We start from the raw sequence: 55,323 nt of genomic DNA, 5'->3' as shown, positions 1-55,323 counted from the left end.
CAGACCAGCGGCAACTGCATCCGCAACATCACGAGCGACGAGCGCGCCGGCATCGCCATCGACGAAATCGCCGATCCGCGCCCTTACGCGGAAATCATGCGTCAGTGGAGCACGCTGCACCCTGAGTTCGCCTTTTTGCCGCGCAAGTTCAAGATTGCCATCACCGGCGCTACCGAAGACCGCGCCGCCACCGGCTGGCATGACGTGGGCCTGCACATCGTGAAGAACGAGGCCGGCGAAATCGGCTTTCGGGTGCAGGTGGGCGGCGGCATGGGCCGCACGCCCATCATCGGCACCGTGCTGCGCGAATTTTTGCCGTGGCAGCAGATCATGAATTACCTCGAAGCGGTGATCCGGGTCTACAACCGCTACGGCCGCCGCGACAACATCTACAAGGCGCGCATCAAGATCCTGGTGAAGGCCGAAGGCCAGCGCTACGTGGACGACGTGGACGCCGAGTACAAGCAGATCCTGGAGCACGACGGCGCACCGCACACCATCACGCAGGAAGAGTTCGACCGCGTGGCCGCCTCCTTCGTGCCGCCGACGCTGTCCACCCGCGTGCTGCAAAGCGCCGAAGCCACCGACGCCGCGCTGCGCACCTACGCCGCCGACGACGTGCAGTTCGCGCGCTGGCTGGGCCGCAACGTGGCTCCGCACAAGAACCCCGCGCTGCGCGCCGTCACGCTGTCGTTCAAGCGCCTGAAGCAGGCCCCTGGCGACGCCTCGGCCGACCAGCTCGACACCCTGGCCCAGCTGGCCGACCGCTTCTCCGCCGGCGAAGCGCGTGTCACGCACGACCAGAACGTGGTGCTGCCCTGGGTGCATGCAGAAGACCTGCACGCGCTGTGGCTTGCCGCCCGCGCCGCCGGCCTGGCCAGCGCCAACGTGCACCTGCTGACCGACATGATCGCCTGCCCCGGCGGCGACTTCTGCTCGCTGGCCAATGCGCGCTCCATTCCCATTGCCGAGGCCATCACCGAGCGCTACCAGGACCTGGACGAGCTCGACGACCTGGGCGAGATCGACCTGCACATCAGCGGCTGCATCAACTCCTGCGGCCACCACCACAGCGGCCACATCGGCATTCTGGGCGTCGACAAGGACGGCAAGGAGTGGTACCAGGTGTCGCTGGGCGGCTCCGACGGTTCCACGCTCAGCGGCGCGCCGATGGCCGGCAAGGCGGTGGGCCCGTCGTTCTCGGCGGCCGAAGTGCCGGGCGTGATCGAGGCGGTGCTCACCACCTACCGCGATACCCGCGTGTCGGGCGAGACCTTCATCGACACGCTGCGCCGTGTGGGGCCCGACCCGTTCAAGGCCGCGGCCAACGGTGCGCGCTTCAAGGTGGAGGAAGCGGCATGAACAAGACGTTGAACATTCTTGCCGCCGAAGACCACATCGACGACGGCGACCCGAAGGTGCTGCAGTTGGCCAACGACGCCGACCCGCTGGCCATCGAGGTGTGCCTGGCGGACATCGAGCGCATCGACCTGAACTTTCCGAAGTTCACCGATGGCCGCGCCTACAGCCAGGCCTTCTTGCTGCGCCGCCGCCTGGGTTTCACCGGCGACATTCGCGCCACCGGCGACGTGCTGATCGACCAGCTGGTGCAGATGGAACGCACCGGTTTCTCCAGCGCCGTGCTGAAGGAAGGCGTGGACGCCTCCGACGCGCAGCGCCAGTTCGACCGCTTCGCCAGCTTCTACCAAGGCGATGCGGTGAAGACCGCGCCGCACTTCGTGGACGGCAACTGAACCTGCTTGGAAATTCTTGACATGAGCATCGCCACGGACATCGACTTCGCACGCATCAACACAGACCTCGGCCGCAACGCCCAGGGCCTTGTGGACTGGGCTACCGGCCTGGGTCAGGCTTCGATCATCACCACCAACTTTCGCCCGTTCGAGGCGGTGATCCTGCACATGGTGACGCGTGCCAGGCCCGATGTTCCCGTGGTCTGGATGGACAACGGCTACAACACCGAGGCCACCTACCGCTTTGCCGACGAAGTGACCAGGCTGCTGGGCCTGGACCTGCACATCTACCTGCCGCGCCGCTCGCGTGCGCACCGCGAGGCGGTGGAAGGTCCGACGCCCGCGCTGGACGACGCGCGCCATGCCGCCTTCACGGCCGAAGTGAAGCTGGAGCCCTTTGCCCGCGCGCTGCGCGAGACGGCACCCAAGGTGTGGTTCACCGCGCTGCGGGCCACCGACACGGCCGTGCGTGCGCAGATGGACCCGGTCAGCGTCAACCCCGACGGCCTGATCAAGGTGGCGCCGCTGCTGCACTGGTCCTCCAAAGACCTGTACGACTACTGCGAAGCGCACGGCCTGCCCAACAACTTCGACTACGTGGACCCGACCAAGGGCGAAGACAACCGCGAGTGCGGCCTGCACATTGCGCACTGAGCGCCAACGCCTCACCCATTCACCGCATTCAGCCCCCTCCCAGATGAACGCCCGTACCGAAACCGACCTGCTGCTGCCGTCCATGCCCTCTCCCGCGCGCCTGTCCAACACGCACCTCGATGCGCTGGAAGAAGAAACCATCTTCATCCTGCGCGAAGTGGCGGCCGCCTTCGAGCGCCCCACCCTGCTGTTCTCGGGCGGCAAGGACTCGCTGGTGCTGCTGAAGTGCGCGGAGAAGGCCTTTGGCGCGGGCCGCATCCCCTACCCGCTGCTGATGATCGACACCGGCCACAACTTTCCTGAAGTGACGGCCTACCGCGACCAGCGCGCCAAGGAGCTGGGCGCCGAGCTGATCGTGCGCAGCGTGGAAGACTCGATGGCGCGCGGCACCGTGCGCCTGGCCCACCCGGGCGAGTCGCGCAACGCGCACCAGTCGGTCACGTTGCTGGAGGCAATTGAAGAATTCCGCTTCGACGCGCTCATTGGCGGCGCCCGCCGCGACGAAGAAAAGGCGCGCGCCAAGGAGCGTATTTTTTCGCACCGCGACAGCTTTGGCCAATGGCAACCCAAAGACCAGCGCCCCGAGCTGTGGACGCTGTTCAACACTCGCCTGGCACCGGGCGAGCATTTTCGGGTGTTCCCCATTTCGAACTGGACCGAGCTCGACGTGTGGCAGTACATCGAGCGCGAGCACGTCGGCCTGCCGTCGATCTACTACACGCACAAGCGTGAAGTGGTCGAGCGCCGCGGCCTGCTGGTGCCGGTGACCGAACTCACGCCGCCGCGCGACGGCGAAACCGTGCAGGTGCGCGACGTGCGCTTTCGCACCGTGGGCGACATCACCACCACCTGCCCGGTGGAAAGCCTGGCGGCCGACGCCGCCGACGTGGTGCTGGAAACGCTCACGGTCGACGTCAGCGAGCGCGGTGCCACGCGCATGGACGACATGACCTCTGAAGCTTCGATGGAAAAACGCAAGAAAGACGGTTACTTCTGATGAGCGCGACGACAGCCACCCCCCATGAACTGGCCGTGCACGGTGACACCGGCACCGCCCTGCGCTTCATAACCTGCGGCTCGGTCGACGACGGCAAGAGCACGCTCATCGGCCGCCTGCTGGTGGACAGCAAGACCGTGCTGCAAGACCAGCTGGCCGGCGTGCAGCGCGGCGGCGAAACCGACCTGGCCCTGCTGACCGACGGCCTCTCGGCCGAGCGCGAGCAGGGCATCACCATCGACGTGGCGTACCGCTACTTCTCGACCGCCAAGCGCAAGTTCATCATCGGCGACGCGCCGGGCCATGAGCAGTACACGCGCAACATGGTCACCGCCGCCTCGGCCGCCGACGCCGCCGTGGTGCTGGTCGACGCCACCAAGCTGGCCTGGGCCGCCGAAGTGGAAGACGGCACCGTGGTGCGGCGCGAGCTGCTGCCGCAAACCCGCCGCCACACCCTGCTGTGCCACCTGCTGCGCGTGCAGTCGATCGTGTTCGCGGTGAACAAGCTCGACGCAATCGCAGACGCGGGGCTGGCCTTCGAACGCATCTCCACCGCGCTGAACGCATTTGCCGAAGCGGCCGGCGTGCAGGTGGCCGCCATCGTGCCGATCTCTGCCCTGAAGGGCTGGAACGTGGCCACGCGCCATGCCGACTGGGTCGGCTACGAAGGCCCCAGTCTGCTCGAACTGCTCGAAGAGCTGCCGGTCACGGCGCAGGACGAGGCCGTGCCCTTCGCCTTCCCCGTGCAGTGGGTCGAAAAGTTCTCAGGCTCCGCCGACACCTCGCAAGGCCGTCGCGTTTTCTGGGGCCGCGTGGCCTCGGGCCATGTGGAGCCGGGCCAGCGCGTGACGGTGCTGCCGAGCAACCAGACCGCCACCGTCGCCCAGGTGCTCAACCACACGCGCCACCCGCAGGCGGTGCATGCGGGCCACAGCGCGGGCATCGTGCTCGACCGCGAGGTCGATGTGTCCCGCGGCGACTGGCTGCTGGCGCCCGAAGCCTTCGAGCCGGTGCGCGAAATTACCGCCACCGTCGCCTGGCTGGACGACGAGCCGCTGGTCGCGGGCCGCGTGTACTGGGCGCTGCAGGGCCACCGCTGGGTCAAGGCCAAGGTGGCGCGCATCATCGACCGGGTGAACATCACCACGCTCGAATCGGAGCCGACCACGCAGCTGGAAGCCAACGCCATCGGCGACGTGGTGCTGGCATTGCAGCAGCCGCTGGCGGTGCTGCCGTTCACGCAATCGCGCGCGCTGGGCTCGCTGGTGCTGGTCGATACCGCCTCGCACCGGACCGCCGCTGCGGTACTTGTGCAGCCTGCCGCCGCAAAGGCCTAAAATCTCGGGTTTTCCCGACCTCACATTGACGTTAAAAAACAAATGACCCACGTCGTCTCCGAAGCCTGCATCCGTTGCAAATACACCGACTGCGTGGACGTTTGCCCCGTCGACTGCTTCCGCGAAGGTCCCAACATGCTGGTGATCGACCCGGACGAGTGCATTGATTGCGCAGTCTGCATTCCCGAATGCCCGGTCAACGCCATCTACGCCGAAGAAGACCTGCCGGCCGACCAGATCGCCTTCATCAAGATCAATGCCGAGCTGGCACTGGCCGATGGCTGGAAGAGCATCACCAAGCGCAAGCCCGCCCTGCCCGAAGCCGAAGAATGGAAAGACAAGACCGACAAGATCGGGGAGTTGATCCGCTGAGCGCCGCCACGGCGCCTGTAGAAACCGACGCGCTCATCGTCGGTGCCGGCCCCGTGGGGCTGTTCCAGGCCTTTCAACTGGGCCTGCTCGAAATTTCCTGCCACATCGTCGACGCACTGCCCGCCGCGGGCGGCCAGTGCGTGGCGCTGTACGGCGACAAGCCGATCTACGACATTCCCGGCACGCCCATGACCAGCGGGCGCGAACTGGCGCAGTCGCTGCTGCAGCAGGTGGCGCCATTCAAGCCGCAGTTTCATTTCGGCGAGCAGGTCGCCACGCTCGCACGCCAGGCCGATGACCGTTTGCTGCTGACCACATCGGCCGGCAAGGCCTTTTTGGCCAAGACCGTGTTCATTGCCGCCGGTGTCGGCGCCTTCGTGCCCAAGCGCATCGTGCTGGACGACATGGCCCGCTTCGAGGGCACGTCGCTCTTCTATCACCCCGATTCGCTGGACCGCTTTGCGGCGCAGACGGTGGTGGTGAATGGCGGCGACGACATTGCGCTGGAAACCGCCATTGCGCTCACGGCCATCGCGAAGCAGGTCACGCTGGTGCACCGCCGCGACGGCTTCCAGGCCAGCGAGGCCCACGTTGCCGCCATGCGTGCCCTGGTGGCCGAGGGCAAGCTGGCCTTCAAGGTCGGCCAGCCCAGCGCCTTCGACGGCAAGCAACTTCAAATCACCACGCCCGACACCACCACGGTCGACCTGCCGCTGGACGCGCTGGTCGCGTGCCTGGGCATCTCGCCGCGCCTGGGGCCCATTGCCGACTGGGGCCTGGAACTGGAGCGCAAGCAGGTGCCGGTGAACACCGAGACCTACCAGACCCGCGAGCGCGGCGTGTTCGCGGTGGGCGACATCAACACCTACCCAGGCAAGAAGAAGCTCATCGTCTGCGGCTTCCACGAGGCCACGCTGGCCGCCTGGGGCGCCACGGCCATCGTGTTCCCCGGCAAGGCCGTGCACCTGCAGTACACGACCACCAGCACGCGGCTGCACGAGCTGCTGGGCGTGTCCCGCGCCGGTTAGCTGGCCCTGGTCAGTCGGTGCCGGGCAGCAAAGCCCGGTGCGCGCCGATGAAGCTGCCGATGGCGGCAACGAAGCGGTCGATGTCCGCGTCCGCCACCGGCAGCGACAGCACCACAAAACCCCGCGGCGAGGCATAGATGCCCTGCTCCAGCAGGTGGAAGAACAGCAGTTGGCGCAGCCGCCCGTCGACACCGGCCAGGTCTTCGGAACGCAGCACCTCGCCCTTGACGAAATGCGCGTTCATCAACGAGCCCAGGCCGGTGAACTGCAGCGCCACGCCCGCCTGCGCGCACAGCGCATCGAGCCGCGCGCGCATCGCCTCCCCGCGCGCCGACAGGGCACCCGCGGCTTCGGGTGGAAACAGCTTGGTGAGCCCCGCATAACCGGCGGCCATCGTCATCACGTTGTTGTTGAACGTGCCCGAGTGCGACAGCGCCCCGGTGCGCGGATCGAACTGCGCCATCACGTCGGCACGCCCGCCGAACGCGCCGAAAGACATGCCCCCGCCGATGTACTTGCCCAGCGTGGTGAGGTCCGAGCGGATGCCCAGCGCGTTGGCCAGGCCGTGCGGCGCCAGGCGCGAGGTCATCACTTCGTCGAACACCAGCAAGGCGCCGACCTGCGTGGCCGACTCGCGCAGCGCCTGCAGAAAATCTGGCCGGCCCGGAATGCAACCGCTCGCGCCCTGCATCGGCTCGGCCAGCACGGCGGCAATCTCGGGGCCGTGTTTTTCGATCTGCTCGCGCGCCGTTTGCGCGTCGTTGTAGGGCAGCACCAGAAAGTCGAACGGCACGGTCGTCGGCAGCGGCTTGGTGCCGAAGCCCAGCACGCCGCCGTGGTAGCCGCCCGAGAACACCACGATCTTGCGGCGCCCCGTGAAATGCAGCGCCGCGGTGAGCGCCATCAGGTTGGCCTCGGTGCCCGAGTTGGTGAAGCGCAGTTGCTCGACCTGCGGAAAGCGCTCGCAGATGAGCCGGGCCAGCCGGCCTTCGAGCAGGTTGTGGCCGGTGAGGTTGATGCCGCCTTGCATCGCCTCAAGCACGGCCTCGCGGATCTCCGGCGCCGAGTGGCCGTACACGCCGGCCGTGTACTCGGCGATGAAGTCGGCATAGCGGTGGCCGTCGGCGTCCCACAGCACGGCGCCCTCGCCGCGGGCGATGGTCAGCGGGAACGGCGCGTAGTACAGCACCGAGCGGCTGTTGGCGCCAGGCATGTAGCGCGCCTGCGCGTCGAACTGGCGGCGGCTGACCGGGTTGCTGTCGGCAAAGCGCTGGTGTGCGTGGGCCAGGGCTTGGTCGATGGCGGTGGTTGTCGTCATGGCAATGGTTCTCTGGGTTGGCATGGATGGCGCGTTGACGGCGCCCCGGCATCGCAATTGATTGATCAGACAGTCAGGGCGTCGTTTGCCGGAGCGCTGCGCCCGATGCGCAACAGCGCGTCCTTCAGCCACAGCACGCCCGCATCGGAGTTGGAGCGCCGGTTCCAGCACACGACCGAGCGGTAGCCCTGCAGCTCGAAAGGCAGCGGGTGTACCGCGAGCAAATGGCGAAAGCGGTCGGCCACGCGCAGCGGCATCACCGCGACGTGGTCGGTCTGCGCCAGCAGGTCGACGATCTGGCCGAAGCTGGTCATGGCCACGCTCATGGTGCGGGTGTGGCCCAGCCGCGCCAGCACCTGGTCGATGAGGTCGTCCAGCGCGGAGCTGCCGTACCCCAGGAACACATGCGGTGATGCGCAAAAGGCCTCCAGCGTGGCTTGTGCGCCCATCGTCGGATGGCCGCTGCGCACCGCGACCACGTAGCGGTCTTCGTACAGCAGCGCCGACTCGCAGTCGCTCGGCGGCTGCAGGCGCGGCAGCACGGCGATGTCGAAGTCGCCCTTGCGCAGGCGCTCCGTCAGCGTAAGGAACGAGCTGGTCTCCCAGTAGATGCGCACGCGCGAGCCGCGCGCCACCAGTTCGTTGGCCAGCGTGGGCAGCAGCAGGTGGCTTGCATAGTCGCCGCCCGAGATGCGAAAGATGCGCTGCGACGCCGTCGCATCGAAGCCCTCGCCGGGCTCCAGCATCGCGGACAGGTCGGCCAGCACGCGCTCCACCTGCCCGGCCAGCGCCTGCGCCCGCGCCGTGGGCTCCACGCCGTGCGCGGTGCGGGTGAACAGCGGATCGTCGAAGGTGTCGCGCAAGCGGTTGAGCGACGCGCTCACCGCCGGCTGGCTCAGGAACAAACGGGTGGCCGCGCGCGACACGCTGCGCTCGCGCATCAAGGCATCGAAGGTCCGCAGCATGCCGACGTCGAGGCTGCGGATATCACGTTGGGCCATATCTCATATCCAAAGCTTCGAATTGCCCAGGAGGCGGGCGGTCCGTATCGTCGAGCGCACAAGTACAACACGACTGGAGACACGATGAATCGGTTCAGACCCTCGACGCACGCGGGCGCCACGCGGCGGCACCTGCTAGGCACGCTAGGCATGCTGGGCGCCGGCCTTGCCGCGATTGCCGCCACGCCGGCCTTCGCGCAGACCGCGCACTTTCCCAGCCGCGTGGTGCGCATCGTTCCCTTCGGCTCGCCCGGCGGGCCGATGGACGTCATCGCGCGCATCTACGCGGAGAAGCTCAAGGTGCGCTGGAACCAGCCCGTGATCGTCGAGGCTCGGCCCGGCGCCAGCGGCACCATCGCCGCGGACGCGGTGGCCAAGGCCGCGCCCGACGGCTACACCGTGCTGCTCACGCTGCCGCTCACGCACATCAACAACGTGGTGCTGCAACCCAAGCTGCCCTACGACCCGGTGAAGGACTTCGAGCCGCTGTCGCAACTGGCCACCGGCGGGCCAATGCTGATTGCACGCGCCTCGGCGCCGTTCTCGAACGTGCGTGAATTCGTGGCCTATGCCAAGGCCCACCCGGGTGTTTCCTACGGCACCTGGGGCAACGGCTCCAACGCGCACCTGTTCGGCGAGCTGCTGGCCCGCCAGACCGGCATCGACCTGGTCCACGTGCCCTACAAGGCCGAGGCCGCCGCGCACAACGACATGTTTGGCGAGGCACTGGGCGTGGCCTGGGCCAATCCGGCCACGGCGCGCGCGCTGGCGCAGTCGGGCCGCATCAAGGTGCTGGGCATCACCGGGCGGCAGCGCGTGCGCTCGATGCCCAACGTGCCCACCTTCACGGAGCAGGGCTTCCAGGGCTTCGACCTCGACAGCTGGATCGGCGTGTACGCGCCGGCAAGAACGCCGCAGCCCGTGCTCGACGAATGGTCGAGCGCGCTGCGCGAGATCACCAGGCTGCCCGACGTGCAGGAGCGCCTGTCCGGCTTCGGGTTCGAACCCCTGGGCAACACGCCGGCCGAGTTCCGGGCCAGCTACAAGGCCGACTTTCCCCGCGTCGCGGACCTGATCAAGGCCGCAGGAGTGACACCCGAATGAGCGCCATCGCACCGCCCTCCCCATCCTCCCCACTTCCCGCAGCCGCGACCACGGACGAGTGGCAGCCCATCGCGTTCGACACCGGAACCGCCTACGGCCGCAAGCCGCCGAGCCACAAGCCCGAGCTGACCGAAGTGGGCGCCGGCACGCCAATGGGCGAACTGCTGCGCCGCTACTGGCACCCCATCGGCCTGGCCGCTGACGCTGGCGACACGCCGCGCCAGGTGCGTGTGCTGGGCGAAGACCTGATCCTGTTCCGCGACAAGAAAGGCCGTGCGGGCCTGGTGCACTGGCGCTGCGCGCACCGCGGCGCGTCGCTCTACTACGGCCGGGTGGAAGAAGAAGGCATCCGCTGCTGCTACCACGGCTGGATGTTCGATGTGCAGGGTCAGTGCGTCGACCAGCCCTGCGAGCCCGACGGCGGCGCGCGCAGCCGCGCCCGGGTGCGCCAGCCCTGGTATCCGGTGCAGGAGCAATACGGCCTGATCTGGGCGTACATGGGCCCCGCCGACAAGAAGCCGGTGTTGCCGCGCTACGAATGCCTGGAGCAGATGGACGAAGGCGAAACCCTGGAGGCCGACGGCAATAGCATCGGCGGCGGCGGCCCGCAGGTCATTCCATGCAACTGGCTGCAGCACTACGAAAACGTGGCCGACCCGTTCCACGTGCCCGTGCTGCACGGCAGCTTCAGCGGCACGCAGTTCGTGGCGCTGATGGGCCAGATGCCCGACGTGAGCTTCGAGAGCACCGACACCGGCGTGAAGATCACCTCGGTTCGCAAGCTGGAAGGCGGCGGCATCTTCCGCCGCGTGGCGGGCCCCGTGCTGCCCACGTTGCGCGTGGTGCCCAACCCGCGAGTGGCCGCCTACGGGCGCGTGGAATCCATCGGCTGGGTGCTGCCGATCGACGACCACAGCTTTCGCATCTACACCGCGGGCCGCGTGAAGACACCGGGTGACCTGGCGCGCGTGCGCTCGCGGTTGAACGGCAAGCTGTGGGAAGAACTGAGCGAGGCCGAACACCGCAGCTTTCCGGGCGACTACGAAGCGCAGGTGAGCCAGGGCGCCATCACGTCGCATTCGGAAGAGCACCTGGCCACGTCGGACCGCGGCATCGTCATGCTGCGCCGGCTGCTGCAGCGCCAGCTCGACGCGCTGCGCGAAGGCCGCGACCCGGCCGGCGTGAGCTTCGACCCTGAAGCGCCGCCCGTGCAGTTCGAGGCCGGCAACTTTCTCGTGAGCGAATGAGCACTGTGCTCACGGTGCGGGTTGCGCGCAAAACGGTGGAGGCCGAGGGTGTGGCGGGCTTTCGCCTGGTGGCGGCCGACGGTGCGCGCCTGCCGGCTTTCACGGCAGGCGCGCACATCGACGTGGCGCTGCCTGGCGGGCTGGTGCGCCAGTACTCGCTGTGCAACGCATCGGCACAGGCGGACCATTACGAGATCGGCGTGCTGCGCGACCCGGCTTCGCGCGGCGGCTCGCAGGCCCTGCACGACGCGGTGCATGAAGGCGAGGTGCTGCGGATCAGCCCGCCGCGCAACCACTTTCCCCTGGACGAAAGCGCCACGCACAGCCTGCTGCTGGCAGGCGGCATCGGCGTGACGCCGCTGCTGTCGATGGCGCAGCGCCTGCACGCGCTGCAGGCGGACTTCTCGCTGCACTGCTGCAGCCGCACGGCCGCGCGCGCGCCCTACCGGCGGCGGCTCGAAGGCGGCGCGTTCGCGCACAAGGTGTTCTTCCATCACGACGACGACGCAGTGGCGCAGCGCATCGACCTGGCGGCGACCATCGGCGCACCGGCCCCTGGAAAACATCTGTACGTGTGCGGTCCCACGGGCTTTATCGATGCGGTGCGCGCAACCGCGCATGCCCTGCACTGGCCGGATGCGCGGGTGCATGTCGAATACTTCGCCGGCGCCATGGCGCCGGCCGATGGACAAGGCAGCTTCGAGGTCGAACTGCGCAGTTGCGGCCGCGTCATTCGTGTCGCTGAGTCGGTCAGCGTGGTCGACGCACTCGCGGCGGAAGGCATCGACATTCCGGTGTCGTGCGCGCAAGGCGTCTGCGGCACCTGCCTCACCCGGGTGCTGGCGGGCGATGTCGCGCACAACGACCTCTACCTCACGCCCGCCGAGCAGGCGGCCAACGACCAGTTCCTGCCCTGCTGCTCGCGAGCCCGTTCACCCCGGCTGGTGCTCGACCTCTAGCAGCTCGTACAGCACCATGCGCGTCTGCCGGCCGCGCAGTTCGGCCAGCTCCTCGATGCGCCGGGTGGCAAGCCGGCCGCCCAGCCCCTCGAAGGTGGCCTGCGAGATCAGCGTGCGCGTGCCCAGCTCTTTGTTGGCGCCCTCGATGCGGCTGGCCACGTTGATCACGTCGCCCACGGCGGTGTACGACAGCCGGTCGCTCGAGCCCAGCACGCCCGCAATCGCCATGCCTGTATGAATGCCGATGCGCGTGCGAAATTCGCGCATGCCTTCGGCGCGCCACCTGGCATTGAGTTCGTTCATCTCGAAGTGCAACGCCAGCGCCGCGGTGCAGGCGCGGTACTCGGCGTCGTCCAGATCAGACGGCGCACCCCACAGCACCATGATGCCGTCGCCCATGAACTTGTCGACCACGCCGCCATGCCGCGCAAAGATGCGGGCCGCCAGGTTGAAGTACTCGGTCAGTTGCTTCACCAGCACGTCGGCGGGGAGCGACTCCGAGATGGACGTGAAGCCTTCCACGTCGGTGAACATCGCCGTGATGCGCCGCGGCGATCCGCTGGGCGCGAGCGCATGGCCCTCGGCAATGAGTTGCTTGATGACGTCCACCGGCACGAACTTGCTGAAGGCCTTCAGGCTGCGCGCGGATTCGTCCAGCGCCTGGTTGAGGTGCTGGATCTCCAGCACCCGGCTCGACGCGAGCGGCAGGTTGTCCAGCTCCAGCCGGCCGATGCGGCGCGCCACGCGCGAGAGGTTTTCGATGGGCTGGGTCACCAGCTTGGACAGCCGCAACGCGATGAACAGCGCCACCGCCAGAAAGCTCAGCGTGAGCACCAGGGCCCAGGCCACCGTGCGCTGCAGGTCGCCCAGCAGCAGGTCTTCAGGCTCCCAGCTCACGAGCTGCCATTGGGTGGACGGAATGTGCGAGGTCTGCACCAGGTAGCGGCGGCCTTCCTGGGTGATGGAAAACGCCATGTCGTCCACAGCGCTGTGCGTGCCCGCCGCAAGCATGTGGGCGTGCAGCGCGCCGAGCACGCCGCTGTCGGGCGACTGCATCTGGCGCACCGGGTCGGGGTGGTCGCCGCGCGCCAGCACATGGTGGTCGGCGCTGAGCAAGGCGCTGTCGCCGTGGCCGAGCTCGCCGAAGATGCGCACGAGCTTCGAGAGGTGCCCTAGCGACACGTTGGCCGCCACCACCATGTGCTGCGTGCGGCCTTCGTCGTCCAGCCGTGCGGCGGGCAATGCGTGGCTGATGGCCAGCTCCTGCGCGGACGCGGAGACGAAGGGCGCGGTCCAGATCGAGGCCTTGGCTTTCAGGGCGGCCACGAACCAGGGGCGCCGCGTGGGGTCGTAGTCGCTGCGGTAGGCGGTGACGTTGGTCGTGGCAAAGCGCTGCTTCGGGTCGCCGCCTTCGGAGTCGGGCGAGCGTTTGTATTGCCAGGTCTCGGTGCTGAACGCGGGGCCGCGCAACACCTGGCGCACGGAAGGCGCCGGGTAGCGCATGGCCGTGACCAGGTGGCCGTCGTCGGTGGCCACGTTGAGGCTGTCGATCTCGGGGGTCTGCTCCAGCAGGGTCCACAGCATCTCGGCGGTCTGCTCGCCGTCTTCCCCCGCAGCGTGCAGGCTGGGCGAATCGCCGATGGCGCGAATGACCGCCTCGCTCTTGGCGAGGAAGGCGAGCACGTTGTCTTCGACGCGGTCGTGATTGATCTTGTGCGCGGCGGTGCCCACCTTGGACACCAGCCGCTCGACCGCCCAGTAGCCCAGCGCGACCAGCAGCAGCGACTGCACGAGTGCGACGGCGCAGATGATGGTGCCGACGTCGACGCGGAAACGGCGCATGCGGCTGCGCGTGGAATCGTCTGCCATGCTGTTCCCCTTCGCGTACCGGCCGGCACGCGCCCTCTTCGTGTCTTCTTGTCGTCTCCCCCGGGGCAATTCTCCGCCGACTTGGGGCTGCCACGAACGGGGTTGCCCCTGCAACGGCGCATCCGCTGTTGCGGCTGCCCGACAGCGGATAAACTCCGCCCTGCGCCGTGGACCACCACGGTGCACTTGCTAGGGGTGCTGGGCTGCTTGCGGTTCGGCTGAGAAAGTCCCTTTGAACCTGATTGAGGTAATCCTCGCGCAGGGAAGCTGGTCCGGTGGCCTCTCATGCTCGCTCACGTTCTCTCGCGTGACGGCCGCGCCACCCGGGCCCCGCCCACCTGCCAAACCTTTTGCACGGGAGCAAAACGGATGGCACATGAAGACAACAACGAGGCACTGACACCGCTGCCCGCGTCGCAGCGCGTGTTCGGCTGGCACGACCACGCCTCGCTCTGGTTCAGCCTGGGCGTGGGCCTGCTGGTGATGCAGATCGGCGCCTACCTGGTGCCTGCGGTGGGCACGCGCGACGCGGCCATTGCCATCGTGCTGGGCTCGTGCCTGGCCGCGGGCCTGCTGGCGTGGACCGCCCGGCTGGGCTGCGAAAGCGGCCTGGCCAGCGCCGGCCTGATGCATGCGACCTACGGCAGTGCTTTCGCGCGGCTGCCGGTGCTGCTGAACATCGTGCAGCTGGTGGGCTGGACCACCTTCGAGCTGGTCATCATGCGCGAAGGCACTCAGGCCATCGGGCAGTCGGCGTTCGGCCCGTCGCTGGGCACCACATGGGGCGGCGTGCTGACCACGCTGCTGTGGGGCGCGGTGCTGCTGGCGCTGCTCGCGGGTTCCATGGTGACGCTGGTGCGCCGCTTCGTGAGCCGCTTCGGCCTGCCGCTGGTGGTGCTGTCGCTGCTGTGGCTCAGCTGGCAGTTTGCAACCCGCCTGCACGCCAAGGGCCTGGACGCCTTCTGGGCCCGGCCGGGCGACGGCAGCATGGGGCTGTTCAGCGCGCTCGATCTGGTGATTGCCATGCCCGTGTCGTGGCTGCCGCTGGTGGCCGACTACGCGCGGCACGGCAAGCGCAATGCCGTCGGCAAGAGCGGCCTGGGCAGCGCCTTCAGCGGCACATGGATCGGCTATGCGCTGGCCAACGTGTGGTGCTACGCACTGGGGGTGATGGTGGTGAGCGTGGCCGAACCCGGCACCACGCTGGTCATGGCACTGCTGCTGGCGCAAGGCGGGCTGGTGGCGCTGGGCCTGATCCTGGTCGACGAGCTCGACAACGCTTACGGCGACGTGTACTCGGGCTCGGTCTCCACGCACAGCCTGCTGCCGCGCTGGAGCGTGAAGCGCTGGGGCCTGCTGCTGGCCGCGCTGTGCATCGCCCTGGCGCTGGTGCTGCCCATGCACACGCTGGAGCCCTTCCTGCTGATGTTGAGCTCTGTGTTCGTGCCGTTGTACGGCGTGATCATCGGGCGACTGGGCAGCGGGCAAGCGGTGTCGCTGGCGGACGCGCGCAAGGTCGACGTGGTGGCCGCGCTGATCTGGATAGCGGGCATCGCCGCCTACCACGCGCTCGCCCAGTGGGCGCCGCAGTTCGGCTCTGCCTTGCCTACGCTGGCTGCAACCTTCATGCTCGCTTGGCTCAGCCGCCCCAGGCGGACGGCTACAACGGCAGGCGGTGCGTCGGCACTGGCGCAAAGCCGTGGTTGAGCGGGCCATGACCACCGCCAACAAGCACATCGGCCCCGGCCGCCATGGCACCCAGGATGTACGCACGCGCGCGCTCGACCGCCTCGGCCAGCGTGGCGCCCAGCGCCAGGTGCGCGGCAATGGCGGAGGACAGCGTGCAGCCCGTGCCGTGCAGGTTGCGGCTGGCGATGCGCCGGGACGCCAGCCGTGTGCGCTGGCCGTTTGCCTGCAGGAGCACATCGACCACATCGTCGCCGGGCAGATGGCCGCCCTTGAGCAGCACGCCCTTCGCGCCGAGCGCGAGCAGCTCGTCGGCCGCGCCATCGAGCGCCTCGATGCCGTCGATGCCATGGCCAATCAGCAAGGCCGCCTCGTCCAGGTTGGGCGTGACGACCACCGCGCGCGGGAACAACTCGCGCACCAGCACCTGCACCGTCTCGGCGGCAATGAGCCGGTCGCCGCTGGTGGCGACCATCACCGGGTCGAGCACCACGTTCTTCAGCTGGTAGTGGTCTATGGCCCAGGCCACCACCTCGACCACCTCGGGGGCGTGCAGCATGCCGAGCTTGACGGCGTCGACGCCGATGTCTTCCACCACGGCCTGGATCTGCGCTTTCAAGAAAGCCGGCGGCACACCGTGGATGCCCGATACGCCGCGCGTGTTCTGCGCGGTGAGCGCGGTGATGGCCGTCATGCCGTAGCAGCCGAGGGCGGCGAAGGTCTTCAGGTCGGCCTGAATGCCGGCGCCGCCGCCGCTGTCGGAGCCGGCGATGGAGAGCACGCGTGCGTAGCGCTGGGTGGGTGCTTGGGTCATGTCGAAAATTATCGGCGACTGTCTTTGTCTTGCTCTCGCCCCTCGCGAGGGAGGGCCAGGGCGGGGGCGCGCGGCGCTCGCGTTAGGCGCTCTGCCTGCCCCCATCCCAGCCTTCCCCCAGAGGGGGAAGGAGCAAGACCATGAGCGTGCCTTTTCAATCGGCCGCCATTCTGGGTGCCGGCCTCATGGGCCGGCTGCTGGCGGTGACCCTTGCGCGGCAGGGCTGCAAGGTCGATCTCTTCGAAGCAGGCAGCCCCGAAGCCGAGGGCGCGGCAGCGCGCGTGGCTGCCGCCATGCTCGCGCCGCTGGCCGAGTCCGCCGTGGCGCCGGTGTCGGTCGTTCGCATGGGGCATCACGCGCTGTCGCGCTGGCCTGCGCTGCTCGCGCCGCTGGCGCAGCCCGTGTTCTTTCAGCGCGAAGGCACGCTGGTGCTCTGGCACCGGCAAGACGCGGCCGAAGCACACCGGCTGGCGCGCGTGCTCGCGGCCACCGGCACGCAGGTGCCCGAACTCGCGCCGATGCAATCGCTCGACGGTCAGGCCATCGCCACGCTGGAGCCTTCGCTGGGCCAGCGCTTTGCGCAAGGCCTGTTCCTGCCGGGCGAAGGCCAGCTCGACAACCGCGCGCTGCTCGCCTCGTTGCATGCCACGCTGCAGGCCCACGCCAACGTCACGCTGCACTGGCAATCGCCACGCGCCCCTGCCGACTTCGCGCCGGGCACCGCCGGCCAGCCCGACTGGGTGATCGACTGCCGCGGCCTCGGCGCCAAGCCCCAATGGAGCGCGCTGCGCGGCGTGCGCGGCGAGGTGATCCGCGTGCACGCACCCGACGTGAGCCTGCAGCGCCCCACCCGCCTCGTGCATCCGCGCTACCCGCTCTACATCGCGCCCAAGCCCGACCACCTGTTCGTGATCGGCGCGACAGAGATCGAGTCGGACGACATGTCGCCCGCCAGCGTGCGCTCCACGCTCGAGCTGTTGAGCGCCGCCTATGCGGTGCACAGCGGCTTTGCAGAGGCACGCATCGTGGAAATTGCCACGCAGTGCCGGCCGACATTGCCCGACAACCTGCCCGCCATTCGCCGACCGCAGCCGCGCGTGCTGCAGATCAACGGCCTGTACCGCCATGGTTTCATGATCGCGCCCGCCATGCTCGACGTGGCGATGGAGCTGCTCACCACCGGCCACTCCGCCCTGGCGCGCGGCTTCGGCATGGAGACCGCCGACACATGACGATGAACATTCTGATCAACGACAAGCCCTTTGCATTGCCCGAGCAAGCCACGCTCACCGACGCACTGGCCGTGCTGAACGCCACACCGCCGTTTGCGGTGGCGGTGAACCGCGAGTTTGTGCCGCGCTCGGCCTATGCCGCGCGCGTGCTGCAAAGCGACGACCGCATCGAAGTGATTCGCCCCGTCACGGGCGGCTGAACGATGGAGACACAACACATGACCCCGAACGACCCGCTGGTGCCGAATGACCCGCTCGTGCCAAGCGACCCGCTGCTGCTCTACGGCGAAACCTTCCAGAGCCGCCTGCTGCTGGGCACCGCGCGCTACCCCTCGCCCGACCTGCTAGAAGCCGCGGTGAAGCGCGCCAAGCCCGCGATGCTCACCGCCTCGCTGCGCCGCCAGACCGCCAGCCAGGGCTCGGGCAACAGCGACGTCGGCAACGGCTTCTGGGAGCTGCTGCGCAACCTGAAGGTGCCGGTGCTGCCCAACACCGCCGGCTGCCACAGCGTGCAGGAGGTGGTCGCCACCGCGCAGATGGCGCGTGAGCTGTTCGACACACCGTGGATCAAGCTGGAGCTGATCGGCGACGACTACACGCTGCAGCCCGACACGCTGAACCTGGTCGACGCCGCCTCGCAGCTGATTCGCGACGGCTTCAAGGTGCTTCCCTATTGCACCGAAGACCTGGTGCTGTGCCAGCGGCTGGTCGACATCGGCTGCCAGGCCGTCATGCCCTGGGCCGCGCCCATCGGCACCGGTCGTGGCCCTGTCAACCCCTATGCATTGCAGGTGCTGCGCGACCGGCTCAAGGTACCGATGCTGGTCGACGCGGGCCTGGGGCTGCCGTCGCATGCCTGCCAGGTGATGGAGTGGGGCTACGACGGCGTGCTGCTCAACACGGCAGTGGCGCTGGCGCAAGACCCGGTCGCCATGGCCGGTGCCTTCGCCGACGCGGTGCAGGCCGGCCGCACGGCCTACCGGGCCGGCGCCATGGCCGCGCAAGATGCGGCGCAGGCAAGCACGCCGGTGCTGGGCACGCCCTTCTGGCACCACGCACCATGAGCAACGCACACGACACGCTCGCCGCCGGCGGTGCACACAAGGCAGGCGATGCACACGACGCCGGGTCCATCGCGCAGGCCATCGTCGCGGCCCACGGGCTGCGCTTCGGCGCCATCACTTCGGCGCCCATCAGCGCGCCCAGGTTCTCTTCGGACGACACGGTGTACCGCGGCGCCAAGCGGGCCTGCACCGCGCTCGGCTTCATCGAGATCGACGCCGAATGCCTGGCCCTGGCCTGGCGCGCGCAGACGCAACGCCTGAGCCATTTCGACGCCACGCTGTGGCCCGACGCGCCGCAAGATTTCGGCCTTCGGCCCTTTCCTCCCACCGCGCGCGAAGACGCCTTCCCGCCCTGCCCCGAACGCCTGGGCCTTTACGCGGTGCTGCCCGACGCGCAATGGGTCGGCCGCATGGCGCGCGCCGGCGTGCCGACGGTGCAATTGCGCTTCAAGTCCGACGATGCCGCGGCGGTCGAGCGCGAGGTGCAGGCCGCCGTCGACGCGGTGCAAGGCACTGGCGCGCTGCTCTTTGTCAACGACCACTGGCGCATTGCCATTGCGGCCGGCGCCTATGGCATTCATCTGGGCCAGGAAGACCTCGACGCGCTCACGCCCGATGAACTGGCGCAACTGCGCACCAGCGGTCTGCGGCTGGGCGTCAGCACGCACGGCTATGCAGAGATGGTTCGTGCCGACAAGGTCAGCCCGAGCTACATCGCGATGGGCGCGGTGTACCCGACCACGCTCAAGCGCATGGCGACCGCGCCGCAGGGCGTGGCCCGGCTCGGCGCCTACGCGCGCCTGCTGCGCGGCTACCCGCAGGTGGGCATCGGCGGCATCGACGCCGTGCGCCTGCCCGAGGTGCTGGCCACCGGCGTCGGCTCGGTCGCCGTGGTGCGCGCGCTGGTCGCAGCCGAAGACCCCGAGGCCACGGCCGCGCAATGGATGGCGGCCATGGCTGCTGCCGCCCGCAACTGAACACAATGAACCAAGCTCAACTCTCCCCTCCTTTTTTGCTGGCCCGCTCGCCGGTCTCTCAGGTCGCGCGCGCAATGGCTGTCGCTCTGCTTGCCGTGGCGTGCGGTGCGCAGGCGCAGCAGGCTTCGCTGCCCGAAATCACGGTCAATGAAGGTGCCGCCGCGCCGCAGGCCGACATCAGCGGGTTCGGCGACGTGCCGCTGCGCGAGCTGCCGATTTCCGCCACGGTCATCGACAGCCAGCAGTTGCGCGCCAGCGGTGCGCGCCGCCTTGCCGACCTCACGCAGTTCGATTCGTCCGTGACGGACGCCTACAACTCCGCCGGCTACTGGGACTACCTGACGGTGCGCGGCTTCGTGCTGGACAACCGCTTCAACTACCGGCGAGAGGGTTTGCCGATCAGCGCCGAAACCTCGATTCCGCTGGACAACAAGGAGCGCGTGGAAATCTTGCGCGGCACCAGCGGCATCCAGGCCGGCACCAGCGCGCCGGGCGGGCTGGTCAACTACGTGGTGAAGCGCCCCACCGAGCAGGACCTGCGCACGGTGCGCATCGAGACCACGAGCCGTGGCAGCCTGCTGGGCGCCATCGACCTGGGCGGGCGCTTCGGCGAGAACCGCGAGTTTGGCTACCGCATCAACGTGGCGAGCGAAAACCTCAAGCCGCTGACGCACAACCTCGACGGCAACCGCAACCTGTTCTCGCTGGCGGCGGACTGGCGCATCACGCGCGACTCGGTGCTGGAGCTGGAGCTGGAGCAAAGCCGCAAGACGCAGCCCAGCCAGAACGGCTACAGCCTGCTGGGCAACGTGCTGCCCGCGCCGGTCGATCCGCGCATGAACCTGAACAACCAGCCGTGGTCGCAGCCGTCGGTGTTCAAGGCGTTCACCGGCTCGCTGCGCTTCAGCCAGGCACTGAACACCGACTGGCGCTGGAGCGCGCAAATTGGCCAGCAGCGCCTGAAGAGCGACGACCGGCTGGCCTACGCCTTCGGTTGCGGTGCCGAAGGCAACTACGACCGCTACTGCTCGGACGGCACCTTCGACGTGTACGACTTCCGCAGCGAGAACGAGCGGCGCACGCAAACGGCGGGCAGCCTGAACCTGAAGGGCAACGTGACCACGGGCAGCGTGAAGCACGAACTGGGCTTCGGGCTGCTGCAGAGCCGCGTGCGCAACCGCTTCCAGGACCAGGCCTACAACTACGTCGGCACGGGCAACATCTGGGGCACCGCAGTGCTGCCGGCCGACCCGACGCTCACCAGCCCCAACACCAACCGCGACGAACGCTCGACCGAGCTTTCGGTGCAGGACGCCATCCGCTGGAACGACCGCTTCACGACCTGGGTGGGCGTGCGCCACACGCGGCTGGACCGCGACAGCATCCGCACCGACGGCTCGCGGCCCACCGGCTACAAGCAGGGCGTGACCACGCCGTGGGTGGCGGCGAGTTATGCTATTCAGCCCGGACTGCTGGCCTATGCGAGCTGGGGCAAGGGTGTGGAGTCGCAGGTGGTGCCGAACAAGATTTCGCAGTACAGCAACGCCGGCGAGGCGCTGCCCGCGCTGAGCTCGCGCCAGTGGGAGCTGGGCATCAAGGGCGGCAGCAATGCATTCAACTGGCAGCTTGCATGGTTCGACATCTCGCGGCCCATGACCAACCTGGACGCCTGCGACCGGCTGGGCATCACGCCGTGCGAGGCACGCTATGACGGCAGTGCGGTGCACCGCGGCCTGGAGGCTGGCGCGCAATGGAACGAAGGCCCGTGGCGGCTCGGCGGCAGCGTGACGCTGATCGATGCCAAGCGCCGCGGCAGCACCGTCGAGCCGAGCACCAACGGCCAAGCCCCCACCAATGTGCCCAAGCAGGTGCTGCGCGCGCAGGCGGCGTATCGCGTGGCGGCGGTGCCGGGTCTGGAGCTGGCCGGGCAGCTGTCGTACGAAGGCCGGCGCAATGTGCTGCCCGACGGCTCGATCACGCTGCCCTCCTGGACGCGGGTGGATGCGGTGCTGCGCTACGACACCAAACTGCGCGGCGTGAACACGACGTGGACGCTAGCGGTCGACAACCTGTTCGATCGCCGCTACTGGAAAGAGTCGCCGTATCAGTTCGGCCACATCTACCTGTTTCCCGGTGCGCCGCGCACGCTGCGGCTGGGTGTGAGCGTGGCGCTGTGAGCGTGGTGCGACTCACGAATTAGGCGAGGCTGTGGCGCGTGTTTGAGAACACCCCAAAAATCGCGCTATAATCTAAGGCTTGTTCCTCGATAGCTCAGTTGGTAGAGCGCCGGACTGTTAATCCGTAGGTCCCTGGTTCGAGCCCAGGTCGAGGAGCCACAAAAAGCCGCAAGGCCACTGGATGCTCCGCTACTCACAAGGTAGCGGGGCATTTTCATTTGTGGCGCCGCATTGCAACTGTGTTGCACACGTTCAAAAAAATGAAGCGTCGATTCAAAAATCGACAAATCCATTGCATATAATTTAAGGCTTGTTCCTCGATAGCTCAGTTGGTAGAGCGCCGGACTGTTAATCCGTAGGTCCCTGGTTCGAGCCCAGGTCGAGGAGCCAAAACACACCACTTCGGTGGTTCCTGAATGCCTCGCTACTCTCAAGGTAGCGAGGCATTTCCGTTTGTGGCGCCCTTCGTGCAACGTTCTCGTGCAGTCTGCTCGCAGCACTTACAGCGGCTGGAACGCGATGAGCCCCATGCCGACGAAGCACACCGCCACGCCGACCACGTCCCACGTCGTCGGCCGGATGCCGTCCACCGCCCAGAGCCACACGATCGCAACGCCGATGTACACGCCGCCGTATGCCGCATACACGCGCCCCGCCGCCGCGTCGTGCAAGGTCAGCAGCCACGCGAACGCCGCCAGACTCACGGCCGCGGGCACCAGCAGCCAGGCCGAACGATCTTCCTTGAGCCACAGGTACGGCAGATAGCAACCGATGATTTCGGCGACAGCCGTCGCCACGTACAGAAGAAAAACGCGCATGCCGCAATTGTGCGGGGCCGCACCACGCTTATCGGCAAGGCACGTGAGGCCATTGCTTGATGGCACCACCCCACGCACCTACACTCCCGCGCATGTCACCGTGGTTCACCTTTCGTCAACACCCTGCCGCATACGCAGCCCTGCCCCTGGCAGCGGCCGGCCGCGGCGCGGGTGCTGCCGTCAAGGCAACGCCGCGGGTCTTGCGACGCACCCGCGCACTTTCCTGAGCCCGGCGGTCCGCTACCTTTCTTTTTGATGCGCGAACCATTGACCGCCGGGCACCCGCCGCGCGGTAGCGTCGTCGTTCCTCCTTCCATCCGGACCGACGACGCATTCAACTGGAGTGCTTCATGCTTGCAACCATTCACGGGGAGCGCACGCTCACCGAACTCGACGTCGTGCGGCTCGAAAAACTGACCGGCCACCAGCCTCCCGCGGCGCTGGCCGAACTGCTCGACGTGGCCGAGGTGCTGCCTTCGCGCGAGGTGCCCGCCGACGTGGTCACCATGAACTCGCAGGTCGAGGTCGAAGACCCGGCCACGCAGCAGCGCCAGAAGATCACGCTGTGCTACCCCGGCGACGCACAGCCGGGCGCGCGCTTTGTCTCGGTGCTGTCGCCCATCGGCACCGGCCTGCTGGGTGTGAAGAGCGGCACGCTCGCGCGCTGGCACCTGCCCAATGGCGCGCAAGGTGAAACGCGCGTGCTTGCGGTGCTGTTTCAGCCAGAGGCCAGCGGCGACTACACGGGCTGACTACAAAGCACGACGACCACAAGGCCTGAGGCGCCGCGGCCGGTGCTCGCCGTGGTCCGATCACCGCCCTGCAAACAGCCAACATGACTTTCGACACTGGTGTGTCGAACTGTCGGGTCGTATCGTCGCGCGGTCGCCGGCGGCGCGTCGACTCGGGAGGCCGTACAGGCCCTGGCAATTCCATCTTCGGTCTTGACAAGTGACGCGCGCCACGGGCGCCGCATTCTTCTCACTTGACAGATCAGCACATGGCTTTCTTCAAACTTTCTCTCGCAAGCGCACTCGCTGGCCTGCTGGCCCTTTCGGGCTGCCAGACCATGGACATGCAAATGGGCGCCCCGGCCGCCAAGACCGTGGCCACCGGCAGCGCCGCCGGTGCCGCCACCTCCGGCGAAAGCACCCAGCTCGAGCGTTGCGATTCCCCACTGGGCACCGTGTCGCTGATCGAGAACCAGAGCGCCGGTTGGTACACCGTGCTCACCGGCGAATACAAGCTGCCACCCACGGCCAACCTGCTGCGCCTGCTGGTGCAGCAATCGAACTGCTTCGTGGTGGTGGAGCGCGGCGCGGCGGGCATGAACGCCATGACGCGCGAGCGCGCGATACAGCAGTCGGGCGAGATGCGCGGCGGCAGCAACTTCGGCCGCGGCCAGATGGTGGCGTCCGACTACGGCCTGTCGCCCGAAATCGTTTTCAGCAACAGCGACGCGGGCGGCCTGGGCGGCGCACTCGGCGGCCTGGTGGGTGGCGGGCGCGGCCGTGCCATTGCACAGCTTGGCGCCAGCATGCAGACCAAGGAAGCCAGCGCGCTGCTGACCCTCATCGACAACCGCTCCGGCGTGCAGGTGGCTGCTGCTGAAGGCAGCGCCTCCAAGACCGACTTTGCGGGCTTCGCCGGCCTGGGTGGCCTTTCGGGCGCCGGTGGCGTGGGCGGCTATACGCGCACGCCGCAGGGCAAGGTGATTGCCGCGGCGTTCATGGATGCGTTCAACCAGATGGTTCGCTCGCTGCGCAGCTACAAGGCGCAGACGGTGCGTGGCCAGGGCCTGGGTGGCGGTGGCCGCCTGGGCGTGGACGGCGGCGCCGCGCCGTCGCAGACCTCGGCGCCCGCGGCCACGACCAACCGCCGTCGCAAGTAAACAGGCGCGCCCTCGCGGCGTGCCAACGGGGAGCAGCGGTCGATCGCCAGGCGCAAGCCACCGAAAGCAGTGGACCACCTCCCTTGTATATAGGATGGGCAGCGCACGGCCCGGCACCTACCCTCAGGGCCACCCCCATCGCCCTTGAGGAACCCCTTCGCCATGCGCCTCGCCCCCATCCTCTGCATGCATGCATGCAGCTCTTTCGCACCGGCGCACGCATGACCGTGGACACACGGGTTGCCCTGGTCGAAGACGACACCGGCATGCGCGAACGCATTGCGCGCGTGGTCGACGCCGACCCTTCTCTGAGCCTGGCCTACAGCGCCTCCAACGCCGGCGAAATTCTTGCGTGGCTGGTCGACAACCCGGTCGACGTGTTGCTGGTCGACCTCGGCCTGCCCGACCGGCCCGGCCTGCAGGTCATCAACCAGTGCCGCCTCATGCAACCGGCATGTGCGGTGATGGTGTTGTCGATCTTCGGCGACGAGGCCAACATGGTCCAGGCCTTCGAGGCAGGCGCCAGCGGCTACCTGCTGAAGGACGGCACCGAGGCCGACCTGGCCACCCACATTCGCCACCTGCGCGCCGGTGGCTCGCCGATGTCGCCGGTGATCGCGCGCAAGCTGCTGCGCCGCTGGCAGGCGAATGCCGGGGCCGCGGCCCAAGCCGATGCGGCCAGCACGGCCAACCTTGCCACCACTGCCACCGCCCTGGCGGCCAAGCCTTCGTTGGGGCACGAGCGGCTGTCGCCGCGAGAGTTCGAGGTGCTCGACCTGGTCTCCCGCGGTTTCACCTATGTCGAAGTGGGCACGCAGATGGGCGTCTCGGCGTCCACGGTGCAAACCCACATCCGCAACATCTACGCCAAGCTGGATGTGCACAACAAGTCGGAAGCCGTGTTCGAGGCACGCAACCTCGGCTGGCTCCCCTAGCGTGACTGCCGCGCGGGCCCGCAGGCTGTTGCGCGCGGCGCTGTGGACGGCATGGCCATTGCTGGCGTGGACCGCTGGCGCCGCGCAGCAGGCACACGCCGCGACGCCCGCCAACGCGCTGGACATCACCACGGCCGAAGCCGTGCTCGAACCCGACGGCCTCCCCGCGCAAACGCGCCGCGTGTCGCTGCCGTTCCGCTGGGACCATGAGTTTCCAGGCCTGGGCGGCAAGGCCACCTACCGCATCGACCTGCCCACCGCCGCCGTGCCCGGCCAGGAGCCCGGGGCGCTGTTGATGTCGGGCGTGGGCAATCAGGTGGGCATTTCGTTCAACAACGCGCTGGTGGCCAGCTACGGCACGCTCGGCGACCCGGCGCACGACGCGTCGAAGAGCAACCTGCTCGTGCCCTTGCCGGCCGCGCTGCAGCGCGAGGGGCCTGCCCAGTCGCTGGAGGTTCGCACCACGGTGCAACGCCAGCGCGGCGCGGGGCTGGCCAGCATTCAGTACGGCACCGAGGCCGCGCTGGCGCCGCTCTACCGCTCGCAGCAGAACTGGCGCAACACCTCGGCCATCGTCTATGCCGTGAGCCTGGTGTTGATGGGCGGCTTGGCCGGTGGCCTCTGGCTGCGCCAGCGCGATGCGCTGTACGGCTGCTTCGCGCTGGCAGCGCTCTCCGGCGTGGCGCGCAACCTGGACCGTGTGTGGCCCGACATGCCGATTCCCTGGCCCCTGTGGGGCGCGGTGGTGGCAGTCTGCTATGCCTGCCACATCGGGCTGATTGCGCGCTTCGTGCTGCTGGTGCTCGAGCGCAACCCGCCGTGGCTGGTGCGCTCTATCTATGCGGCGCTGGCGTTGTCGGTCGCGCTGGCCTGCGCCTCCTTCGCCTTCGCGTTGCCCATGCTGTGGACCGCGGGACTGGTGGTGCTTCAGGCGACGAGCATCGTCTGCCTGCCATACGTGGTGTACGGCGCACTGGTGGAGCACCGGCGCATTGCGGCGGTGTTGCTGGCGGCGGGCACCGGGGCCATTCTGGCCGGCGCGCACGACCTGCTGCTGGTGCGCATGGGCCTGTTCGGCGGCGCGTATTACACGCTCACCGCGCATGCGATGTTCTTCTTCGTGATGATCCTGGCGGGCCTGGTGGTCGAGCGTTACAGCCGCACGGTGGCCGACTACAGCGCGCTCAACGCCAACCTCGCGGCACGGGTCGCGGAACGCGAAGATCAGTTGCGCAGCGCCTTCGACACCATGCGCCAGCAACAGCAGCAGCAGGCCGTGCTGCTGGAGCGCCAGCGCATCATGCGGGAGATTCACGACGGTGTGGGCTCGCAGCTGGTGGGCCTGCTCAACGTGGTGACCCAGCCCATGCCCGACCGCGGCGTGGTCGAGGAGCATGTGAAGCTCGCGCTCGACGAGATGCGCATGGCGGTCGACTCGTTGCAGCCCACGCACGACGACCTGGCCACAGTGCTGGCCACGCTGCGCTACCGCCTGCAGCCGCGCCTGGACGCCGCCGGCATCGAGCTGGTGTGGGACGTGGCCGTGATTCCCACGCTCGCTCCCTTCGCCGCGCAGGCCGCGCTGCAGCTGCAACGCATCCTGCTGGAGGCCTTTACCAATGTGCTGAAGCATGCGGGCGCCACGCGCATCGTGATGCAGGCCGGCTGGCATGGCGAGGCCACGCCACCGCTGGTGCGCATCGTGCTCACGGACAACGGGCGCGGGCTTGCCGCCACGCCTGCGGGTGGGCGGCCAGCGGGGCACGGCATCACGAACATGCGTGCGCGCGCGCAGTCCATCGGCGCGCTGCTGCTCATCGAGACCGCGCACGACACTGACGGCGGCACGCGCGTGCGCCTGGACTGGCCCTGCACCCTGCCCTGACGCGTCAGCGCAGCGCGAAGGCCAGCGTGACGGCACCCAGCGCCAGCAGCGCAAGGCCGGCGATGAAGACCATCTCGCCCCAGGCCTCCAGCCGCGCACCCGAGGCGCGCGTGCGCATCGAGATGAAAGACAGCAACGCGCTGGCCAGGAAGACCAGCGCGTCGACGGCCAGCAAGCGGTCGATCAGCAGGCGCATGTCGTCGCGCGGGCCCAGATGGCCAATCGACATCACCGTCATGCACACGCCGATCATGGTGGCCGACGTGGGCAGGATGTGCGCCGAGAGGCCGCCGGTGCTCATCCGCTCAGTCACTGAGTTCGGCCACTGCGTTCGGTCGGCAGATCAACCAATTCGCACCGGCACGAAGATCTTGTCTTCGCCGCGTTGGATGAGCAGGGCCACCGACTTGTTGGTGGCCTTCGCCACCACCTCGCGCACCTGCTCCACGCTTTGCGCCGGCGTGCCGTTGATGGCCAGCAGCACGTCGCCGGCCTGCACGCCCGCTTGCGCCGACGGCCCCGCGGCATCTTCGATGAGCAGGCCGATTTCCACCGACGCCTCGCGCTTTTCCTGCGGCTGCAGCGGGCGCAGCGCCAGGCCCAGCTTGCCCTGGCTGGCCGCGGCGTCGGCCTTGGCGACCTGCGCCGGCTTGTCGCTCGCATCGCCCAGCTTGGCCTGCAGCTCCTGGCGTTCGCCCTGGCGCCACACCTCGAGCGTGACCTTCTTGCCCGGTGCCTGCTGGCCGATCACTGCAGGCAGGTCGCCCGAGGACACGATCGCCTGGCCGTCGACCTTGCGGATCACGTCGCCCGCCTTCAGGCCGGCCTTGTCGCCGGGGCCGCCCTTCTCGATGTTGGAGACCAGCGCGCCTTCGGGCTTGTCGAGCTTGAACGACTCGGCAAAGGCCTGGTTCACCTCCTGCACCGCCACGCCCAGCCGGCCGTGCGTGGCCTTGCCGGTGGCAACGATCTGGTCCTTCACCTGAATGGCCACGTCGATCGGAATGGCGAAAGACAGGCCCTGGTAGCCGCCGCTGCGGCTGTAGATCTGCGAGTTGATGCCCACCACCTCGCCGCGCGTGTTGATCAGCGGGCCGCCCGAGTTGCCGGGGTTCACCGCCACGTCGGTCTGGATGAACGGCACGTAGCTGTCGTCTGGCAGCGAGCGGCCCTTGGCGCTCACCACGCCGGCCGTCACTGTGTTCTCGAACCCGAAGGGCGAGCCGATGGCCAGCACCCATTCGCCGACCTTCAGGTCCTTGGTGTTGCCCAGCGCCAGCGTGGGCAGGTTCTTGGCATCGATCTTCAGCACCGCAATGTCGGTCTTGGCGTCGGCGCCGAGCACCTTCGCACGGAACTCGCGCCGGTCGGTCAGCTTGACGGTGACTTCCTTGGCGTCCTTCACCACGTGGGCGTTGGTGATGATGATGCCGTTGGCGTCCACGATGAAGCCCGAGCCCTGCGCTCGCACCGGCACGTCGCGCTCCTGCTGTTGCTGCTTGCCGCGCGGGTTCATCTGGCCCTGGAAGCGGCGGAAGAACTGGAACATCGGGTCTTCGGGGTCCACGCCCTGCACCTCGGCGGCGGCCTCGTCGTCCGACGCCTTCATGGTGCCGGTGACGCTGATGTTCACCACCGCGGGGCCGTCGCGCGTGGTGATGGTGGAGAAGTCGGGCAGCGTGACCATGGCCGCCGGCGCGGTGACGGCGGCGTTGGTGGGGGCGCCCACGGCGCGGGCACTGGTGTAGGCACCGGCACCAACGGCACCGATCACACCCGCGCTCGCCAGGGCAATCACCAGGGCGCGGGGCGAAGTCAGACGGGAGTTCATTTGTCGGTTCCTTTCAAGGCGTATGGACGCAAACACGATGAAAGGAATGTCGCCGCGCTGGCTTAAGCACCGCTTAAACCAGCGCCCTCGTTCGAAGCACTCAGGCCTGTGCCGGAAAGCGCACCACCACCCGCAGGCCGCCCAGGCTCGGCGAAGCGTCAAGCGTCACGCTGGCGCCATGCAGCTCGGCAATCGACTTGACGATGGCCAGCCCCAGTCCGCTGCCGGGCGCCTGCGTTTCGCCCGAGCGGTAGAAGCGGTCGAGCACGCGCTCGCGCTCCCCTGGCGGCAGGCCCGGGCCGCTGTCGTCCACCGTGAGTTCGACCGCCTGCTGTTGCTGGACGATGGCGATGTCGACGCGCCCTTCGACGGGCGTGTACTTGACCGCGTTCTCCAGCAGGTTGCGCAGCAGCATGCGCAGGGCCTCCGGCTGGCCGCTGACCACGGCGGCATCGGCATGGGTGATGCCGATGTCGATGCCGCGCGCCTGCGCCGCCGCCACGGCATCGGACACCGCGAGGCGCGCCACCTCCGACAGGTCGACCGCCTCGGGCTTGGCACCGGCCGCCATGCTGGCCTCGTGTCGCGCCAGCGCAAGCATCTGCTCGACCAGCCGCGTGGCGCGGTCGATGCCCGCCACGAGCCGGCTCACGGCCAGGTCGCGCGAGGCGCCGTCGGGTGCACGCTGCAGGCCCTGCACCTGCAGCTTGAGCGCGGCCAGTGGAGAGCGCAGCTCGTGCGCGGCATCGGCCACGAAGTGCTTCTGCGCGTCGAAGGCATGGCGCACGCGGTCGAACAGCAGGTTGAGCTCCTGCACCAGCGGGCGCACCTCTTCGGGCAGGCCTTCTTCGTTGACCGGAGAAAGGTCGTCGGCCTGGCGCGAGGCCACCTGCTTGCGCACGCGCGCCACCGGTGCGAGCGAGCGGCTCACCACCCACCACACGACCAGCATCAGCAAGGGCGCCATCAGCGCCACCGGCGCGATGGTGCGCAGGGCCAGCGTGCCGGCCATGTGGCGGCGCGCCGCCATGTCCTGCGCCACCTGAATCACCAGCCCGCGCGTCTGCATCGAGAACACGCGGTAGGTGGTGCCGCGCGCTTGCACGTCGGCAAAGCCCAGCACCGCGAGCTGCGGCAGCGCGGCCTCTTCCGCCGACTCGAAAATGCGCACGCCCTCGGCGGTCCACACCTGCACCACGAAGTCGAAGTTCTGCTCACCGGTGCCGATGCCACCGACCGCCGCGCTGGGCGGCAGCCCCGCGCGCAGGGACAGCGCCATCTGCTGCATGTGGTAATCGAAGATGTCGTCGGCCTCGGCGAGCACGGTGCGGTACGCCACCAGCGCCTGCGCACCCGCGGCCAGCACGATGGCCGCGAGCAGAAACCACAGCAGGCGTGCGCGCAGCGAACCCGTCACGCTGCGCCTCATAGTTTCGGCACCATGTAGCCCACCCCGCGCACGTTGCGAATGAGTTCGGCGCCCAGCTTCTTGCGCAGGCCGTGCACGTACACCTCGACGGCGTTGCTGCTGATTTCGTCTTTCCAGCTGTAGAGTTTTTCTTCGAGCTGGGCGCGTGACAGCACCATGCCGGGCCGCGCGAGCAGGGGCTCCAGCACGGCCCATTCGCGCGCCGAGAGCACCACGGGCTGCCCAGCCACGGTCACCTCTCTGGTGGCCGGGTTGATGCTCACGCCCATGTGTTCGTAGACCGGCTCTGCGCGGCCTGCCGCGCGGCGCAGCAAGGCGCGGATGCGGGCCAGCAGTTCGTCGAGGTCGTAGGGTTTGAGCACGTAGTCGTCGGCACCGGCGTCGAGGCCTTCGATGCGTTGCTGCACGGAGTCGCGCGCGGTGGCGATGAGCACGGGCATGCGTTGTTTGCGGGCACGCAGGTTGCGAAGCACTTCGAGGCCGTCGCGCCGGGGCACGCCCAGGTCGAGCATCACCAGGTCGTATTGCTGTGTACGAAGGGCCGATTCGGCGGCCTCGCCGTCTTTCACCCAGTCGACCGCGTACTGTTCCGCGCGCAGCAGGTCGAGCACGGCTTCGCCGATCATCACGTCGTCTTCTAGCAGGAGGAGTCGCATGGTTGTGTGTCCGTTTGCTGGGATTCGAGGGGTTTGCTGTGGCTAAAGTTCAGCGGGGTCTCGTTCGGGGCGCGTGCACAGGCCGCCGGGTGCTCCCCTCCGCGAATGTCCCCCGGCTTCGCCTCCTCCTTTATTTCGCTGCGGGGAGCACCCGACGCCCTGTGCACCTGGGCACGCTCTAGGGGATCGCACGATCAACGACCGCTCCGCATAACGCTCACGCCGATGGGGTGCCTTGCGTAGCGAAATAAAGGAGGAGGCCGCAGGCCGGGGGACATTCGCGGAGCAAGGAACCCCGTCGGCGTGGGCGCGCCCCGAATGCATCCCAACCCGAACCTCCAAAAAACAGCGCGCCATTTCAAAGCAGCGAACGCACTTCGCGCGCAGCCTCGAACAGCAAGGGCAACATGTCGCGCTGCAACGCGTCTTCCTGATAGCGGGTACCAGACAGCACCACGTTCAACGCAGCCACCGTGTGACCTTGCATGTCGCGCAAAGGCACAGCCAGCGCCTGCACGCCGAGCTCATGCTCCTCGCTTGCAAAGCAATGGTCGTCCTTGCGTGCACGGGCCACCTGCTGGCGCAGGCCGCGTGCCTGCGTCACCGTCTGCGGCGTGAGGCGCGCCAGGTGCCGGCCCTTGAGCCACTGCGTGAACTGAGTGGGAGGCATCGCGGCCAGCAGCACACGGCCGGTGGAGGTGGCATGGGCCGGCAACCGCGCGCCCAGGTGCAGCCCGTAGGCCAGCACGCGCGTCGGCGTGCCGTAGCTGCCGCTGCGCGCAATGATCACCACCTCTTCCCCGTCGAGCACCACGGCAGAGAACGACTCGCCCGTTTGCGCCGCCAGCCGGTTGAGCGTGGGCTGCAACGCACGCGGCAACCGCGACGACGCCAGGTAGCTGCCCGAGAAACGCAGCACCTTCGGCGCCATCCAGAAATAGCTGCCGTCGGTCTCCAGGTAACCAAGGTGCGCCAGCGTCAGCAAGTGCCGCCGGGCAGCCGCGCGCGTGAGGCCGGCCCGCTCGGCGGCCAGCGTGGCGTTGAGGCGCTGGCGCTCGGTGTCGAAGCTTTCGAGCACCGCCATGCCCTTGGCAATGCCCTCGATGAAGTCGGCTTTGGCAATGGTCATGCGGCGGTGGCGGGTCGGTAGGTTGCAGCGGAATCGAAGTGTTGCGCGATCATCGCGCACGCGTTCGCATGATCGCACAGAGCCTGCGCGAAGGCGCCCCTGCAAATGCCCGCTCGCCCTACGCTGCATCAAACCATCTCGGAGACACGAACATGCGCACACAGGTCGCGATCATCGGCGCCGGCCCCGCCGGACTTCTGCTCGGGCAGCTCCTGCACAAGGCCGGCATTGACAACGTCATCGTCGAACGCCAGAGCGGCGACTATGTGCTGGGCCGCATCCGCGCCGGCGTGCTCGAGCAGGTCACGATGGACCTGCTGGCGCGTGCCGGTGTCGATGCCCGTGCCAAGGCCGAAGGCTTGCCGCACGAAGGCATCGAGCTGCTGTTCAAGGGCGCGCGGCACCGCATCGACCTGCACGGCCTCACGGGCGGCAAGCAGGTCACGGTGTACGGCCAGACCGAAGTGACGCGCGACCTGATGGAAGCCCGCACGGCCGATGGGCTCACCACCATCTACAACGCCGCCAACGTGAGCCTGCACGACTTCGATTCGGCCAAGCCGCGCGTGCGCTACGAAAAAGACGGCCAGACGCATGAGCTCGAATGCGACTTCATCGCCGGCTGCGATGGCTACCACGGCGTGAGCCGCGCCAGCGTGCCGGCCGATGCCATTCAGACCTACGAGAAGGTCTACCCCTTCGGCTGGCTTGGCGTGCTGGCCGACGTGCCTCCTGTGTCGCATGAACTGATCTACGCCAACACCGAGCGCGGCTTTGCCCTGTGCAGCATGCGCAGCGCCACGCGCAGCCGCTACTACGTGCAGGTGCCCACCGAAGAGCGGGTGGAGAACTGGAGCGACGAGGCCTTCTGGAACGAACTGCGCGCACGCCTGGACCCGGAGGCACGCGAACAGCTGGTGACCGGGCCTTCCATCGAGAAGAGCATTGCGCCGCTGCGCAGCTTCGTGGCCGAGCCGATGCGCTTTGGTGCGCTGTTTCTGGCGGGTGACGCGGCGCACATCGTGCCGCCCACCGGGGCCAAGGGGCTGAACCTGGCAACGGCCGACGTGGGGTATCTCTCGCGCGCGTTCGAGATCTTCTATGCGGAAAAGTCGGCCTCCGCGCTGGACCGCTACTCGGACCTGTGCCTTCGCCGCGTGTGGAAGGCCGAGCGCTTCTCGTGGTGGTTCACCTCGCTGATGCACCGCTTTCCGGAAACCGGTGCCTTCGGCCAGAAGATCCAGGAGGCAGAGCTCGACTACCTGGTGCATTCGCACGCGGCCTCCACGTCGCTGGCGGAGAACTACGTCGGGCTGCCGCTGGAAGACTTCTAGGCCGCGCTTGCCTGTTCGCTTGCCCGTCTAGCGCCGCCTTCAGAGCCGTGTCGTGAAGCAGTCGCCGTTCAGTCGGGTGCGGTGGTGCATGAGGGCTTCCGGCTCGATGGGTGAATCAGGCGGCCATCATCCAGGCGCGCGGCAATGCGGGCTTGGATGATCTTGCGATCTCCGCGGGCCGCCTTGCGAAAGCCGCTCGGTGACACGCCCGCGGCCCGGTGGAAGGTGCGCACGAAGTTGCTGAGGTCGGCAAAGCCGACGTCGAGCGCCACCTCGGTCACGGGTCGGCTGTCGTTGGCGGCCAGCAGCCGCGCGGCATGCCGCAGCCGCGAACGCACGAGGTACTGGTGCGGCGTGACGCCTAGCACCTGGGAGAAGACGCGCAGAAAGTGAAAGGAACTCAGGCCGGCCTGCGCCGCCGCGCCGTCGAGGCCAATGACTTGCGCGCAATGCGCGTCGATCCACATCGCGGCATCGACCGCGCGACGCCGGTAACGTGGCGTGGCGGTGGACTCCGTCGCGGGCTTGTTGCAGCCAGAGACAACTTCGATGAAACGGCTGGCGAACCACATGCCCAGCTCGTCGAGCCCGACATCGCCCTGCCCTTCGGCCGCGGCCTGCGCGAGCTCGCCGATCACCACCAGCTCGGCCAGCGGCGGCAGGCCGCCCGCGCGCCACGCCTTCGGGTCGCCGCCAATCAGCTCTACGAAGCCCGGCGACAGATGAAACGCCAGGCACTCGTCTCCGCACACATGGTTGTCGTGCGTGCACATGTACTCGTCACCGGGGTGGCCCACGAGCACCGAGCCGGTCACCAGCTCATAGCCTCGACCGCGCGTGCGGTAGCCGAAGCTGCCCTTGCGCACATAGGAGAGCGAGTGGCCCTCGTGCAGTTCGGTGAAGGGCTTGGCGTCGGGCCCTGCGTCGCAGCAGTAGCTGAAAACGCGCAAGGGCTCGGTCTGCAGCTCGGTGGTGACGCGCATGGCTTTCGCCTTTGGAGCGGCACCCCGAGGCGCGGCGTCAGTCGACGGTCTGCATGGCCTGCCACACGCGCGCGGGGCTCAGCGGCATGTGCAGGCGCGGCGCGCGCGTGGCCAGGCCGTTGCGGGCAAAGGCATCGGCCACCGCATTGACGATGGCCGGCGTGGCGCCGATGGTGCCGAGCTCGCCCACGCCCTTCACGCCCAGCGGGTTGTTCTTGCAGGGCGTCGACTCGTCCATTTCCATGTTGAACATGGTGTCGACGATGTCGGCGCGCGGCGCGGCGTAGTCCATCAGGCTGCCGGTGACGGGCTGGCCGGTTTCGTTGTCGTACACCACCTGCTCGTACAGCGCCTGGCCAATGCCTTGCACCGCGCCGCCTTCGAGCTGGCCGCGCACGATCATCGGGTTGATCACGCGGCCCACGTCGTTCACCGAGCTGTACGCCACCACGCTGATTTCACCGGTCGGCGGATCGACCTCGATCTCGCAGATGTGGCAGCCGTTGGGCCATGTGGGGCCGGCCACGGTGCTGGTGGAGTCGACGAAAATTTCGCGCTCGGGCTGCTTGCCGGCCAGCGTGAACAGGTCGAGCTCGAGGTCGGTGCCCGCCACGGTGAAGACGCCGCGGCTGTAGGTGATGTCGTCGATGGCGGCTTCGAACTCTTGCGCGGCAAGTTCGCGCGCCTTGTCGATGGTGCGCTCCGCGCCGACACGCACGGCCGAGCCGCCGGTGAACAGCGAGCGAGAACCGGCGCTGCCAAAGCCGTCACCGCGGTCGGTGTCGCCCAGCACCACGCGCACCTTCTCGATGGGCACGCCGAAGGCATCGACCGCCAGTTGCGCGAGCGAGGTCGAAATGCCCTGCCCCATTGCGTTGACGGCCGAGAACACCTCGATCACGCCGTCGGCCTGCACCGAGACCGTGACGCGTTCTTCGAACACGTTGCCGCCCGTCCACTCCAGAAAGGTGGCAATGCCCAGGCCGCGGTGCTTGCCGTTGCGCGCCGACTCGGCGGCGCGGCCCTCGAAGCCTTGCCAGTCGGCCAGCGTGAGCGCCTGGTCCATCACCGACTCGAAGTTGCCGGTGTCGTAGGTCTGCGCCATCGGGTTCTTGTACGGCATCTGCTCGGGGCGAATAAAGTTGCGCCGGCGCAGCAGGATGCGGTCGATGCCGGTCTGGCGCGCGGCCTCGTCCATCAGCCGCTCGATGGTGAAGATGGCCTCGGGGCGGCCCGCGCCGCGGTAGGCGCCGGTGGGCGCGGTGTTGGTGAGCACCGCCTTGAAATGGAAGTCGATGGTCTGGATGTCGTAGACGCTGGTCTGCACCCAGGGGCCGATGAGCAGCTGAATGGCCACGCCGGTGCCCGTGGCGTAGGCGCCCACGTTGGCAAGCGTGTTGATGCGCAGCGCCAAAATCTTGCCGTTGGCGTCGAGCGCCATCTCGGCGCGCGCCTCGATGTCGCGGCCGTGCGCGCTCGAAAGAAACTCCTCGCTGCGGTCGGCCACCCACTTCACGGGGCGCTCGACCTGCAGCGCGGCATAGGCGACCGCGATGTCCTCTGGGTAGGCGCCGGTCTTCATGCCGAAGCCGCCGCCCACGTCGCCCACCATCACGCGAACCTTGTCCTTGGGAAGGCCGATGGCCGCGCACACGGAATCGCGAACGCCTGAGGGCATCTGCGTGCTCATGCGGATCGTGAGGCGGCCGGTTTCGGCGTCGCGCGCGGCAAGCACGGAGCGCGGCTCGATGGTCAGGGCCACCACGCGCTGGTTGTTCACGTCCAGGGCCACCACGTGGGCGGCCTTGGCAAAGGCGGCAGTGGCGTCAGCGCTGCTGCCATGGCGCATTTCGGCGGCGATGTTGCCGGTGGCTTCCTCGCACAGCAAGGGAGCGCCTTCGGCCGTGGCGCCTGCAAGGTCGACCACCATGGGCAGGTCTTCGTAATCGACCACGATGGCTTCGACCGCGTCGCGCGCCTGCTGGACCGTATCGGCCACCACCGCCGCCACCGCCTCGCCCACGAAGCGCGCGCGCTCGTGCGCCATGGCAAGGCGCGGCGGGCTCGCGCTGTCGCTGCCGTCGGCGCGCTTGAAGCCCGCGGCACCGGGCATGGCCTTGACGCCGGCCTCGGCCATTTCGGCGCCGGTGATCACGCGCAGCACGCCCGGCATGGCCGCGGCGGCGCTGGTGTCGATCGACAGGATGCGGGCGTGGGGGTACGACGAGCGAAGGAAAACGAGATGCGCCTGGTTCGGCAGCGTCACGTCATCGGTGTAGATGCCGGCGCCGGCCAATAGGCTGGCGTCCTCGAGGCGGCGCACCGCCTGGCCGCTGCCAAAGCGGAAGGGATTGGGTTCAGTGGTCAACGTGGTCCTCTTGTGCTGATCCCCGCGCAAAGCAGCTGTGCCTGCTGGATCCGCTGTGGTAGTGCGAATGCAAGCTGAGCACTATATGGTTTTCGACGGGTCTTGTGGGGCGTGTGTGGGGGGTGTCTTGGGGGGGTGTCGCCGCGATCGTGGCAGCACCCCGAGCCCGCGTCTGTCGGACAGACCCGGTGCATACGCAAATTCATTGCTGCCGGATTCGGTTTTCAGAGAAGCCGTGTATACCTAGAGCCATGCGACAACTGCCCTGGCTCGAACCCGGAGATGCCCTCCCAGACCCCGCCTCGGCCTGGGGAACGAGCGACCCTGTGCCTGGTCTGCTGGCGGCAGGCGGCTCGCTCGACGTCGATACTTTGATGCAGGCCTACAGCCACTGCGTCTTTCCTTGGTTCAGCGAGGACCAGCCCATCCTGTGGTGGAGCCCTGACCCGCGCATGGTGCTGCGGGTGGCCGACTTCAAGCTGCACCGCTCCCTGCGCAAAACCCTGTTGCGATTCGCAGACACCCCGGGCTGCGAGGTGCGCATCGACCACGATTTCGAGGCCGTCATCGGTGCCTGTTCGCGTTCGCCGCGCGTGGGCCAGTCGGGCACCTGGATCGTGCCGGACATGGTGCGGGCCTATACGAATTTGCACCTGGCGGGCCACGCCCACAGCGTGGAGACGTGGATCGACGGCAAGCTGGCCGGCGGCCTCTACTGCGTGGCGCTGGGCGGCGCGGTGTTCGGGGAATCGATGTTCACGCGCCAGCCGGACGCCTCCAAGATCGCGCTGGCAGCGTTGGTGTCGGTGTGCCGCGAATACGGCGTGCAAATGATCGACTGCCAGCAGAACACGGCACACCTGGCCAGCCTTGGCGCGCGCGAGATGGCACGCAAACGCTTCGTCGCGCACGTGGCTTCGGCGCGACAGCAGGAGGGCCCACGGTGGCGATTCGACCCCGTATACTGGCTCGGCCTCCTTTCCGCGCGACCTCCTTCTTCTCCCGATGTGACGACGTGACGCACCTCAAGGACCTTCCGCTTCACACACTGCAGTTCTATGCGACGGCGCCCTATCCCTGCAGTTACCTGCCGGATCGCCAGGCCCGCTCGCAGGTGGCCACGCCCAGCCACCTGATCCACAACGACGCGTACTCCGACCTGGTGCTCAGCGGCTTCCGTCGCAGCGGCATGTTCACCTACCGGCCCTACTGCGACGGCTGCCGCGCATGCATTCCGCTGCGGGTGCTGGCCAACAGCTTTCGCCCCACGCGCAGCCAGCGCCGCGCGGTGAAGCAGCATTCAGATCTGCAGGCGCGCGTGCTCAAGCTGTGCTTCATGCCCGAGCACTACCAGCTCTACCTGCGCTACCAGAACGGTCGGCACGCGGGCGGCGGCATGGACCACGACAGCATCGACCAGTACACGCAGTTTCTGCTGCAGAGCCGCGTCAATTCGCGGCTGGTCGAGTTCCGCGAAACACTGCCCGATGGCAGCACGGGCGCACTGAAGATGGTGTCGATCCTCGACGTGCTGAACGACGGCATATCGGCCGTCTATACGTTCTACGAGCCCGATGCCCGTGCCGCGCAGGACGACGGGTCGAGCGGTGGGCCGACGTCTACCGCCTACGGCACCTACAGCGTGCTGTGGCAGATCGAACAGGCCCGCAAGCTCGGGCTGCCGCACGTCTACCTCGGCTACTGGATCGAGCACAGCCCGAAGATGAACTACAAGGCGCGCTTCTCCCCGCATGAAGTGCTGGTCGACGGGCATTGGCAGGCACCAACTGATTTCACAAGGTAAAATGGCGTCCGGTCTTCACCGCAAAGCGCCATGAGAAAAAACCAATCCGACGTTCCCGCCGTTCCCGTGATCCAAGTGATCGAGCGCATGTTCTCGCTCATCGATGTGCTGGCATCCCGCGAAGAGGCCATTTCGCTGAAGGAGATCAGCGAAAAGACAGGGCTTCACCCTTCGACAACGCACCGCATCCTCAATGATCTGGCAGTCGGGCGCTTTGTCGACCGGCCCGAGGCCGGCAGCTACCGGCTGGGCATGCGCCTGCTGGAGCTGGGCAACCTGGTGAAGGGCCGCCTCAATGTGCGTGACGCCGCCCTTGGCCCGATGCGCGAGCTGCACAAGCTCACCCAGCAACCCGTCAACCTCAGCATGCGCCAGGGCGACGAGATCGTGTACATCGAACGCTCTTACAGCGAGCGCTCGGGCATGCAAGTGGTGCGCGCCATTGGCGGCCGTGCCGCCCTGCACCTGACCTCTACCGGCAAGCTGTTCCTGGCCGCGGACGACCCGCAGCGGGTGCGCAGCTATGCCACCCGCACCGGGCTGGCCGGCCATACGCGCAACAGCATCACGCAACTGCCGGCGCTGGAGCGCGAGCTGTCCAAGGCGCGCCAGTACGGCATCGCCCGCGACAACGAAGAGCTCGAGTTGGGTGTGCGTTGCATGGCCGCAGGCATCTACGACGACCAGGGCAAGCTGGTGGCGGGGCTGTCGATCTCCGCGCCGGCCGATCGGCTGGACGAAGGCTGGCTGCCCAAGCTGCAGGCCACGGCCAACGAAATTTCGGGCGCGCTGGGGTTCAGGGACGGCATGGCGGCAACGCCTGTGCCGAGTAATGGCGCATCGGGTGCATCAAGCGCATCGGCCACGGGCGCCGCCTGAGTCACCGTCGCTCGCGCCCTCCCGCAAAAAGCAAACAGGCCCTGAGAAGGGCCTGTTTTTCGTTGGGAGTCTGTCGACTCCCAATCAGCCGGCTTGGTAAGCCGCAACGTTGCGCGAGGCTGCCGGCGAACCGGCGGCATGCGTGGCCTCGACCCAACGGCGAACGCGCTCGGCGTCTGCAATGCGGCTGAACTTGCCGGCCGAATCCAGGAACACCATGATCAGCTTGCGGCCGGCCACGCGGGCCTGCAGCACGAGACATTGGCCAGCTTCGGAGATGTAGCCGGTCTTCTGCACGCCAATTTCCCAGTCCGGGCTCTTCACGAGGCGGTTGGTGGTGTTGAACTGCAGCATGCGATTGCCGACTTCCACCTGGTATTCAGGCGACGTGGACAGCGAACGCACCGTGGCATCGGCATAAGCGGCGTTAACCAGCAGCGCCAGGTCTTGCGCGCTCGACTGGTTGCGGCTCGACAGGCCGGTCGGCTCCACGTAACGCGTGTCCTTCATGCCGAGCATCTTGGCCTTGGCGTTCATGATGCTCACGAATGTCGAGAGGCCGCCCGGGTAGGTGCGACCCAGTGCGTGGGCGGCGCGGTTTTCGCTCGACATCAGCGCCAGGTGCAGCAGTTCACCGCGCGACAGCGTGGTGCCGACCGTCAGGCGCGAGCTGCTGCGCTTTTCGGTGTCAACGTCGTCCTGCGTGATAGTGATCAGCTCTTCATTGGGCAGGTGCGCCTCGCTGATGAGCAGGCCGGTCATGAGCTTGGTGAGCGATGCAATCGGCAGCACGGCGTGGTCGTTCTTGCTGAACAGCACTTCATGCGTGTCCTGGTCGATGACCAGAGCAACGCTCGACTTCAGGTCGAGCACGTCTTCGGTGCCATGCAGGCCGGCCATCTGGCCGAAAGACTGGCGGGCCGGGGCTTCGACGCGCACCACCGAGCGGCGCTGCACGGCCACTACGGTCTTGCCGTTTTTCCTGGACAGCGTGGCCACGACGTTGCGGCCACCGCGCACGACCTTTTCTGCTCTTTCGGGCTTTTCAGCCCGGCCGGCACGCGCCGTCTTGGACGAAGCAGTGCGCTTGGCTTCCACCGGCGCAGCACCCTTCGCCTTCTTGGCGACGGCGGTCTTGGCGGCGGTGGGCTTTTCTTTTTTCGCTGCCTGGGCGCCGGGCAGCAAAAACGCCGTGGCACAGAGCGCGACGGCGATGAATCGGAAGGCGGGTAAAAACCGCTGGCTGGAAACTCGGCGGAGACGGGCTTCAGGCATTAATAAATCTCCAGCGGCGACAAACAAGGACCGCAGTGTATCGAAATCAAAAAAGGCACGCAATATCAGTTACTTGCATCCTCTTCTTCAATCGAATAGCAAGGAGTGCCTGAAAACCTAACCTTGTGCCGCAACTTTCTCAGCTTGGCTCTGTAACTTGTTGAGCGCACTCAAATAAGCCTTTGCCGAAGCGACCACGATGTCGGGGTCTGCACCCACACCGTTCACCACCCGCCCTGCATTTTGTAACCGGACTGTAACTTCTCCCTGGCTTTCCGTCGAGCCGCTGATGGCGTTTACAGAGTAAAGAACCATCTCGGCACCGCTGTTGACGTGCGACTCGATGGCCTTCAGGGAAGCATCAACCGGGCCATTGCCGTCGGATTCGCCGGTGACTTCCTTGCCATGCACGGTGAACACGATCTTGGCCTGAGGGCGCTCGCCGGTTTCGCTGTGCTGGGAGAGAGAGACGAAAGCAAACTGCTCACCAACGTTCGACACCTCCTCCGCGCTGACGAGCGCGAGGATGTCTTCGTCAAAAATCTCAGACTTGCGGTCAGCCAGTTCCTTGAAACGCAGGAAGGCGGCATTGATGTCACCTTCGCTCGCCATCGTCACGCCAAGTTCCTGCAGGCGCTGCTTGAACGCATTGCGCCCGCTGAGCTTGCCCCGCACGATCTTGTTGGCGGCCCAGCCCACGTCTTCGGCGCGCATGATTTCGTAGGTATCGCGCGCCTTGAGCACGCCGTCCTGGTGAATGCCCGAAGCATGCGCAAAGGCATTGGCCCCCACCACGGCCTTGTTCGGCTGCACGACGAAGCCGGTGGTCTGGCTCACCATGCGGCTCGCGGCCACGATGTGCTGGGTGTCGATGTTGACCTCGAGCCCGAAGTAGTCCTTGCGGGTCTTCACCGCCATGACGACTTCCTCGAGCGAACAGTTGCCCGCGCGCTCGCCCAGGCCGTTGATGGTGCACTCCACCTGACGCGCGCCGCCAATCTTCACGCCGGCCAGCGAGTTGGCCACGGCCATGCCCAGGTCGTTGTGGCAATGCACCGACCAGATCGCCTTGTCGCTGTTGGGAATGCGCTCGCGCAGCATCTTGATGAAGTTGCCGTAGAGCTCGGGAACGGCGTAGCCCACGGTGTCGGGCACGTTGATGGTGGTGGCGCCTTCGTTGATGACGGTCTCCAGCACGCGGCACAGAAAGTCCGGGTCGCTGCGGTAGCCGTCTTCGGGGCTGAACTCGACGTCGCCCATTTGGTTGCGCGCAAAGCGCACGGCGAGCCTGGCCTGCTCGTGCACCTCGTCGGGCGTCATGCGCAGCTTCTTTTCCATGTGAAGCGGCGAGGTCGCAATGAAGGTGTGGATGCGTCCGCGGGCCGCGCCCTTCAGGGCTTCGGCCGCGCGCGCAATGTCGCGGTCGTTGGCGCGCGAAAGGCCGCACACCGTCGCGTCCTTGATGGCGCTCGCAATGGCTTTCACAGCCTCGAAGTCGCCGTTCGAACTGGCGGGAAAGCCCGCCTCGATGACGTCGACCTTCAGCTTCTCCAGCAGCTTGGCGATGCGCATCTTCTCGTCGCGCGTCATGGAGGCGCCGGGCGATTGCTCGCCGTCGCGCAAGGTGGTGTCGAAAATAATGAGTTGGTCGGTCATCGTGGCTGTCCTTTGTTCGTTCCACCTGGCGCGTCAGGCGCGGGTTGGTTCGCCAGGGTCAATTGACTCAGGCGACCTCAACCGCCGATTGTGCGCTGTGCGCGCCGCGGCCCCGAGCACGCAGCACGCCCGAGACAATCGCCTTCAGCGACGCCGTGGTCACGTTCGCATCGATGCCCACGCCGAACAGCGTCTGGTTCTCGTCCACGCGCAATTCGAGGTAGGCCACCGACTTGGCATCGGCGCCCGCGCCAATGGCGTGCTGGTGGTAGTCCATCACGCGCACCGCGTGGCCGGTGGCCTTGCTCAGGGCTTGCGTGAAAGCATCGATGGGGCCGTTGCCGCGGCCTTCGATGATGCGCACTTCGCCGTCCCACACCAGGTCACCGCGCAGCACCACCGAGGCAGCGGCGCCCTCGCCTTCTTCCTCGATCACACGGTTTTGCAACGACTGCGCGGTCTCGATGCCGTATTCGCGCACGAACAGCTGCCAGAGGTCGGCGGCCGTGAGCTCCTTGCCCGCAACGTCCATCACGCCCTGCACGGTCTGCATGAATTCCATCTGCAGGCGGCGCGGCATTTCGATGCCGTATTCGCTCTCGAGCAGATAAGCCATGCCGCCCTTGCCCGACTGGCTGTTCACGCGAATCACGGCTTCGTAGCTGCGGCCCACGTCCTTCGGGTCGATCGGGAGATAGGGCATGTCCCAGATGTCGCCTTCCTTGCGCGCGGCAAAGGCTTTCTTGATCGCGTCCTGGTGCGAGCCCGAGAACGAGGTGTAGACCAGGTCACCCACATACGGGTGGCGCGGGTGCACGGGAAGCTGGTTGCAATGCTCCACCGTGGCGCGAATCTCGTCGATGTTCGAGAAATCGAGTTCGGGCGACACGCCCTGCGTGTAGAGGTTGAGCGCTACGTTCACGAGGTCGAGGTTGCCGGTGCGTTCGCCGTTGCCGAACAGGCAGCCTTCGATGCGCTCGGCGCCCGCCATCAAGGCCAGCTCACCGGCCGCGGTGCCAGTGCCGCGGTCGTTGTGCGGGTGCACGCACAGCACGATCGAATCGCGACGCGCAAGGTTGCGGTGCATCCACTCGATCATGTCCGCGAAGATGTTCGGCGTGGAATGCTCGACGGTGGTCGGCAGGTTGACGATGCACTTGCGCTGCGGTGTCGGTGCCCACACGTCGGTCACCGCATCGACCACGCGCTTGGAAAACACGACGTCGGTGCCCGAGAACATTTCAGGCGAGTACTGGAAGGTCCACTGCGTGTTCGGCTGCTTGGCGGCGAAGTCGTTGAACATGCGCGCATGGCTGCTGGCGAGCTCGACGATCTGGTCTTCGTCCATGCCGAGCACCACGCGGCGCATGACCGGAGCCACAGCGTTGTAGAGGTGCACGATGGCGCGCGGCACGCCTTGAAGCGCTTCGAAGGTGCGTGCAATGAGGTGGTCGCGCGCCTGCGTCAGCACTTGGATCGTCACGTCGTCGGGAATGCGGTCTTCCTCGATGAGCTTGCGCACGAAGTCGAACTCGACCTGCGAGGCAGAGGGGAAACCGACTTCGATTTGCTTGAAGCCAATGGCGACGAGCGTTTCGAACATGCGCATCTTGCGCGCAATGTCCATGGGTTCGACCAGTGCCTGGTTGCCATCACGCAGGTCGGTCGACAGCCAGATGGGCGCCTTGGTCAGCACGGCATCGGGCCAGGTGCGGTCCTTGAGGCCGATCGGGGCGAATGCGCGGTATTTGCTTTGAGGTTGCTTGAGCATGTCGATTCTCTGTGATGGTTGGCAATCAACCAGCAACCCCAAAAACAAACGGCCCGTTGCTGGTGCGAACGGGCCGTGGTGAGGGATTAGCGCGTGCGCTACCGTCTCCGCCCGTGAGGGAGGGCTAGTAGGGTCAGCAGCGAAATCTGGGTCATGAGGGTTGCGAATGTAGCACAGCCTTCGCGGGCCTGTGAAGGCCCGGCGGGTCAGTTGTGCAGCCCCCGCTCGTCGGGCTCTTCTGTCGACGTGCTGATCACGCTCGCGGGCTGGCCCTTGGCCTTGCGCCACCCGTACACCACATAGCCGCTCAGGCCGTAGATGACGAACAGGCTGAACAGCACGGTGGGCGGATGGATGTTGATGACCGCGATGCCCAGCGCGATGAGCACGATCGCGGCAAAGGGCACGCTCTTCTTCATCTGGATGTCCTTGAAGCTGTAGAACGGCGCGTTCGTGACCATCGTGAGGCCCGCATACAGCGTGAAGGCAAAGGTAACCCAGGTGATCTGCGTCCACGAGAGGTACAACACCTCACCGCCGCGCTTGCCCCATTCGTCCACGAGCCAGATGAAGCCCGCCACCAGAGCCGCGGCCGCGGGCGAAGGCAGCCCCTGGAACCAGCGCTTGTCGACCACGCTCGTGTTCACGTTGAAGCGCGCCAGCCGCAGTGCCGCGCATGCGCAGTACACGAAGGCCGCGATCCAGCCCCAGCGCCCCAGGCCCTTGAGCGACCACTCGTAGGCGATGAGCGCCGGCGCGGCGCCAAAAGACACCATGTCGGACAGCGAATCCATCTGCTCGCCGAACGCGCTCTGCGTGTTGGTCATGCGGGCAACGCGCCCGTCCAGGCTGTCGAGAATCATCGCGGCGAACACGCCGAGCGCCGCGAGGTCGAAGCGCGCGTTCATGGCCATCACGACCGAATAGAAACCGCCGAACAGCGCTGCGAGCGTGAACAGGTTCGGCAGGATGTAGATGCCCTTGCGGCGTTTGCGCGGTTGCACCTGGTCGGGAACCGTATCGTCATGCATTGAAATTGCCTCCGTCCCTCATGGGCACTGCGCGGTCAGCTATCCATTCGATAGCATCTAGGTCTGTGGGTCGCATGGCTTGCAGTGTAGTTCAGGGACCTTGGCGGCCCCTGCAAACAAAAGGGCCACCGCAACGGGTGGCCCTTGGGAAAAGGTGCCGGAGCACCTCTCGCATTTCGGCGCGAAGATCAGTTGCGGGTCTGGTCGACCAGCTTGTTCTTCTTGATCCAGGGCATCATCGCGCGCAGCTTTTCGCCGACGACTTCGATCTGATGCTCCGAGTTCAGGCGACGACGGCTGATGAGCGTCGGCTGGCCGGCAGCGGCTTCGAGCACGAAGCTCTTGGCATATTCACCGGTCTGGATGTCCTTGAGCACTTGCTTCATGGCCTTCTTGGTCTCGTCGTTCACGATGCGCGGACCCGTGACGTACTCGCCGTATTCGGCGTTGTTCGAGATCGAGTAGTTCATGTTGGCGATGCCGCCTTCATAGATCAGGTCGACGATGAGCTTGAGCTCGTGCAGGCATTCGAAGTACGCCATTTCAGGCGCGTAGCCGGCTTCCACCAGCGTTTCGAAACCAGCCTTGATCAGCTCGACCGTGCCGCCGCACAGAACCGCTTGTTCGCCGAACAGGTCGGTCTCGGTTTCTTCGCGGAAGTTGGTCTCGATGATGCCGGCCTTGCCGCCGCCGTTGGCGGTGGCGTAGCTCAGCGCGAGGTCACGCGCCTTGCCGGTCTTGTCCTGGTGCACGGCCACGAGGTGGGGCACGCCGCCGCCTTGGGTGTACGTGCTGCGCACGGTGTGACCCGGGGCCTTGGGGGCGACCATCCACACGTCCAGGTCAGCGCGCGGTTGCACAAAGCCGTAATGCACGTTGAAGCCGTGCGCGAAGACGAGCGAAGCGCCTTCCTTGATGTGCGGGGCCACGTCGTTCTTGTAGACGTTGGCGATCTGCTCGTCGGGCAGCAGGATCATGACCACGTCGGCCGACTTCACGGCGTCAGCCACTTCGGCGACCTGCAGGCCGGCCTTGCCGACCTTGTCCCACGAAGCTCCACCCTTGCGCAGGCCGACCACGACCTTGACGCCGCTGTCGTTCAGGTTTTGCGCGTGCGCATGACCTTGCGACCCGTAACCGATGATTGCGACCGTCTTGCCCTTGATGAGGCTGAGGTCGGCGTCCTTGTCGTAGTAAACCTTCATGATGCGTCTTTCCTATTTAGTCTCGATGCACCCCCTGAATGGGGGTGCGTTCACTCACAGTTGGCCGGAAGAATTCCGGTCCTTCATTTGCTGATTGATAGACACGAGGTTGTCGTGAATGCGGAACAGCAGGATCAGCAATTCGCTATAGACGCGAACCATGATCGCGCCGAAGACGAGGATGCCGATGGCCGGCAGGATGTTCCCTTGAAACAGGGACACAGCGGTCATCACCACCACACCCAGCAATCCGAGGAAATACAGTATCCGGATGATGATCGGCGTCACCATCTTGTCGAATCCCAGCAAGTCTTGCATTCACCTTCTCCTCATGTATTGATTAACGTTGGAACTAAGGGGATCTTCACCCCCTACACGCGCAGGATGCGCTCGCCGCGCCCGATGCCGCTGGCACCGGTGCGGACAGTCTCGAGGATAGCGCTACGCTCGATCGCTTCCAAGAAAGCGTCGTTCTTGCCGTGGTCGCCGGTCAATTCGATGGTGTAGCTCTTGTCGGTCACGTCGATGATGCGGCCGCGGAAAATCTCCGCCATGCGCATCATTTCCTCGCGCTCCTTGCCGACCGCGCGCACCTTCACCATCATGAGCTCGCGCTCGGTGTAGGCACCTTCGGTGAGGTCGACGACCTTCACCACTTCGATCAGGCGGTTCAGATGCTTGGTGATCTGCTCGATCACATCGTCCGAGCCGTTCGTGACGATGGTCATGCGCGAAAGACTCGGGTCTTCCGTGGGCGCCACCGTCAGCGATTCGATGTTGTATCCGCGGGCCGAGAACAGGCCCACCACGCGGGAAAGAGCACCTGGCTCGTTTTCCAGCAGCACCGCAATGATGTGTTTCATGTTTGCGTGACTCCTCTTTTCGCCGCCCTCCCCCGCGCACGGTAATGCGCAGGCTCGGCGGGCAATAGATTCGTCAGTGAAAGTTGCGAGAAAGAAATGCCCCGAAGATCAGAGATCTTCGGAACCCAACAGCATCTCGGTGATGCCCATGCCGGCCTTCACCATCGGGAACACGTTCTCGGTGGGGTCGGTACGGAAATCCATGAACACCGTGCGGTCCTTGAGCTTGCGTGCTTCGCGCAGCGCGGGCTCCACGTCTTGTGGACGCTCGATCAGCATGCCAACGTGGCCATAGGCCTCGGCAAGCTTCACGAAGTTGGGCAGCGCGTCCATGTAGCTGTGGCTGTAGCGGCCGGAGTATTCGATCTCCTGCCACTGGCGCACCATGCCCAGGTAGCGGTTGTTGAGCGAGCAGATCTTGATCGGCGTGTTGTATTGCAAGCAGGTGGAGAGTTCCTGAATGCACATCTGCACCGAGCCTTCGCCGGTGATGGTGAACACTTCCGAATCGGGCTTCGCAAGCTTGATGCCCATGGCGTACGGAATGCCCACGCCCATGGTGCCGAGGCCACCCGAGTTGATCCAGCGGCGCGGCTCGTCGAAGCGGTAGTACTGCGCGGCCCACATCTGGTGCTGGCCCACGTCGGACGTGATGTACGCGTCGGCGTCCTTGGTCATGTTCCAGAGCGTCTCGACCACGTACTGCGGCTTGATGACGTCACCATTGCCATGGTCGTACTTGAGGCAATCGCGCGAGCGCCAGGCCTCGATGGTCTTCCACCAATCGGAGAGCGCGCCGGCGTCGGGCTTGGTGGTGCTCTCGCGGATCATCGAGATGAGTTCGGTGAGCACGTCCTTCACGTCACCGACGATTGGAATGTCGACCTTCACGCGCTTGGAGATGCTCGACGGGTCGATGTCGACGTGAATGATCTTGCGTTCGTTCTGCGCGAAGTGCTTGGGGTTGCCGATCACGCGGTCGTCGAAGCGCGCACCCACGGCCAGCAGCACGTCGCAGTTCTGCATCGCGTTGTTGGCTTCGATGGTGCCGTGCATGCCCAGCATGCCAAGGAACTTGCGGTCGCTCGCCGGATAGGAGCCCAGGCCCATCAGCGTGTTGGTGACCGGGTAGCCCAGCATGTCGACCAGCGTGCGCAGCTCGTTGGTGGCGTTGCCGAGGATCACGCCGCCGCCGGTGTAGATGTACGGGCGCTTGGCGGCCAGCAGCAGCTGCAGCGCCTTGCGGATTTGCCCGCCGTGGCCCTTGCGCACCGGGTTGTACGAGCGCATGTCGACCTTGTCGGGATAACCGGCGTACGGGGTCTTCTTGAAGGAGACGTCCTTGGGCACGTCCACCACCACCGGGCCGGGACGGCCGCTGCGTGCGATGTGGAAGGCCTTCTTCATCGTCATGGCCAGATCCTTGGGATCCTTGACGAGGAAGTTGTGCTTGACGATGGGGCGGGTGATGCCGACCGTGTCGCATTCCTGGAAGGCGTCGAGGCCGATGGCTGCGGTTGGCACCTGACCCGAGATGATCACCATCGGGATCGAGTCCATGTACGCAGTGGCGATGCCGGTGACCGCATTGGTCAGGCCGGGGCCGGAGGTGACCAGCGCCACGCCGACTTCGCCGGTCGCACGCGCATAGCCGTCCGCCGCATGCACGGCCGCCTGTTCGTGGCGCACCAGCACGTGCTGAATGGTGTCTTGCTTGTAGAACGCGTCGTAGATGTACAGAACCGCGCCACCGGGGTAGCCCCAGATGTACTGGACGCCTTCGGCCTGCAGTGCCTTGACCAGCACTTCAGCGCCCATGAGTTCTTGCGTAGGATTGCCAGCGCCTGAAGACGCGGCTGCTGCGGAAGCGATTTCCGCCTTGGAGATTTCCATGATCAACCTTTGTTTATTTCGGGAACGAAATACCTTGGGTGCCCCTTGCCAACCCTTGTGAGGCCGCGCCAGGACTTGAGGCCATGGCCATGAGCGGACTGATGTTCCGCCGGACCTTGACCCGTTTGCCTTTTGACTTGCAGCGCGCATTATGGCATTTCCCGCCGTTCAGATTCGCTTCAGCTTGACTGTAAAGCGACAAAGGCATAATTCGCGGCGACAAACCTCCACGATAGCTAGACCCCCTTCCCACGTGGCGCGCCCAACGCGCCCCCTCTCGCTTGGCCACTGAACAAGAACTCTCCGACTTCCTGAAAAGCGTCGAACGACGCGCTTTCAAGCGCTCGGTTTATCACGTGCGGGACGAAGAAGCTGCGCTCGATATCGTGCAGGACAGCATGATGAAGCTGGCGCAGCACTACGGAGACAAGCCGCCCAACGAGTTGCCGATGCTGTTCCAGCGCATCCTGTCGAACTGCACGCTCGACTGGTTTCGCCGTCAGAAGACCCGCCGCGCCCTTTTCTCCAACCTGAGCGACTTCGATTCCGTCGACGACGACGGAGATTTCGACTTGCTGGAGAACTTCGTCTCTCCAACCGACTCTAGGGAAACGGAGAGCGCCGAAGACACGACCCGCCGCGCCCAGATCTTCCACGAAATCGAGGAACAGATCGCCGCTTTGCCGGGCCGTCAACGCGAGGCTTTCCTGATGCGTTACTGGGAGGAGATGGACGTCGCAGAGACGGCCGCCGCAATGGGCTGCTCCGAAGGCAGCGTCAAAACCCACTGCTCGCGAGCCGTTCACGCTCTGAGCAAGGCGCTGAAGGCAAAGGGAATATCGCTATGAACACGAAGGTTTTAACTACATCATCCGCAGCGGCCGAAGACCGCTTCGGCGAACGCGTAAGTGCCCGCCTGTCGGTCGGCAACCGCGAGCTGCCCCATGACATCGGCGAGCGGCTGCGCGTTGCACGCGCCCAAGCCGTGGCAGCGCGCAAGCTGGCCCCGCAGCTGCGAACCGCGCCCGTAGTGGTGAAGTCGGGCCACACCATGACGCTGGGTGGCAGCTGGTGGACCCGCATCGGCTCGGTGGTGCCCTTGATCGCTCTCGTGGCCGGCCTCATCACCATCAGCGTGATGCAGGACGACGACCGCGCCAGCGAACTGGCCGAGGTGGATTCCGCGCTGCTGACGGGCGATCTGCCCCCCGCCGCCTACACCGACCCCGGTTTCGCCCAATTCCTGAAGGCCGACAGCGCCTCCGACTGAACTTTCACCGCCTGAAATTCTTCACCGACCGAATGCGACGCCGTTCCTCCCCCAGCGCGAACATTCCCCATCCGACGCGCCCGCTCCAGGCGGGCGCCGTCATTTGGGCGGGCGCGCTTGCAGTCGCAGCCTTCGGCTTGACGCTGGCTCATGCCCAACCCGGCACCGAGGCAACAACCAAGTCGACAAATGGCACAGCCGCGGCTACGGCCGCCACCTCGAGCGCCAGCAGCCCAAAGGCGGTTTCGACAACCAAGCCCCTGTGGAGCGAACTCACCGCTGAACAGCAACAGGCGCTGAAGCCCCTGAGCGTTCACTGGAACACGCTGAACGCATTGCAGAAGAAGAAGTGGCTGGCGCTGTCGCGCAACTTCTCCAGCATGGCAGCGGACGACCAAGCCACCCTGCACAGCCGCATGATCGAATGGGCCGCGCTGAGCAACCAGCAGCGCACCCAGGCGCGGCTGAACTTCGCCGAGGTCAAGCGCATCCCCGCGGACGAGCGCAAGGCCAAATGGGAGCAGTACCTGGCCCTGAGCGAGGAAGAAAGGCGCAAGCTCGCCGAGCGCGCCCCGGCCAAGCCACGTGGCGCGGCCATTCCCGTGCGACCGGTGTCGTCGCAGAAGCTCGTGCCGGTGCCGGCCGTCACCCCGGCTGGCCAGCACACGCCCCGCATTCTGCTGGCGCCGCCCGCGCCCCTTTCGACACCCGCCACGATCATGGTGTCGTCGCCGCTTGAACGGGCATCTGCGGCCACGGCCACGCCGGCGGTTTCCGTCGTGCCCGCCGCACCCGCGCCGTCCAACGTGACATCGCCGCCGGTTCCGGCCGAAGCCCAGGTGCCCGCACCGGCCGACGTGCCCGCCTCGTCGCCCTGACGCAAAGTCTCGATGGTTTCCAGCTCACCCCAGGCTTCTGGGTCGAATCAGCCTCTCTTGCCTGTCGAACCTGAAACCACCGCTCCTGTTTCGATAGCCGCAGACGTTCCCGGCCTCTGGCGCCGCATGGCCTGCTGGCTCTATGAAGGCATGCTGCTGTTTGCGGTGGTCTTCGTTTCGGGCTGGCTGTTCAGCACGCTGGGCCAGATGCGCGACGCCATGGATTCGCGCCGGCACCTGTTCCAGGCTTTTCTTTTCATCGTTTTCGGCGTGTACTTCGTCTGGTTCTGGGCCACGGGCCAGACCCTCGCCATGAAAACCTGGAACATCCGAATCGTCGACGTTCACGGCCGGCCCGTCACCCAGCGCCGGGCGCTGGCGCGCTACCTGTTGAGCTGGATCTGGTTCCTGCCGCCGCTGGCCGCCATCGCGCCCTTCAAGCTGTCGGGCGGCGAGTCGACCGTTCTTGTCTTCGGCTGGGTCGCCGTCTGGGCCCTGCTTTCACGTTTTCACCCCGAGCGCCAGTTCTGGCACGACGCCTGGGCCGGTACACGGCTCATCACCTCCCAACCGATGAGTCGCCGATGAGTGCCTTGCCCAATCTTCCCGATCCCGCCGTCAACCCACAGAAGGCGCGCAAGGGCTTGGAGCGCGTGTTCCACGCCACGCTCATTTCGCTGCAGGGCCTGCGCGCCGGCTGGAGCGAGCCCGCGTTCCGCCAGGAAGCGATCCTGTCGATGGTCATGATCCCGGTCTCCTTCTGGCTTGGCCGCAGTTGGGTCGAGGTAGCGCTGCTCGCCGGCAGCGCCATGCTGGTGATGATCGTGGAGCTGCTCAACACCGCCGTGGAAGCGGCCATCGACCGCATCGGGCCCGAGTGGCACGACCTGTCCAAGCGCGCCAAGGACATGGGCAGCGCCGCCGTGCTGCTGTCGCTCACGCTGTGCGCGAGCATCTGGGTGACGGCGCTGTGGCAGCGCTTCATGTCATGAGAAGGCCTGCCGCCTGCGGCATGATGGCGGGATGAATCCTGAATTTTCGATCTGTGTGTATTGCGGCTCGCGCCCCGGCGAGGGTCCCGAGTTTTCCCTGGCCGCGCAAGCGGTCGGCCAATGGATCGGCCAGCATGGCGGCCAGTTGGTCTACGGCGGTGGCCGTACCGGCCTGATGGGCACCGTGGCCGACGCCACTCGCCTGGCTGGCGGCCGCGTGGTCGGCATCATTCCCAAGGCGCTGGTCGACAAGGAACTGGCCAACCCGCTGTGCGACGAACTCCATGTGGTCGACACCATGCACGAGCGCAAGGCCATGATGGGCGAGCGCGCCGATGCCTTCGTGGCCCTGCCGGGCGGCATCGGCACCTTCGAGGAGCTGTTCGAGATCTGGACCTGGCGCCAGCTCGGCTACCACGACAAGCCGACCGGCATTCTCAACACCGCCGGCTACTACGACGGCCTGCTGAGCTTCCTGGCGCACAGCGTGCGCGAGGGGTTCATGGGCGAATGGCAGATGGAACTGATCCGCACCGGCACCGAAGTGACCGAGCTGCTGACCGCGCTGCGCGCCGAAGTGCCGCTCCATCCGCACAAAGACCGGCTGTCTGAAAACCTCTGACGCCCACGTCTGAAAAAAGCCCCCATCACTGGGGGCTTTTTTGTTTCAGACCGCGTTTTCGTTCTCTTCGCCGGTCCGGATGCGCACGATGCGGTCGACGCTGGTGACGAAGATCTTGCCGTCGCCGATCTTGCCGGTGCGCGCGGAGCTGACGATGGCCTCGATGCAGCGCTCCACATCGGCCTCGTTCACCACCACCTCGACCTTCATCTTGGGCAGGAAGTCGACCACGTACTCGGCGCCGCGGTAGAGCTCGGTGTGTCCCTTTTGTCGGCCGAAGCCCTTGACCTCGGTCACGGTCAGGCCGGTGACGCCCACTTCGGCCAAGGCCTCGCGCACGTCCTCGAGCTTGAAGGGTTTGACGATGGCGGTGATCTGCTTCATGGTTTTTGTGCTCCGGCGGTTTCGTTGAATTTGCTGGTGATAGGGTAACGCCAATCCTTGCCGAAGCTTCGATGGGTGACCCGGATGCCTACCGGCGCCTGGCGCCGCTTGTATTCGTTGATCCTGATGAGCCGCGCAACCCGCTCGACCACCGCGCGCTCGTAGCCCGCGGCAATGATCTCGTCGATGCCCTCGTCGTCCTGCATGTAGCGTGCCAGGATGGCGTCCAGGATGTCGTAGGGCGGCAGGCTGTCCTGGTCGGTCTGGTCGGGCCTCAGCTCCGCACTGGGCGGGCGCGTGATGATCCGCTCGGGAATCGGTTCGGTGCCGGTGCAGTACGGGTCGTGCGCGTTGCGCCAGCGCGCCAGGGCGAACACCGTGGTCTTGAGCAGGTCCTTGATCACCGCGAAGCCGCCGGCCATGTCGCCGTACAGCGTGCAGTAGCCGGTGGCCATTTCGCTCTTGTTGCCCGTGGTGAGAACGATGGAGCCGAACTTGTTCGACAGCGCCATCAGCAGCGTGCCGCGAATGCGGGCCTGGAGATTTTCCTCGGCTGTGTCCTCGGGCAGGCCATTGAATTCGTCGGCCAGCGCGCCCTTGAACGACTCGAAGGTGTCCTTGATGGAAATTTCGTCGTAGCGCACCTCCAAGCGGGCTGCCATGTCGCGCGCGTCGATCCAGCTGATGTCCGCGGTGTAAGGCGAAGGCATCATCACCGCGCGGACCCGGTCCTTGCCCAGTGCATCGACTGCGATGGCAAGCACCAATGCGGAGTCGATGCCGCCCGACAGCCCCAGGATGGCGCCCGGAAACCCGTTCTTGCCGATGTAGTCGCGCACGCCCAGCACCAGGGCGTCCCAGAGCTGGGCGTCGGCGTCGCGCGGCGGCGCAATGGCGCCAGGCTCGGCCACGAAGCCGAAGCTGCCCTGCGGCGATCGCTCCAATTGCGTAAAGACCAATTTCTCCTGAAAACTCTCGGCCTGCATCGCCAGCGCACCATCGGCCTGCAGCGCGAAGGAGGCGCCGTCGAACACCACTTCGTCCTGCCCGCCCACCAGGTGCGCGTAGACCAGCGGAAGGCCCACAGCCCGCGCCCGCTCGGCCATGCGCGCGACGCGTTCGCCCTCCTTGCCCACGTGGTACGGCGAGGCATTGATCACCGCCAGCACCTCGGCACCGCCTGCGCGGGCCAGCTCGGCCGGTTGGTCGAACCAGGCGTCTTCGCAAATCAGCAGGCCGACCGACACGCCGCCGGCCTCGAACACGCAGGTACCCTCCCCCGGCGTGAAATAGCGGCGCTCGTCGAACACCTGGTAGTTGGGCAGCTCGCGCTTGGCGTAGGTCTCCAGAATGCGGCCTTCCGTGATGACGCTGGCCGCGTTGTGCCTCAGCTGCACCGCCACCGAACGGCTGCGCAGACTGCCTCCCGTGGGATGCCCCACCACCACGACCATGTCTTTGAGGTCGGCCAGCGCAGAGGCAATGCCTTTCACGGCATCATCACAGGCTTCGGTGAAGGCGGGACGGAGGAACAGGTCCTCCGCTGCATAGCCGGCAATCGAGAGTTCGGGTGTCAACAACAGGCGCGCGCCCTGTGCATGGGCCTGGCGTGTGGCGTCGACGATCTTTTTCGCGTTGCCGACGAGGTCGCCCACCACAAAATTGAGTTGCGCGATGGCGAGCTTGAGCGTCATACAGAAGGAAGAAAAAGGCTTGAACGATTATGTCATTCGGGTTTTGTCGTCGCCGTCGGACGTGAGCCCGCAAGCCTGGAACGCGCTGCTCGCCGCCCAGGCCGAGCCCTCGCCTTTCATGCGCCACGAGTATCTTGCGGCGCTCCACGACAGCGGCAGCGCCACGCCCGACAGCGGATGGACGGCCCAGTTCGTCACGCTGTGGCAAGGCGATGTATTGCATGCGGCGTGCCCGTTCTACATCAAGGACCATTCGT

General features: G+C 66.7%; 54 protein-coding genes, 2 tRNA genes and 1 riboswitch (2 of these 57 cut by a window edge). Of the genes, 34 read left to right on the top strand and 22 right to left on the bottom strand.

Annotated elements, in window-relative coordinates; all coding sequences use genetic code 11:
• The 7 genes in view from VLK31_RS11130 to VLK31_RS11100 are tightly spaced (at most 43 nt apart) and all read left to right on the top strand, a layout consistent with a single transcriptional unit that may run on beyond the window.
• A protein-coding gene (locus tag VLK31_RS11130; protein WP_409168454.1) for a nitrite/sulfite reductase crosses the window boundary here: on the top strand, positions 1-1,362 show its 3' portion. 417 nt of this gene lie to the left of the window's left edge; 1,362 of the gene's 1,779 nt are visible here — the last part of the coding sequence; its start codon lies off the left edge, out of view; it ends in the stop codon at positions 1,360-1,362.
• Complete coding sequence (locus VLK31_RS11125; RefSeq protein WP_409168453.1) at positions 1,359-1,754, top strand: DUF934 domain-containing protein; 396 nt, start codon at positions 1,359-1,361, stop codon at positions 1,752-1,754. Before VLK31_RS11130 ends, VLK31_RS11125 begins: the two co-directional genes overlap by 4 nt.
• 21 nt (positions 1,755-1,775) lie before the next feature.
• Positions 1,776-2,408, top strand: a complete 633-nt coding sequence (locus tag VLK31_RS11120) for a phosphoadenosine phosphosulfate reductase family protein (protein ID WP_409168452.1) — start codon at positions 1,776-1,778, stop codon at positions 2,406-2,408.
• Positions 2,409-2,451: 43 nt separating this feature from the next.
• Positions 2,452-3,405 (top strand): sulfate adenylyltransferase subunit CysD, encoded by a 954-nt coding sequence (gene cysD, locus VLK31_RS11115; RefSeq protein ID WP_409168451.1) that lies wholly within the window; start codon positions 2,452-2,454, stop codon positions 3,403-3,405.
• Positions 3,405-4,742, top strand: coding sequence for a sulfate adenylyltransferase subunit 1 (locus tag VLK31_RS11110; RefSeq protein WP_409168450.1), 1,338 nt, complete (start codon positions 3,405-3,407; stop codon positions 4,740-4,742). Before cysD ends, VLK31_RS11110 begins: the two co-directional genes overlap by 1 nt.
• Before the next feature lie 42 nt (positions 4,743-4,784).
• On the top strand, positions 4,785-5,114 hold the full coding sequence (gene fdxA, locus VLK31_RS11105) for a ferredoxin FdxA (protein ID WP_409168449.1): 330 nt from the start codon (positions 4,785-4,787) through the stop codon (positions 5,112-5,114).
• Positions 5,072-6,142, top strand: coding sequence for an NAD(P)/FAD-dependent oxidoreductase (locus VLK31_RS11100; protein ID WP_409168448.1), 1,071 nt, complete (start codon positions 5,072-5,074; stop codon positions 6,140-6,142). The genes fdxA and VLK31_RS11100 overlap by 43 nt, the downstream gene beginning before the upstream one ends.
• 10 nt (positions 6,143-6,152) lie before the next feature.
• Here VLK31_RS11100 and VLK31_RS11095 read toward each other — a convergent pair whose 3' ends face one another.
• Together VLK31_RS11095 and VLK31_RS11090 are read right to left on the bottom strand one after the other, a co-directional pair.
• A complete protein-coding gene (locus tag VLK31_RS11095) occupies positions 6,153-7,460 on the bottom strand; it encodes an aspartate aminotransferase family protein (RefSeq protein WP_409168447.1) in 1,308 nt (435 codons plus the stop codon).
• 65 nt (positions 7,461-7,525) lie between these two features.
• Positions 7,526-8,461: a LysR family transcriptional regulator gene (locus tag VLK31_RS11090; RefSeq protein ID WP_409168446.1), complete on the bottom strand. Its 936-nt coding sequence runs from the start codon at positions 8,459-8,461 to the stop codon at positions 7,526-7,528.
• Between the two features lie 84 nt (positions 8,462-8,545).
• On the opposite strand from VLK31_RS11090, the gene VLK31_RS11085 reads away from it, so the two are divergent.
• Genes VLK31_RS11085 through VLK31_RS11075 form a run of 3 tightly spaced genes read left to right on the top strand, consistent with a single transcriptional unit; the run spans position 8,546 to position 11,771 of the window.
• A complete protein-coding gene (locus tag VLK31_RS11085) occupies positions 8,546-9,565 on the top strand; it encodes a Bug family tripartite tricarboxylate transporter substrate binding protein (RefSeq protein WP_409168445.1) in 1,020 nt (339 codons plus the stop codon).
• A complete protein-coding gene (locus VLK31_RS11080; protein ID WP_409168444.1) occupies positions 9,562-10,812 on the top strand; it encodes a Rieske 2Fe-2S domain-containing protein in 1,251 nt (416 codons plus the stop codon). Before VLK31_RS11085 ends, VLK31_RS11080 begins: the two co-directional genes overlap by 4 nt.
• Complete coding sequence (locus tag VLK31_RS11075) at positions 10,809-11,771, top strand: PDR/VanB family oxidoreductase (RefSeq protein WP_409168443.1); 963 nt, start codon at positions 10,809-10,811, stop codon at positions 11,769-11,771. The genes VLK31_RS11080 and VLK31_RS11075 overlap by 4 nt, the downstream gene beginning before the upstream one ends.
• Here VLK31_RS11075 and VLK31_RS11070 read toward each other — a convergent pair.
• The gene (locus tag VLK31_RS11070; protein ID WP_409168442.1) at positions 11,745-13,640 is read right to left on the bottom strand and encodes an adenylate/guanylate cyclase domain-containing protein; all 1,896 of its coding nucleotides are present in this window, start codon (positions 13,638-13,640) and stop codon (positions 11,745-11,747) included. The genes VLK31_RS11075 and VLK31_RS11070 overlap by 27 nt on opposite strands.
• A gap of 181 nt (positions 13,641-13,821) precedes the next feature.
• A riboswitch (TPP riboswitch) is annotated at positions 13,822-13,922 on the top strand.
• A gap of 87 nt (positions 13,923-14,009) precedes the next feature.
• Here VLK31_RS11070 and VLK31_RS11065 point away from each other — a divergent pair.
• Complete coding sequence (locus VLK31_RS11065) at positions 14,010-15,347, top strand: purine-cytosine permease family protein (protein ID WP_409168441.1); 1,338 nt, start codon at positions 14,010-14,012, stop codon at positions 15,345-15,347.
• Here VLK31_RS11065 and thiD read toward each other — a convergent pair.
• A complete protein-coding gene (thiD, locus tag VLK31_RS11060; protein ID WP_409168440.1) occupies positions 15,301-16,140 on the bottom strand; it encodes a bifunctional hydroxymethylpyrimidine kinase/phosphomethylpyrimidine kinase in 840 nt (279 codons plus the stop codon). The genes VLK31_RS11065 and thiD overlap by 47 nt on opposite strands.
• 140 nt (positions 16,141-16,280) lie before the next feature.
• On the opposite strand from thiD, the gene VLK31_RS11055 reads away from it, so the two are divergent.
• The 7 genes from VLK31_RS11055 (at position 16,281) to VLK31_RS11025 (ending at position 21,980) form a co-directional block, all read left to right on the top strand.
• Positions 16,281-17,372 (top strand): FAD-dependent oxidoreductase, encoded by a 1,092-nt coding sequence (locus tag VLK31_RS11055; protein ID WP_409168439.1) that lies wholly within the window; start codon positions 16,281-16,283, stop codon positions 17,370-17,372.
• A complete protein-coding gene (gene thiS / locus VLK31_RS11050; protein ID WP_409168438.1) occupies positions 17,369-17,572 on the top strand; it encodes a sulfur carrier protein ThiS in 204 nt (67 codons plus the stop codon). The genes VLK31_RS11055 and thiS overlap by 4 nt, the downstream gene beginning before the upstream one ends.
• A gap of 18 nt (positions 17,573-17,590) precedes the next feature.
• Positions 17,591-18,436 carry a thiazole synthase gene (locus VLK31_RS11045; protein ID WP_409168437.1) on the top strand — a complete coding sequence of 282 codons (846 nt, stop codon included), beginning with the start codon at positions 17,591-17,593 and terminating at the stop codon, positions 18,434-18,436.
• Entirely contained in the window at positions 18,433-19,413 is a 981-nt protein-coding gene (locus VLK31_RS11040) for a thiamine phosphate synthase (RefSeq protein WP_409168436.1), read from the top strand. Before VLK31_RS11045 ends, VLK31_RS11040 begins: the two co-directional genes overlap by 4 nt.
• A 74-nt stretch (positions 19,414-19,487) precedes the next feature.
• Positions 19,488-21,590 (top strand): TonB-dependent siderophore receptor, encoded by a 2,103-nt coding sequence (locus tag VLK31_RS11035; protein ID WP_409168435.1) that lies wholly within the window; start codon positions 19,488-19,490, stop codon positions 21,588-21,590.
• 83 nt (positions 21,591-21,673) lie between these two features.
• A tRNA-Asn gene (locus VLK31_RS11030) sits at positions 21,674-21,749 on the top strand.
• A gap of 155 nt (positions 21,750-21,904) precedes the next feature.
• A tRNA-Asn gene (locus tag VLK31_RS11025) sits at positions 21,905-21,980 on the top strand.
• A gap of 110 nt (positions 21,981-22,090) precedes the next feature.
• Here the strand turns inward: VLK31_RS11025 and VLK31_RS11020 are convergent.
• Positions 22,091-22,408: a YnfA family protein gene (locus VLK31_RS11020; RefSeq protein WP_409168434.1), complete on the bottom strand. Its 318-nt coding sequence runs from the start codon at positions 22,406-22,408 to the stop codon at positions 22,091-22,093.
• Between the two features lie 350 nt (positions 22,409-22,758).
• Here VLK31_RS11020 and VLK31_RS11015 point away from each other — a divergent pair, with 350 nt between their 5' ends.
• The 4 genes from VLK31_RS11015 to VLK31_RS11000 all read left to right on the top strand — a co-directional run bounded on the left by VLK31_RS11015 (position 22,759) and on the right by VLK31_RS11000 (position 27,119).
• Positions 22,759-23,160 carry a GreA/GreB family elongation factor gene (locus tag VLK31_RS11015; protein ID WP_409168433.1) on the top strand — a complete coding sequence of 134 codons (402 nt, stop codon included), beginning with the start codon at positions 22,759-22,761 and terminating at the stop codon, positions 23,158-23,160.
• Positions 23,161-23,408: 248 nt separating this feature from the next.
• A complete protein-coding gene (locus VLK31_RS11010; RefSeq protein ID WP_409168432.1) occupies positions 23,409-24,299 on the top strand; it encodes a CsgG/HfaB family protein in 891 nt (296 codons plus the stop codon).
• Positions 24,300-24,493: 194 nt separating this feature from the next.
• Positions 24,494-25,234, top strand: a complete 741-nt coding sequence (locus tag VLK31_RS11005; protein ID WP_409168431.1) for a response regulator — start codon at positions 24,494-24,496, stop codon at positions 25,232-25,234.
• 1 nt (position 25,235) lies between these two features.
• Positions 25,236-27,119, top strand: a complete 1,884-nt coding sequence (locus VLK31_RS11000; protein WP_409168430.1) for a sensor histidine kinase — start codon at positions 25,236-25,238, stop codon at positions 27,117-27,119.
• Between the two features lie 4 nt (positions 27,120-27,123).
• Here the strand turns inward: VLK31_RS11000 and VLK31_RS10995 are convergent, their stop codons facing one another.
• The 5 genes from VLK31_RS10995 to VLK31_RS10975 all read right to left on the bottom strand — a co-directional run bounded on the left by VLK31_RS10995 (position 27,124) and on the right by VLK31_RS10975 (position 32,164).
• On the bottom strand, positions 27,124-27,420 hold the full coding sequence (locus tag VLK31_RS10995) for a hypothetical protein (protein WP_409168429.1): 297 nt from the start codon (positions 27,418-27,420) through the stop codon (positions 27,124-27,126).
• A gap of 42 nt (positions 27,421-27,462) precedes the next feature.
• Entirely contained in the window at positions 27,463-28,950 is a 1,488-nt protein-coding gene (locus tag VLK31_RS10990; protein WP_409168428.1) for a DegQ family serine endoprotease, read from the bottom strand.
• Between the two features lie 100 nt (positions 28,951-29,050).
• Positions 29,051-30,379 carry an ATP-binding protein gene (locus VLK31_RS10985; RefSeq protein ID WP_409168427.1) on the bottom strand — a complete coding sequence of 443 codons (1,329 nt, stop codon included), beginning with the start codon at positions 30,377-30,379 and terminating at the stop codon, positions 29,051-29,053.
• Positions 30,376-31,035, bottom strand: a complete 660-nt coding sequence (locus tag VLK31_RS10980) for a response regulator (protein ID WP_056518096.1) — start codon at positions 31,033-31,035, stop codon at positions 30,376-30,378. The genes VLK31_RS10985 and VLK31_RS10980 overlap by 4 nt, the downstream gene beginning before the upstream one ends.
• A gap of 358 nt (positions 31,036-31,393) precedes the next feature.
• Positions 31,394-32,164: an IclR family transcriptional regulator C-terminal domain-containing protein gene (locus VLK31_RS10975; protein ID WP_409168426.1), complete on the bottom strand. Its 771-nt coding sequence runs from the start codon at positions 32,162-32,164 to the stop codon at positions 31,394-31,396.
• 152 nt (positions 32,165-32,316) lie between these two features.
• Between VLK31_RS10975 and pobA the strand changes: the two genes are divergently transcribed.
• Complete coding sequence (gene pobA / locus VLK31_RS10970) at positions 32,317-33,498, top strand: 4-hydroxybenzoate 3-monooxygenase (protein WP_409168425.1); 1,182 nt, start codon at positions 32,317-32,319, stop codon at positions 33,496-33,498.
• A gap of 68 nt (positions 33,499-33,566) precedes the next feature.
• Here pobA and VLK31_RS10965 read toward each other — a convergent pair whose 3' ends face one another.
• Both VLK31_RS10965 and VLK31_RS10960 read right to left on the bottom strand, forming a co-directional pair.
• Complete coding sequence (locus tag VLK31_RS10965) at positions 33,567-34,481, bottom strand: helix-turn-helix domain-containing protein (protein ID WP_409168424.1); 915 nt, start codon at positions 34,479-34,481, stop codon at positions 33,567-33,569.
• 37 nt (positions 34,482-34,518) lie between these two features.
• On the bottom strand, positions 34,519-36,849 hold the full coding sequence (locus VLK31_RS10960; RefSeq protein ID WP_409168423.1) for a xanthine dehydrogenase family protein molybdopterin-binding subunit: 2,331 nt from the start codon (positions 36,847-36,849) through the stop codon (positions 34,519-34,521).
• Positions 36,850-37,100: 251 nt separating this feature from the next.
• On the opposite strand from VLK31_RS10960, the gene aat reads away from it, so the two are divergent.
• The 3 genes from aat to VLK31_RS10945 are packed head-to-tail and all read left to right on the top strand — an operon-like array spanning position 37,101 to position 39,532.
• Positions 37,101-37,868 (top strand): leucyl/phenylalanyl-tRNA--protein transferase, encoded by a 768-nt coding sequence (gene aat / locus VLK31_RS10955; RefSeq protein WP_409168422.1) that lies wholly within the window; start codon positions 37,101-37,103, stop codon positions 37,866-37,868.
• Entirely contained in the window at positions 37,865-38,653 is a 789-nt protein-coding gene (locus VLK31_RS10950; protein WP_409168421.1) for an arginyltransferase, read from the top strand. The genes aat and VLK31_RS10950 overlap by 4 nt, the downstream gene beginning before the upstream one ends.
• 30 nt (positions 38,654-38,683) lie before the next feature.
• A complete protein-coding gene (locus VLK31_RS10945; protein WP_409168420.1) occupies positions 38,684-39,532 on the top strand; it encodes an IclR family transcriptional regulator in 849 nt (282 codons plus the stop codon).
• Positions 39,533-39,616: 84 nt separating this feature from the next.
• Here VLK31_RS10945 and VLK31_RS10940 read toward each other — a convergent pair whose 3' ends face one another.
• Positions 39,617-40,630, bottom strand: a complete 1,014-nt coding sequence (locus VLK31_RS10940) for a serine hydrolase (protein ID WP_409168419.1) — start codon at positions 40,628-40,630, stop codon at positions 39,617-39,619.
• Between VLK31_RS10940 and VLK31_RS10935 the strand changes: the two genes are divergently transcribed.
• Positions 40,620-40,928 (top strand): hypothetical protein, encoded by a 309-nt coding sequence (locus tag VLK31_RS10935; protein WP_409168418.1) that lies wholly within the window; start codon positions 40,620-40,622, stop codon positions 40,926-40,928. The two genes, VLK31_RS10940 and VLK31_RS10935, sit on opposite strands and share 11 nt — an antisense overlap.
• Here VLK31_RS10935 and VLK31_RS10930 read toward each other — a convergent pair.
• The 7 genes from VLK31_RS10930 to VLK31_RS10900 form a co-directional block, all read right to left on the bottom strand.
• A complete protein-coding gene (locus VLK31_RS10930; RefSeq protein WP_409168417.1) occupies positions 40,925-42,463 on the bottom strand; it encodes a 2-isopropylmalate synthase in 1,539 nt (512 codons plus the stop codon). The genes VLK31_RS10935 and VLK31_RS10930 overlap by 4 nt on opposite strands.
• Positions 42,464-42,530: 67 nt before the next feature.
• A complete protein-coding gene (leuA, locus tag VLK31_RS10925) occupies positions 42,531-44,234 on the bottom strand; it encodes a 2-isopropylmalate synthase (protein ID WP_409168416.1) in 1,704 nt (567 codons plus the stop codon).
• 206 nt (positions 44,235-44,440) lie between these two features.
• The gene (gene pssA, locus VLK31_RS10920) at positions 44,441-45,265 is read right to left on the bottom strand and encodes a CDP-diacylglycerol--serine O-phosphatidyltransferase (RefSeq protein WP_409168415.1); all 825 of its coding nucleotides are present in this window, start codon (positions 45,263-45,265) and stop codon (positions 44,441-44,443) included.
• Between the two features lie 188 nt (positions 45,266-45,453).
• The gene (gene ilvC / locus VLK31_RS10915; RefSeq protein ID WP_409168414.1) at positions 45,454-46,470 is read right to left on the bottom strand and encodes a ketol-acid reductoisomerase; all 1,017 of its coding nucleotides are present in this window, start codon (positions 46,468-46,470) and stop codon (positions 45,454-45,456) included.
• 54 nt (positions 46,471-46,524) lie between these two features.
• Positions 46,525-46,788: a DUF4282 domain-containing protein gene (locus tag VLK31_RS10910; RefSeq protein WP_409168413.1), complete on the bottom strand. Its 264-nt coding sequence runs from the start codon at positions 46,786-46,788 to the stop codon at positions 46,525-46,527.
• 53 nt (positions 46,789-46,841) lie between these two features.
• The gene (gene ilvN, locus VLK31_RS10905; protein ID WP_116907439.1) at positions 46,842-47,333 is read right to left on the bottom strand and encodes an acetolactate synthase small subunit; all 492 of its coding nucleotides are present in this window, start codon (positions 47,331-47,333) and stop codon (positions 46,842-46,844) included.
• Between the two features lie 108 nt (positions 47,334-47,441).
• Positions 47,442-49,226, bottom strand: coding sequence for an acetolactate synthase 3 catalytic subunit (locus VLK31_RS10900; RefSeq protein ID WP_409168412.1), 1,785 nt, complete (start codon positions 49,224-49,226; stop codon positions 47,442-47,444).
• Positions 49,227-49,507: 281 nt separating this feature from the next.
• Here VLK31_RS10900 and VLK31_RS10895 point away from each other — a divergent pair, with 281 nt between their 5' ends.
• The 6 genes from VLK31_RS10895 (at position 49,508) to VLK31_RS10870 (ending at position 52,988) form a co-directional block, all read left to right on the top strand.
• Entirely contained in the window at positions 49,508-50,074 is a 567-nt protein-coding gene (locus VLK31_RS10895) for an RNA polymerase sigma factor (protein WP_409168411.1), read from the top strand.
• A complete protein-coding gene (locus tag VLK31_RS10890; protein WP_409168410.1) occupies positions 50,071-50,496 on the top strand; it encodes a DUF3619 family protein in 426 nt (141 codons plus the stop codon). The genes VLK31_RS10895 and VLK31_RS10890 overlap by 4 nt, the downstream gene beginning before the upstream one ends.
• 137 nt (positions 50,497-50,633) lie before the next feature.
• Positions 50,634-51,374 carry a DUF3106 domain-containing protein gene (locus VLK31_RS10885; protein WP_409168409.1) on the top strand — a complete coding sequence of 247 codons (741 nt, stop codon included), beginning with the start codon at positions 50,634-50,636 and terminating at the stop codon, positions 51,372-51,374.
• 12 nt (positions 51,375-51,386) lie between these two features.
• Complete coding sequence (locus VLK31_RS10880; RefSeq protein WP_409168408.1) at positions 51,387-51,962, top strand: RDD family protein; 576 nt, start codon at positions 51,387-51,389, stop codon at positions 51,960-51,962.
• A complete protein-coding gene (locus tag VLK31_RS10875; protein ID WP_409168407.1) occupies positions 51,959-52,366 on the top strand; it encodes a diacylglycerol kinase in 408 nt (135 codons plus the stop codon). Before VLK31_RS10880 ends, VLK31_RS10875 begins: the two co-directional genes overlap by 4 nt.
• Positions 52,367-52,397: 31 nt before the next feature.
• On the top strand, positions 52,398-52,988 hold the full coding sequence (locus tag VLK31_RS10870; RefSeq protein ID WP_409168406.1) for a TIGR00730 family Rossman fold protein: 591 nt from the start codon (positions 52,398-52,400) through the stop codon (positions 52,986-52,988).
• Between the two features lie 45 nt (positions 52,989-53,033).
• Here VLK31_RS10870 and VLK31_RS10865 read toward each other — a convergent pair whose 3' ends face one another.
• Positions 53,034-53,372: a P-II family nitrogen regulator gene (locus VLK31_RS10865; protein ID WP_116907431.1), complete on the bottom strand. Its 339-nt coding sequence runs from the start codon at positions 53,370-53,372 to the stop codon at positions 53,034-53,036.
• On the bottom strand, positions 53,369-55,066 hold the full coding sequence (locus tag VLK31_RS10860; protein WP_409168405.1) for an NAD+ synthase: 1,698 nt from the start codon (positions 55,064-55,066) through the stop codon (positions 53,369-53,371). Before VLK31_RS10860 ends, VLK31_RS10865 begins: the two co-directional genes overlap by 4 nt.
• A gap of 19 nt (positions 55,067-55,085) precedes the next feature.
• On the opposite strand from VLK31_RS10860, the gene VLK31_RS10855 reads away from it, so the two are divergent.
• Positions 55,086-55,323 carry the 5' end (the start) of a GNAT family N-acetyltransferase gene (locus tag VLK31_RS10855; protein ID WP_409168404.1) on the top strand. The gene runs 1,001 nt beyond the window's last position, so 238 of the gene's 1,239 nt are visible here — the first part of the coding sequence; the start codon lies at positions 55,086-55,088; its stop codon lies beyond the right edge, outside the window.

This window comes from Variovorax sp. H27-G14 (genome assembly GCF_046156345.1).
GTDB lineage: Bacteria > Pseudomonadota > Gammaproteobacteria > Burkholderiales > Burkholderiaceae_C > Variovorax.
This window is presented reverse-complemented; position numbering and strand designations above follow the sequence as displayed.

Excerpts from the sequence above, each read along its gene's own strand:
- VLK31_RS10990 (WP_409168428.1), bottom strand. The coding sequence starts at position 28,950 with ATGAACTCCCGTCTGACTTCGCCCCGCGCCCTGGTGATTGCCCTGGCG.
- VLK31_RS11005 (WP_409168431.1), top strand. The coding sequence starts at position 24,494 with ATGCAGCTCTTTCGCACCGGCGCACGCATGACCGTGGACACACGGGTT.
- VLK31_RS10965 (WP_409168424.1), bottom strand. The coding sequence starts at position 34,481 with ATGCGCGTCACCACCGAGCTGCAGACCGAGCCCTTGCGCGTTTTCAGC.
- fdxA (WP_409168449.1), top strand. The coding sequence starts at position 4,785 with ATGACCCACGTCGTCTCCGAAGCCTGCATCCGTTGCAAATACACCGAC.
- VLK31_RS11110 (WP_409168450.1), top strand. The coding sequence starts at position 3,405 with ATGAGCGCGACGACAGCCACCCCCCATGAACTGGCCGTGCACGGTGAC.
- VLK31_RS11080 (WP_409168444.1), top strand. The coding sequence starts at position 9,562 with ATGAGCGCCATCGCACCGCCCTCCCCATCCTCCCCACTTCCCGCAGCC.
- VLK31_RS10865 (WP_116907431.1), bottom strand. The coding sequence starts at position 53,372 with ATGAAGCAGATCACCGCCATCGTCAAACCCTTCAAGCTCGAGGACGTG.
- thiD (WP_409168440.1), bottom strand. The coding sequence starts at position 16,140 with ATGACCCAAGCACCCACCCAGCGCTACGCACGCGTGCTCTCCATCGCC.
- cysD (WP_409168451.1), top strand. The coding sequence starts at position 2,452 with ATGAACGCCCGTACCGAAACCGACCTGCTGCTGCCGTCCATGCCCTCT.
- VLK31_RS11090 (WP_409168446.1), bottom strand. The coding sequence starts at position 8,461 with ATGGCCCAACGTGATATCCGCAGCCTCGACGTCGGCATGCTGCGGACC.
- pssA (WP_409168415.1), bottom strand. The coding sequence starts at position 45,265 with ATGCATGACGATACGGTTCCCGACCAGGTGCAACCGCGCAAACGCCGC.
- VLK31_RS11015 (WP_409168433.1), top strand. The coding sequence starts at position 22,759 with ATGCTTGCAACCATTCACGGGGAGCGCACGCTCACCGAACTCGACGTC.
- thiS (WP_409168438.1), top strand. The coding sequence starts at position 17,369 with ATGACGATGAACATTCTGATCAACGACAAGCCCTTTGCATTGCCCGAG.
- VLK31_RS10985 (WP_409168427.1), bottom strand. The coding sequence starts at position 30,379 with ATGAGGCGCAGCGTGACGGGTTCGCTGCGCGCACGCCTGCTGTGGTTT.
- VLK31_RS11100 (WP_409168448.1), top strand. The coding sequence starts at position 5,072 with ATGGAAAGACAAGACCGACAAGATCGGGGAGTTGATCCGCTGAGCGCC.
- leuA (WP_409168416.1), bottom strand. The coding sequence starts at position 44,234 with ATGCTCAAGCAACCTCAAAGCAAATACCGCGCATTCGCCCCGATCGGC.
- ilvN (WP_116907439.1), bottom strand. The coding sequence starts at position 47,333 with ATGAAACACATCATTGCGGTGCTGCTGGAAAACGAGCCAGGTGCTCTT.
- VLK31_RS11020 (WP_409168434.1), bottom strand. The coding sequence starts at position 22,408 with ATGCGCGTTTTTCTTCTGTACGTGGCGACGGCTGTCGCCGAAATCATC.
- VLK31_RS11125 (WP_409168453.1), top strand. The coding sequence starts at position 1,359 with ATGAACAAGACGTTGAACATTCTTGCCGCCGAAGACCACATCGACGAC.
- VLK31_RS10945 (WP_409168420.1), top strand. The coding sequence starts at position 38,684 with ATGAGAAAAAACCAATCCGACGTTCCCGCCGTTCCCGTGATCCAAGTG.
- VLK31_RS11070 (WP_409168442.1), bottom strand. The coding sequence starts at position 13,640 with ATGGCAGACGATTCCACGCGCAGCCGCATGCGCCGTTTCCGCGTCGAC.
- VLK31_RS10900 (WP_409168412.1), bottom strand. The coding sequence starts at position 49,226 with ATGGAAATCTCCAAGGCGGAAATCGCTTCCGCAGCAGCCGCGTCTTCA.
- VLK31_RS11120 (WP_409168452.1), top strand. The coding sequence starts at position 1,776 with ATGAGCATCGCCACGGACATCGACTTCGCACGCATCAACACAGACCTC.
- VLK31_RS11075 (WP_409168443.1), top strand. The coding sequence starts at position 10,809 with ATGAGCACTGTGCTCACGGTGCGGGTTGCGCGCAAAACGGTGGAGGCC.
- VLK31_RS11035 (WP_409168435.1), top strand. The coding sequence starts at position 19,488 with ATGGCTGTCGCTCTGCTTGCCGTGGCGTGCGGTGCGCAGGCGCAGCAG.
- VLK31_RS10890 (WP_409168410.1), top strand. The coding sequence starts at position 50,071 with ATGAACACGAAGGTTTTAACTACATCATCCGCAGCGGCCGAAGACCGC.
- aat (WP_409168422.1), top strand. The coding sequence starts at position 37,101 with ATGCGACAACTGCCCTGGCTCGAACCCGGAGATGCCCTCCCAGACCCC.
- VLK31_RS10995 (WP_409168429.1), bottom strand. The coding sequence starts at position 27,420 with ATGAGCACCGGCGGCCTCTCGGCGCACATCCTGCCCACGTCGGCCACC.
- VLK31_RS10880 (WP_409168408.1), top strand. The coding sequence starts at position 51,387 with ATGGTTTCCAGCTCACCCCAGGCTTCTGGGTCGAATCAGCCTCTCTTG.
- VLK31_RS11095 (WP_409168447.1), bottom strand. The coding sequence starts at position 7,460 with ATGACGACAACCACCGCCATCGACCAAGCCCTGGCCCACGCACACCAG.
- VLK31_RS10860 (WP_409168405.1), bottom strand. The coding sequence starts at position 55,066 with ATGACGCTCAAGCTCGCCATCGCGCAACTCAATTTTGTGGTGGGCGAC.
- VLK31_RS10870 (WP_409168406.1), top strand. The coding sequence starts at position 52,398 with ATGAATCCTGAATTTTCGATCTGTGTGTATTGCGGCTCGCGCCCCGGC.
- VLK31_RS11040 (WP_409168436.1), top strand. The coding sequence starts at position 18,433 with ATGAGCAACGCACACGACACGCTCGCCGCCGGCGGTGCACACAAGGCA.
- pobA (WP_409168425.1), top strand. The coding sequence starts at position 32,317 with ATGCGCACACAGGTCGCGATCATCGGCGCCGGCCCCGCCGGACTTCTG.
- VLK31_RS10975 (WP_409168426.1), bottom strand. The coding sequence starts at position 32,164 with ATGACCATTGCCAAAGCCGACTTCATCGAGGGCATTGCCAAGGGCATG.
- VLK31_RS10980 (WP_056518096.1), bottom strand. The coding sequence starts at position 31,035 with ATGCGACTCCTCCTGCTAGAAGACGACGTGATGATCGGCGAAGCCGTG.
- VLK31_RS11055 (WP_409168439.1), top strand. The coding sequence starts at position 16,281 with ATGAGCGTGCCTTTTCAATCGGCCGCCATTCTGGGTGCCGGCCTCATG.
- VLK31_RS11065 (WP_409168441.1), top strand. The coding sequence starts at position 14,010 with ATGGCACATGAAGACAACAACGAGGCACTGACACCGCTGCCCGCGTCG.
- VLK31_RS10910 (WP_409168413.1), bottom strand. The coding sequence starts at position 46,788 with ATGCAAGACTTGCTGGGATTCGACAAGATGGTGACGCCGATCATCATC.
- VLK31_RS11085 (WP_409168445.1), top strand. The coding sequence starts at position 8,546 with ATGAATCGGTTCAGACCCTCGACGCACGCGGGCGCCACGCGGCGGCAC.
- VLK31_RS10930 (WP_409168417.1), bottom strand. The coding sequence starts at position 42,463 with ATGACCGACCAACTCATTATTTTCGACACCACCTTGCGCGACGGCGAG.
- VLK31_RS11010 (WP_409168432.1), top strand. The coding sequence starts at position 23,409 with ATGGCTTTCTTCAAACTTTCTCTCGCAAGCGCACTCGCTGGCCTGCTG.
- VLK31_RS10875 (WP_409168407.1), top strand. The coding sequence starts at position 51,959 with ATGAGTGCCTTGCCCAATCTTCCCGATCCCGCCGTCAACCCACAGAAG.
- VLK31_RS11045 (WP_409168437.1), top strand. The coding sequence starts at position 17,591 with ATGACCCCGAACGACCCGCTGGTGCCGAATGACCCGCTCGTGCCAAGC.
- ilvC (WP_409168414.1), bottom strand. The coding sequence starts at position 46,470 with ATGAAGGTTTACTACGACAAGGACGCCGACCTCAGCCTCATCAAGGGC.